Source organism: Acidobacteriota bacterium (assembly GCA_020845575.1).
Lineage (GTDB): Bacteria > Acidobacteriota > Vicinamibacteria > Vicinamibacterales > Vicinamibacteraceae > Luteitalea.
Map to the genome: position 1 here is coordinate 1 of JADLFL010000014.1, position 57,671 is coordinate 57,671.

General features: G+C 68.6%; 42 protein-coding genes (1 of these 42 running past the window's edge). 16 read left to right on the forward strand and 26 right to left on the reverse strand.

The window, feature by feature from the left end; translation table 11 throughout:
- The 5 genes from IT182_03970 to IT182_03990 all read left to right on the forward strand — a co-directional run.
- Positions 1–475, forward strand: a 475-nt coding sequence (locus tag IT182_03970; GenBank protein MCC6162488.1) for an adenosylhomocysteinase, incomplete at its 5' end; no start/stop codon positions are given.
- A 159-nt stretch (positions 476–634) separates the two neighbouring features.
- A complete protein-coding gene (locus IT182_03975) occupies positions 635–1,948 on the forward strand; it encodes a gluconate transporter (protein MCC6162489.1) in 1,314 nt (437 codons plus the stop codon).
- A gap of 9 nt (positions 1,949–1,957) precedes the next feature.
- Positions 1,958–2,425 carry a RidA family protein gene (locus IT182_03980; protein MCC6162490.1) on the forward strand — a complete coding sequence of 156 codons (468 nt, stop codon included), beginning with the start codon at positions 1,958–1,960 and terminating at the stop codon, positions 2,423–2,425.
- 1 nt (position 2,426) lies between these two features.
- Positions 2,427–3,518 carry a membrane dipeptidase gene (locus tag IT182_03985; protein ID MCC6162491.1) on the forward strand — a complete coding sequence of 364 codons (1,092 nt, stop codon included), beginning with the start codon at positions 2,427–2,429 and terminating at the stop codon, positions 3,516–3,518.
- Positions 3,515–4,375, forward strand: coding sequence for an endonuclease/exonuclease/phosphatase family protein (locus tag IT182_03990; protein ID MCC6162492.1), 861 nt, complete (start codon positions 3,515–3,517; stop codon positions 4,373–4,375). Before IT182_03985 ends, IT182_03990 begins: the two co-directional genes overlap by 4 nt.
- A 38-nt stretch (positions 4,376–4,413) precedes the next feature.
- On the opposite strand, the gene IT182_03995 is transcribed toward IT182_03990, so the two are convergent.
- Together IT182_03995 and bcp are read right to left on the reverse strand one after the other, a co-directional pair.
- Positions 4,414–5,628 (reverse strand): ChaN family lipoprotein, encoded by a 1,215-nt coding sequence (locus tag IT182_03995; protein ID MCC6162493.1) that lies wholly within the window; start codon positions 5,626–5,628, stop codon positions 4,414–4,416.
- Complete coding sequence (gene bcp / locus IT182_04000; protein ID MCC6162494.1) at positions 5,625–6,101, reverse strand: thioredoxin-dependent thiol peroxidase; 477 nt, start codon at positions 6,099–6,101, stop codon at positions 5,625–5,627. The genes IT182_03995 and bcp overlap by 4 nt, the downstream gene beginning before the upstream one ends.
- 84 nt (positions 6,102–6,185) lie before the next feature.
- On the opposite strand from bcp, the gene IT182_04005 reads away from it, so the two are divergent.
- On the forward strand, positions 6,186–7,091 hold the full coding sequence (locus IT182_04005; GenBank protein MCC6162495.1) for an alpha/beta hydrolase: 906 nt from the start codon (positions 6,186–6,188) through the stop codon (positions 7,089–7,091).
- A gap of 4 nt (positions 7,092–7,095) precedes the next feature.
- Here IT182_04005 and IT182_04010 read toward each other — a convergent pair whose 3' ends face one another.
- The 9 genes from IT182_04010 to IT182_04050 all read right to left on the reverse strand — a co-directional run bounded on the left by IT182_04010 (position 7,096) and on the right by IT182_04050 (position 21,070).
- Entirely contained in the window at positions 7,096–7,572 is a 477-nt protein-coding gene (locus tag IT182_04010) for a hypothetical protein (GenBank protein ID MCC6162496.1), read from the reverse strand.
- A 92-nt stretch (positions 7,573–7,664) separates the two neighbouring features.
- Positions 7,665–8,897: a 2-oxoglutarate dehydrogenase complex dihydrolipoyllysine-residue succinyltransferase gene (gene odhB, locus IT182_04015; protein ID MCC6162497.1), complete on the reverse strand. Its 1,233-nt coding sequence runs from the start codon at positions 8,895–8,897 to the stop codon at positions 7,665–7,667.
- 7 nt (positions 8,898–8,904) lie between these two features.
- A complete protein-coding gene (locus IT182_04020) occupies positions 8,905–11,703 on the reverse strand; it encodes a 2-oxoglutarate dehydrogenase E1 component (GenBank protein MCC6162498.1) in 2,799 nt (932 codons plus the stop codon).
- A 14-nt stretch (positions 11,704–11,717) separates the two neighbouring features.
- A complete protein-coding gene (locus IT182_04025; protein ID MCC6162499.1) occupies positions 11,718–12,008 on the reverse strand; it encodes a hypothetical protein in 291 nt (96 codons plus the stop codon).
- A gap of 14 nt (positions 12,009–12,022) precedes the next feature.
- Positions 12,023–13,516 (reverse strand): MBOAT family protein, encoded by a 1,494-nt coding sequence (locus IT182_04030; GenBank protein ID MCC6162500.1) that lies wholly within the window; start codon positions 13,514–13,516, stop codon positions 12,023–12,025.
- Positions 13,513–14,619 carry a hypothetical protein gene (locus tag IT182_04035; GenBank protein ID MCC6162501.1) on the reverse strand — a complete coding sequence of 369 codons (1,107 nt, stop codon included), beginning with the start codon at positions 14,617–14,619 and terminating at the stop codon, positions 13,513–13,515. Before IT182_04035 ends, IT182_04030 begins: the two co-directional genes overlap by 4 nt.
- A gap of 58 nt (positions 14,620–14,677) precedes the next feature.
- A complete protein-coding gene (locus IT182_04040; GenBank protein ID MCC6162502.1) occupies positions 14,678–16,702 on the reverse strand; it encodes a TonB-dependent receptor in 2,025 nt (674 codons plus the stop codon).
- A gap of 190 nt (positions 16,703–16,892) precedes the next feature.
- A complete protein-coding gene (locus tag IT182_04045) occupies positions 16,893–18,794 on the reverse strand; it encodes a type IIA DNA topoisomerase subunit B (GenBank protein MCC6162503.1) in 1,902 nt (633 codons plus the stop codon).
- A gap of 98 nt (positions 18,795–18,892) precedes the next feature.
- Positions 18,893–21,070, reverse strand: a complete 2,178-nt coding sequence (locus IT182_04050) for a glutamine synthetase III (GenBank protein MCC6162504.1) — start codon at positions 21,068–21,070, stop codon at positions 18,893–18,895.
- Positions 21,071–21,251: 181 nt separating this feature from the next.
- Here IT182_04050 and IT182_04055 point away from each other — a divergent pair, with 181 nt between their 5' ends.
- Positions 21,252–21,548, forward strand: a complete 297-nt coding sequence (locus tag IT182_04055; GenBank protein ID MCC6162505.1) for a hypothetical protein — start codon at positions 21,252–21,254, stop codon at positions 21,546–21,548.
- Between the two features lie 181 nt (positions 21,549–21,729).
- Here IT182_04055 and IT182_04060 read toward each other — a convergent pair whose 3' ends face one another.
- The 4 genes from IT182_04060 to IT182_04075 all read right to left on the reverse strand — a co-directional run bounded on the left by IT182_04060 (position 21,730) and on the right by IT182_04075 (position 29,004).
- Positions 21,730–23,676 (reverse strand): hypothetical protein, encoded by a 1,947-nt coding sequence (locus tag IT182_04060; GenBank protein MCC6162506.1) that lies wholly within the window; start codon positions 23,674–23,676, stop codon positions 21,730–21,732.
- Between the two features lie 58 nt (positions 23,677–23,734).
- Positions 23,735–26,125, reverse strand: a complete 2,391-nt coding sequence (locus tag IT182_04065; GenBank protein ID MCC6162507.1) for a DNA topoisomerase IV subunit A — start codon at positions 26,123–26,125, stop codon at positions 23,735–23,737.
- Between the two features lie 83 nt (positions 26,126–26,208).
- A complete protein-coding gene (locus IT182_04070) occupies positions 26,209–27,564 on the reverse strand; it encodes a hypothetical protein (protein MCC6162508.1) in 1,356 nt (451 codons plus the stop codon).
- Positions 27,565–27,567: 3 nt separating this feature from the next.
- The gene (locus tag IT182_04075) at positions 27,568–29,004 is read right to left on the reverse strand and encodes an MATE family efflux transporter (protein ID MCC6162509.1); all 1,437 of its coding nucleotides are present in this window, start codon (positions 29,002–29,004) and stop codon (positions 27,568–27,570) included.
- A gap of 136 nt (positions 29,005–29,140) precedes the next feature.
- Between IT182_04075 and IT182_04080 the strand changes: the two genes are divergently transcribed.
- Positions 29,141–32,038 carry a DUF349 domain-containing protein gene (locus tag IT182_04080; GenBank protein ID MCC6162510.1) on the forward strand — a complete coding sequence of 966 codons (2,898 nt, stop codon included), beginning with the start codon at positions 29,141–29,143 and terminating at the stop codon, positions 32,036–32,038.
- 174 nt (positions 32,039–32,212) lie between these two features.
- Here the strand turns inward: IT182_04080 and speA are convergent, their stop codons facing one another.
- From speA to IT182_04095, 3 genes are read right to left on the reverse strand one after another with little or no spacing between them, the layout of a single operon-like run.
- Positions 32,213–34,162: a biosynthetic arginine decarboxylase gene (gene speA / locus IT182_04085; protein ID MCC6162511.1), complete on the reverse strand. Its 1,950-nt coding sequence runs from the start codon at positions 34,160–34,162 to the stop codon at positions 32,213–32,215.
- A 24-nt stretch (positions 34,163–34,186) separates the two neighbouring features.
- Positions 34,187–34,570: a polymer-forming cytoskeletal protein gene (locus IT182_04090; GenBank protein ID MCC6162512.1), complete on the reverse strand. Its 384-nt coding sequence runs from the start codon at positions 34,568–34,570 to the stop codon at positions 34,187–34,189.
- 22 nt (positions 34,571–34,592) lie between these two features.
- On the reverse strand, positions 34,593–37,145 hold the full coding sequence (locus IT182_04095; protein ID MCC6162513.1) for a hypothetical protein: 2,553 nt from the start codon (positions 37,143–37,145) through the stop codon (positions 34,593–34,595).
- 149 nt (positions 37,146–37,294) lie between these two features.
- Between IT182_04095 and IT182_04100 the strand changes: the two genes are divergently transcribed.
- Positions 37,295–38,884, forward strand: a complete 1,590-nt coding sequence (locus IT182_04100; GenBank protein MCC6162514.1) for a hypothetical protein — start codon at positions 37,295–37,297, stop codon at positions 38,882–38,884.
- 98 nt (positions 38,885–38,982) lie between these two features.
- Complete coding sequence (locus tag IT182_04105) at positions 38,983–41,130, forward strand: UbiA prenyltransferase family protein (GenBank protein ID MCC6162515.1); 2,148 nt, start codon at positions 38,983–38,985, stop codon at positions 41,128–41,130.
- A 3-nt stretch (positions 41,131–41,133) separates the two neighbouring features.
- Here IT182_04105 and IT182_04110 read toward each other — a convergent pair whose 3' ends face one another.
- From IT182_04110 to IT182_04130, 5 genes are all read right to left on the reverse strand, one after another.
- Positions 41,134–43,482, reverse strand: coding sequence for a CHASE2 domain-containing protein (locus IT182_04110; protein MCC6162516.1), 2,349 nt, complete (start codon positions 43,480–43,482; stop codon positions 41,134–41,136).
- 47 nt (positions 43,483–43,529) lie between these two features.
- Entirely contained in the window at positions 43,530–45,122 is a 1,593-nt protein-coding gene (locus tag IT182_04115) for a FecR domain-containing protein (protein MCC6162517.1), read from the reverse strand.
- Positions 45,123–45,273: 151 nt separating this feature from the next.
- Positions 45,274–46,230 carry an amidohydrolase gene (locus IT182_04120; GenBank protein ID MCC6162518.1) on the reverse strand — a complete coding sequence of 319 codons (957 nt, stop codon included), beginning with the start codon at positions 46,228–46,230 and terminating at the stop codon, positions 45,274–45,276.
- Positions 46,231–46,240: 10 nt separating this feature from the next.
- Positions 46,241–47,263 carry a pyridoxal-phosphate dependent enzyme gene (locus IT182_04125; GenBank protein MCC6162519.1) on the reverse strand — a complete coding sequence of 341 codons (1,023 nt, stop codon included), beginning with the start codon at positions 47,261–47,263 and terminating at the stop codon, positions 46,241–46,243.
- Positions 47,263–48,612, reverse strand: coding sequence for an MATE family efflux transporter (locus IT182_04130; protein ID MCC6162520.1), 1,350 nt, complete (start codon positions 48,610–48,612; stop codon positions 47,263–47,265). The genes IT182_04125 and IT182_04130 overlap by 1 nt, the downstream gene beginning before the upstream one ends.
- A 45-nt stretch (positions 48,613–48,657) precedes the next feature.
- Here IT182_04130 and IT182_04135 point away from each other — a divergent pair, with 45 nt between their 5' ends.
- On the forward strand, positions 48,658–49,635 hold the full coding sequence (locus IT182_04135; protein MCC6162521.1) for an NAD(P)H-quinone oxidoreductase: 978 nt from the start codon (positions 48,658–48,660) through the stop codon (positions 49,633–49,635).
- Here the strand turns inward: IT182_04135 and IT182_04140 are convergent.
- Positions 49,625–50,677 carry a DUF72 domain-containing protein gene (locus IT182_04140; GenBank protein ID MCC6162522.1) on the reverse strand — a complete coding sequence of 351 codons (1,053 nt, stop codon included), beginning with the start codon at positions 50,675–50,677 and terminating at the stop codon, positions 49,625–49,627. The two genes, IT182_04135 and IT182_04140, sit on opposite strands and share 11 nt — an antisense overlap.
- A gap of 36 nt (positions 50,678–50,713) precedes the next feature.
- On the opposite strand from IT182_04140, the gene IT182_04145 reads away from it, so the two are divergent.
- Positions 50,714–51,547 carry an alpha/beta hydrolase gene (locus IT182_04145; protein MCC6162523.1) on the forward strand — a complete coding sequence of 278 codons (834 nt, stop codon included), beginning with the start codon at positions 50,714–50,716 and terminating at the stop codon, positions 51,545–51,547.
- A 6-nt stretch (positions 51,548–51,553) separates the two neighbouring features.
- Here IT182_04145 and IT182_04150 read toward each other — a convergent pair whose 3' ends face one another.
- Both IT182_04150 and mutS read right to left on the reverse strand, forming a co-directional pair.
- On the reverse strand, positions 51,554–53,083 hold the full coding sequence (locus IT182_04150) for an ABC transporter substrate-binding protein (protein MCC6162524.1): 1,530 nt from the start codon (positions 53,081–53,083) through the stop codon (positions 51,554–51,556).
- A complete protein-coding gene (gene mutS / locus IT182_04155) occupies positions 53,083–55,683 on the reverse strand; it encodes a DNA mismatch repair protein MutS (GenBank protein MCC6162525.1) in 2,601 nt (866 codons plus the stop codon). Before mutS ends, IT182_04150 begins: the two co-directional genes overlap by 1 nt.
- Positions 55,684–55,816: 133 nt before the next feature.
- On the opposite strand from mutS, the gene tsaB reads away from it, so the two are divergent.
- From tsaB to IT182_04175, 4 genes are all read left to right on the forward strand, one after another.
- Positions 55,817–56,542, forward strand: a complete 726-nt coding sequence (gene tsaB, locus IT182_04160; GenBank protein MCC6162526.1) for a tRNA (adenosine(37)-N6)-threonylcarbamoyltransferase complex dimerization subunit type 1 TsaB — start codon at positions 55,817–55,819, stop codon at positions 56,540–56,542.
- A complete protein-coding gene (gene rimI / locus IT182_04165; GenBank protein ID MCC6162527.1) occupies positions 56,542–57,012 on the forward strand; it encodes a ribosomal protein S18-alanine N-acetyltransferase in 471 nt (156 codons plus the stop codon). Before tsaB ends, rimI begins: the two co-directional genes overlap by 1 nt.
- A 128-nt stretch (positions 57,013–57,140) precedes the next feature.
- Entirely contained in the window at positions 57,141–57,398 is a 258-nt protein-coding gene (locus tag IT182_04170) for a YdcH family protein (protein ID MCC6162528.1), read from the forward strand.
- Positions 57,399–57,482: 84 nt separating this feature from the next.
- A protein-coding gene (locus IT182_04175; GenBank protein MCC6162529.1) for a phosphatidylserine decarboxylase family protein crosses the window boundary here: on the forward strand, positions 57,483–57,671 show its 5' end (the start). It continues 444 nt past the right edge of the window; only the first 189 of its 633 coding nucleotides appear in the window; it begins with the start codon at positions 57,483–57,485; its stop codon lies off the right edge, out of view.

The window sequence follows — 57,671 nt, forward strand, 5'->3', positions numbered from 1 at the left end:
CGGCAACAAGGACATCATCACCGCCACGCACATGGCGAAGATGAAGGACAAGGCCATCGTCGGCAACATCGGTCACTTCGACAACGAGATCGACATGGCCGGCCTGAAGAAGGTGCCCGGCATCGAGCGCATCAACATCAAGCCGCAGTACGACGAATGGCGCTTCCCCGACGGCCACAGCGTGATGATCCTCGCCGAGGGCCGTCTGCTGAACCTCGGGTGCGCGACGGGTCATCCGAGCTTTGTGATGTCTGCCTCGTTCACCAATCAGGTGACGGCGCAGATCGAGCTCCACACCAACAACGCGGCGTACGAGAAGCAGGTCTACACGCTGCCCAAGCGCCTCGACGAGAAGGTGGCGCGGCTGCACCTCGACAAGCTCGGCGTGAAGCTCACGGTGCTCGACAAGACGCAGGCCGACTACATCGGCGTCCCCGTCGAGGGTCCGTACAAGCCGGATCACTACCGGTACTGAGGCAAGCGCGTCGGCAACGGGCAACCGGCAACCGGCAACCGCTTGGTTCAGATGGAGGTCAGGGGCTTCAGCCCCTGGCACCGGTGCGGAGCAGACACATTCCGCATTCGGCATCGAGTGGCGCCTCGGGGCGCCACTCGCGTTAGCATAGCGGCGCCCATGCTCATCGCGCTCGCGGTTGCAGGCATCGTCGCGCTGATCCTGCTGCTCGCGGTTGCGCGCCTCAACGCCTTCCTCGCCTTCCTCGTCGTCTGTCTCGGCGTGGGGCTCGCCGCGGGGCTGTCGCCCACGCAGGTCTCGCTCTCGATTCAGAAGGGCCTCGGCGACACGCTCGGCTCGCTCGCGATCGTCATCGGCCTCGGCGCCATGCTGGGGAAGATCGTCGCCGAGAGCGGCGCGGCGCAGCGCATCGCCACGAGCCTGATGCGCGTCAGCGGTCCGAGTTACGTGCAGTGGGCCCTGATGGTCACCGGCTTCATCGTCGGCCTGCCGCTGTTCTACGCGGTTGGCTTCGTGCTGGTGATCCCGGTCATCTTCAGCGTCGCCGCGCAGTACCGGCTGCCAACCGTCTACGTCGGCCTCCCGATGCTCGCGGCGTTGTCCGTGACGCACGGATACCTGCCTCCGCACCCGGCACCGGCCGCGCTCGTCCAGCAGTTCCACGCCGACATGGGGCTCACGCTCCTGTACGGGGTCGTGATCGCGATACCCGCCATTCTGCTCGCGGGCCCGGTCTACAGCCGCTTCGTGCGCCACATCGACCGCCCGCCGCTGGCCACCTTCACGCCGACGCTCGTGCCTGATGCCGACCTTCCGTCGCTCGGTGCGAGCCTCTGTTCGGCGTTGCTGCCCGTCGGCATGCTGGCCACGGGATCGGTACTCGTCACTATCGGCGGTGCGGACCAGGTATTGATGGCGGGACGCGCGCTGTCCGATCCCACGCTCGCGATGCTGTGCGGCGTGCTCGCTGCCGTTGCGTTGCTCGGACGACGGCAGGGGCGGTCACTGGCCGACGTGATGACGTGGTGCGAACGTGCCGTCGCCGACATCGCCTCGATGCTGCTCGTGGTGGGAGGGGCGGGTGCCTTCAAGCAGGTGCTGACCGACGCGGGCGCGAGTACCGCCATCGCGAGTGCGCTTCTCAGGCTGCCCGCGCCGCCGCTCGTCCTGGCCTGGGTGATGGCCGGACTCGTGCGCGTGTGCGTCGGCTCGGCAACCGTGGCCGGCCTGACGACGGCAGGTCTCGTGGCACCGCTGGTCATCAGCGGCGCCGTCGATCCGAACCTCATGGTGCTGGCGATCGGTGCGGGAAGCCTCCTCCTCTCGCACGTGAACGACGGCGCCTTCTGGCTCTTCAAGGAATACTTTGCGCTGTCTGTCGCGGAGACCTTGCAGACGTGGACCGCAATGGAGACGATCGTGGCCATCGTCGGACTCGCCGGCGTGCTCGTGCTCGACGTCCTGATTCACTGACCAACACCCATGACTCCTGAACAACGCTTCGCTGCTCTCGGCCTCGAACTCCCGCCCGCCCCCAGACCGATGGGCGTCTACAAGCCCGGCCTCATCGAGGGACCGTATCTCTACGTGTCGGGGCATGGCACGATGCGCGCCGACGGCACGATGATCACCGGCCGCGTGGGCGAGGCCCTCGATGCCGACGCCGCCAAGCTCGCCGCGCGCCAGGTGGGACTGTCGATCATCGCGACGATCCGCGCCACCGTCGGCTCGCTCGATCGCGTGCAGCGCGTGGTGAAGGTGCTCGGCATGGTGTGGGCCACGCCCGAGTTCGACAGGCACCCGTTCGTCGTGAACGGCTGCAGCGAGCTCTTCGCGGCCATCTGGGGCGACGACCTCGGCGTGGGCGTGCGCAGCGCGGTGGGCATGGGGTCGCTGCCGGGCAACATCCCCGTCGAGATCGAAGCGCTGTTCCGCCTGACGGACGCCTGACATGCTGCTCGTCGACGCGCACCTCGACCTGTCGATGAACGCGCTCGAATGGAACCGCGACCTGCGTCAGCCTGTCGCGGCCATCAGAGCACGTGAGGCCGGACTCACCGACAGGCCCGATCGCGGTCGCGCCACCGTCTCGCTTCCCGAGCTGAAAAGGGGACGCGTCGGCCTCGTGGTCGCCACGCAGATCGCACGCTACGTCGCACCGTCCAATCCGCTGCCCGGCTGGCACTCGGCGGAGCAGGCGTGGGCGCAGACGCAGGGTCAACTCGCGTGGTATCGCGAGATGGAACGCGCGGGGGAGATGACGGCGATCGTGGACCTCCCGTCGCTCGATGCACACCTCGCGCGCTGGCAGGAGGCGGGCGGCAACGTCGATGCGTTACCCGTTGGTTACATTCGCAGCCTCGAAGGAGCCGACTCGCTGGTGTCGGTGGAGTATCTGGAACGCGCGGTGCGCGACGGCCTGCGTGCCGTGGGACCCGCGCACTACGGGCCTGGACGATACGCGCCCGGCACGCATACGACGGGACGCCTCGAAGCCGACGGACCGGCCCTGCTCGCGGCGATGGAGCGCTTCGGCGTGATTCTCGACGTCACGCACCTGAGCGACGACAGCCTCTGGCAGGCACTCGACCTGTTCGGCGGTGCCGTGTGGGCGAGCCATCACAACGCACGCGCGCTCGTCGACGACCAGCGCCAGCTTCCCGACGATCAGATCAAGGCGGTCGTCGCCAGGGGCGCCGTCATCGGCGCGTCGTGCGATGCGTGGATGATCGTGCCGAACTGGGTGCGCGGCGTGTCGACGCCGCAGTCCGCCGGCTGCACGTTCGAGAGGCTGGCCGATCACGTCCTGCACATCTGCTCGCTGGCGGGCTCGACGCGTCACGTCTGCATCGGATCGGATCTCGACGGCGCGTTCGGCACCGAGCAGACGCCTGCCGACCTCGACACGATCGTCGACCTGCACCGCCTCTGCGACGTACTCGCCTCGCGCGGGTTCTCCGACGAGGATCTGGAGCGCTTCCGCTGGCGCAACATCGTCGATTTCATCAGGGCCCACTGGGCCGGACGGGAGTGGCTGCAATGACGCGTCGCGTACTCATCGCCGCATGTGCGGCGCTCGGACTGGCTGCGGTCGCGCCGCCGACCTTCGCGCAGACGACCGATGACGCCCTGCGCGTCATGAGCTTCAACATCCGCTACGGCACCGCGAAGGACGGCGACAATCACTGGGACAACCGCAAGGCGTTCCTCGTCGACGTACTGCGTGCCGAGGCGCCTGACATCGTCGGCCTCCAGGAGGCGCTCCACGACCAGATTGCGTACATCGTCGACGCACTGCCCGACTACTCGGTCGTCGGCGTCGGGCGCGACGATGGCGTATGGAAGGGGGAGTACACGGCGATCCTGTACAAGCGGGCGAGGCTGTCTCTCCAGCGCACCGACACGTTCTGGTTCTCGGAGACGCCGACAGTCGTGGCGTCGACGAGTTGGGGCAACTCCATCACGCGCATCTGCACGTGGGCGCAGTTCACGACGCCGGACGGACGTCCGCTGACGGTGTTCAATCTTCACCTCGATCACCAGTCGCAGCCGTCGCGCGAGAAGTCGGCGGCGCTGCTGCGCGCACGCATCGACGCGCGCGATCCGAAAGCGCCCGCTATCGTGATGGGCGACTTCAACTCCGGCGAGCGCAACCCGGCGGTCGCGACGATGCGTGAGGGCGGCACGCTGGTCGACACGTTCCGCGTCAAGCATCCCGATGCGTCGCCCGTGGGCACGTTCACGGGCTTCAAGTACGGCCAGGTGTCGGGTGAGAAGATCGACTACATCTTCGCGACGGCGGATTGGGAAGTCGTCGAAGCCGCGATCGTCAGAACCGAGCGCAACCAGCGGTATCCGTCCGATCACTTCCCCGTGACGGCCGTCCTCCGCCGCCGCTAGCCGCGGGGCACATGGCGTGGGTGCGGCGCTTGTAACGCTCAGCGGCGTCGAAGACTGCCTGTCAGCGTCAGCGTCTCGTCGCCGCGTTTCACGGTGGCGACGAGCGAATCGCCCCACTGTTTCTTGTCGATGAGCGCCCGAATCTCGACGTCCTTGCGGATCGGCTGGCCGTCGAGCGTCAGCAGGTCGTCGCCGGCCTTGATGCCCATCGCCTCGGCCGTCGAGCCCGGCGTCACCAGGAGGACGTTGGTGGGCTGCTCGCCGTTACTGCGGAACGACACGCCGAACGTGGGGTGGAGCGGGTAGGTCTCGGTCGGCACACCCCACACGATGTCGCCGACCGACGCACGTACTGACGTCGGCGAGGCCGGCGACGTCGCGACGGGCATCACCGTCGCCACGCGCCTGTCGGTGTAGGCCGCGGCCTGTCGGGCGATGCCAAGGTTGTAGGCGACATGCCCGCTGCCCACCAGCACCACGACAACGGCCTTCGGATCGGGCGTGCTCTTCGCCAGTTCGACGGCATGGAACGCCATCGTTGCATCCCACGCACACTGCGCGTCGATCATGCGCTGGAGCGTGTCGGCCGGCATGCCCGAGCCGTGTGAACTCCCGCCGCCGATGAACGCGGTGAACATCTGCTTGTGTTCGTCGTGCGTCGTGTCGATCGTCGGTGCCAGCCTGCCGCGCTCCATCCCGCCGATGCTCGTGAGGCCGCGACGACCGACCATCGAGATGATGGCGCGCGGCGCGTTGATCCCGCGCAGCGACAGCCGATGCTGTTTCGCGAGCTGGAAAATCTCCCTGTAGTACCCCCAGGGATAGCCCCAGTAGTCGTACCAGCCTGATTCACGCAGGAGCGCCGCCTCGTCGATGCCGCCACGCATCCAGCGATCGAACGGTGCGGTGGGCGCGTCGTCGGGGAACATCTCCAGGCCGATTGTCACCTTGCGACCGGCACGCTGCAGCGCCGCGATCACGGCCGCCTGCACGCGGTGCGATTCCGCCGACGTGTGCGACTCTCCGACGAGCACGATGGCGGCGTCGGCCAATGCGGCCACCGCCTCGTCGGGCGACACGTCGACGCCCTTGTGCGTGTCGTGAATCTGATCGACGCCCAGCGCGATCGAGCGCGCCTTGCGCGCGGGATCGCCGATCTCGAGGTCGAGGGGGCCACGCGACTGCGCGGACGCCGACGACGCCACGAGCACGATCGTCGAGAGAACCAGGGACGTTCGTCGCCGCATCGTCATCGCCGTTCCGCCCCCTCGACGACGGCCAGCACGTCGGCCGCGTGCGCGTCGACTTTCACGCCGTCCCAGCGCCGCGCCACCGTGCCATCAGGCGCGACGAGATACGTGGTCCGCGCGATGCCCATGAACGTCCTTCCATAGAGGCGCTTCTCCTGCCACACGCCGTACCGCTCGCACACGGCGTGATCCTCGTCGGCGAGGAGGGGATACGCAAGTCCGTGCCGGCGCGCGAACGTCGCCTTGCTCGCCGTGTCGAGGATGCTGATGCCGAACACCACCGCACCCGCGCGCGAGAAGTCGGGTAGCGCGTCCTGGAATCCGCACGCTTCCGTGGTACACCCCGGCGTGGCGTCCTTCGGATAGAAGAAGAGCACCACCGGCTGGCCTGCGCAATCGGCAAGCGCGCGGACGACACCATCCTGATCCGGGAGCGCGAACTGTGGCGCCTTCGCGCCTGGTTCGAGAAGAGCCATGGCCCTACAGGCTACCTGAACCGGCGTCCGGCGTCTCCGGCGGTTTACACTGGTCCGGATGACCGTTGGTCCAGAGCCGTCCCGGTGGCACGCGTAGCCGTGCCGGCAGGCCCGAGGCAGTGCGGCGCCGCGCCGCGCGAGGGGCATACCTACACCGGCGACATCCGACTCGCCGAGGGCTTCCATTCGGAGGTGCTCGGCAACAGCCGAGACGTCCTGATCTACCTGCCGCCGGGGTACGACGACGAACCCGAGCGCCGCTATCCGGTGCTCTACCTGCACGACGGACAGAACGTGTTCGACGCGAGTACGGCGTTTGCCGGCGTCTCGTGGGCCGTGGACGAGACGGCCGAGCGGCTCATACGCGAAAAGGCGATCGCGCCGGTCATCATCGTCGCCATCAATCACGCCGGAACCGCCAGGGCCGACGAGTTCGCGCCGACGCGCGACGCCCACCGCGACGCCGGCGGCCGGGCAGACCGCTACGCGCGCTTCCTCGTCGACGAGCTCAAACCGTACATCGATCGCACGTTCCGTACGCGGCCGGATGCGGTAGACACCGCGCTCGGCGGGTCGTCGCTCGGCGGCCTCGTCACGCTGCACATGGGCCTCGAGTATCCGCACGTGTTCGGTGGGCTGGCGGTGCTGTCCCCGTCGATCTGGTGGGACCGTCGCGCGATCCTCGAGCGGTTCGCCAGACTCGAGACGCACCTGCCATGGCGGATCTGGCTCGACGTCGGCACTGCCGAAGGGCGCGACACGCTGCGTAACGCACGCGCGCTGAAAGCCCTGCTACTGGAGAAGGGCTGGGCGGACGGCGATGATCTGCGGTACGTCGAAGCGCGCGGGGCGCCGCACAGCGAGGCGGCATGGGCGGCGCGGATCGGACCGATTCTGGAGTATCTGTTCCCCGCGAAGCCGCGCACGCGACGGCGGCGTTCACCGGCCACACGACCAGGGTTGCGCGGCCGCGTCGGGTCACCGTGGTGACGCCTCAGGGCTTCTGCCGTGATTTCTCGAGCGCCTGCACCTCGGCCTCGACCTGGGCCTTCGCCTTCTGCTCCTCGCGCTTGCGGAAGGCGTTCCTGATCGCGCCGATCGTGTTCCCCCCGACGGGGACGCCCACGGGGTAGAGCTGCGCGCGATGCTGGCGCGGGATCATGATCGACTGCATCTCGTAGTGGTAGATCGGGTACCACGGACGCACGTACCCCGGCGTCGCCGTCGTCTGGTCGTACAGCCAGCCGAAGTCGTAGTCGATGTCGTCGCGGGTTTCCTCGACGCGCACCGTGTAGTCGGCACGCACGGGGCCGAGCAGGATCGACTCTACGGGCTGCGCCGCGAACTGCCGGCGGATGCGGTCCAGGTCGGCGTCCGAGCGAGCCGCCGGCTGCCGGGCCATCGCAGGGGAGGTGCCAAGGGCGACACCCAGCAGCAGGACCGTGGCGATGAACGGTCGGTACGGCGGCATGTTCATAGGACGTTGTCACGACGGCACCGGCCTGTCACCGATACCGCCTCATTCGATCGCGACGTTGGGGCGGGACGTACCGAGTCGGCGCGTCAGGACTGCAGGAGCAGGAAGCCCGGATCCTCGATGAACTCCTTCACCTTCACGAGGAACTGCACGGCTTCGAGCCCGTCCACGATGCGGTGATCGTAGGAGAGCGCAAGGTACATCATCGGTCTGATGACGACCTGTCCCTTGATGGCCACGGGGCGGTCCTCGATCTTGTGCAGGCCGAGGATGCCCACCTGCGGCGGATTCAGGATCGGCGTACTGAGCAGCGACCCGAACACGCCGCCGTTGGTGATCGTGAACGATCCGCCCCTGAGATCCTCGAGCGTGAGCGTGTTGTTCTTCGCGCGCGCGGCGAAATCCCTGATGGCGAGCTCGATGTCGGCGAACCCGAGCTGTTCGGCCGACCTGATGACAGGGACGACCAGGCCCTGTTCGGCGCCGACGGCAATCCCGACGTCGTAGTAGTGCTTCAGCACCATCTCCTCGCCCTGGATCTCGGCGTTGAGACGGGGAAACGCCTGGAGCGCCGCCACCGACGCCTTGACGAAGAACGACGCGATGCCGATGCCCACGCCGTAGCGCTTGGCGAACTGCTCCTTGCGCCGTTCGCGCAGCGCCATCAGCTCGGTCATGTCCACCTCGTTGAAGGTGGTGAGCATGGCCGCCGTGCGCTGGGCCTCGACGAGGTTGCGCGCGATTGTGAGTCGCCGCTTCGACATCCGCACGCGTTCTTCCGTGCGACTGCCCGGAACGAGGGCCGGACGCGTGGGCGGCGGTTGGGCGGCAGCCGGCTTGGCCGCAGCGGGTGCTGACGCCGGTGCGGCAGCGGGTCGCGCAGCGGCTTCCACGTCACGACGCATCACGCGTCCGGCATCGCCGGTGCCCTGCACTTGCGCCACGTCCACCTGATGGACCTCGGCAGCCTTGCGCGCGGCTGGCGTGCTGCGAGGACCATCAGCGACAGGAGCCGCGGCAGGCGCTGGCGCGCTCGCGGCGGGCTCGGGTGCCGCGGCGGCAGGCGTGGACGTCGCAGCGGCACCCACCTCGATCAGAGCGAGCTGTTGGCCGACCTTCACGTCTTCGCCCTCCTGACGGAGGATCTTCGCGAGCACGCCCGCCTGATCGGCGTTCACTTCGAGGTCGATCTTCTCGGTCTCGAGCTCGACGAGCGCGTCGCCCACGCCCACGGCCTCGCCTTCTTTCTTGAGCCAGCGCGCCACGCGCGCCTCGATCACCGACTCACCGAGCTGCGGAACCACCACCTGTGCCGCCATGTGCGTTCTATGCCTTTGCCTTGGCCCGCGCGCGTGACGCACGTGGGGTGGGAGCGGTGGGAGCGTACGCCTCGGCCACCAGCAACTTCTGGTTGATCATGTGCCACGTCAGCGAGCCCTCCGATGGGCTCGCGCTGCGTGGACGTCCGAGATACCGCACCGGAAGCCTGCCGTCCAGCAGTTCCTCGAAGGCAGGCCGGAAGAAGTCCCAGGCCCCCATGTTGAGCGGTTCTTCCTGCAGCCAGACGACCTCTTCCGCATTCGGGTAGCCGGCGACGACGGTGCTGACCGCGTCGGCGGGGAAGGGGTACAGCTGTTCGATCCGGCAGATGGCCGTGTGGCGATCCGTCTGGCGGGCGTCCGCCGACACGAGATCGACGTACACCTTGCCGCTGCAGAACAGCACGCGCGTGACCTCACGCGCCCGCGCCCGCGCGTCGTCATCGTCGATGACAGGACGCCAGGCGCCTTCCTCGAACTCGCGCGGCGAGGACGCCACGAGCGGATGTCGCAGCAGGCTCTTCGGCGTGAGCACGACGAGGGGCAGCGGATCGGTCGTGAGCAGGAGCGCCTGGCGACGGAGAAGGTGGAAGTACTGGGCGGCCGTTGTGCAGTTGGCCAGGCGCAGGTTGATGTCCGCCGCGGCGCCGAGGAAGCGCTCCGGGCGCGCGCTCGAATGCTCGGGGCCCTGGCCTTCGTAGCCATGCGGGAGGAGCAGGACCAGCGACGGCGTCTGCCCCCACTTGGCGCGGGCCGACGTCACGAACTGATCGAGCATCACCTGCGCGCCGTTGATGAAATCGCCGTACTGCGCTTCCCAGATCACGAGGCGATCGGGCGCCTGCACGTTGTAGCCGTACTCGAAGCCGATCGTCGCGTTCTCGCTGAGCGGGCTGTTGTGAATCTCGAAGCTCGCCCGTGCCTGCGGCAGCCGTTGCAGCGGGATGTCGAGGGCACCGGTGTCCTGGTCGCGGAACGCCGCGTGCCTGTGGCTGAACGTGCCGCGCTGCACGTCCTCGCCCGTGAGGCGGATCGGAATCCCGTCTGCGAGGATGCTCGCGTACGCCAGTTCCTCGGCCGTGGCCCAGTCCACCGATCGCTCGTCGAGGTTGTCGAACACCACCTTGCGCCGCTCGCGTCCGCGATCCAGCTTGCGATGTCCGACGAACCCGTCGGGCCGCGTCAGCAGCGCGTCGTTCATCTCGCGCAGGTGCGCCACGCTCACGGTCGTGCGCACCTGGCGCGCGGCACCAGCGGGCGGCGGCTCCGGAATCGGATTGACGATGTCTTCTTCGGGCTTGAGTTGCGCGTAGATGTCTTCGAGCGCCTTCATGCGCGCGTCGACCATCGCCTGCGCCAGACCGGGACGTCCGGTCGACGCTTCCACGTGAGCCGCCCATTGCTCGCGGACCGTCGGGTGCGCGGCAATCTTCTGGTACATGAGCGGTTGCGTGAAGCCCGGCTCGTCGCCCTCGTTGTGCCCGTAGCGGCGATACCCCACCAGATCGATCAGGAAGTCGCGCTGGAAGCGCTCGCGATACGCCCACGCGATCCGGGCGGCCTCGATGCAGGCGATCGGATCGTCGGCGTTCACGTGGATGATCGGGATCTTGAACCCGCGCGCCAGGCCGCTCGCGTACGACGTCGAGTACGACTCGGCGGAGACGGCCGTGAACCCGAGCTGGTTGTTCGCGATGATGTGGATCGTGCCGCCGGCGGTGTAGCCGTCCAGGCGCGACAGGTTCAGCGTCTCGGCCACGATGCCCTGGCCGGGAAACGCCGCATCGCCGTGAATCAGGACCGGCAGCGTGAGGTGCGGATTGAACACCGGGGCGCCGGGACGGCCCGCGTCGGTCCCTGCGGCGCGCGCCATGCCCGCCACCACGGGATTCACGAACTCCAGGTGGCTCGGGTTCGGTGCCATCGACACCTGCGTGTCGGCGTCGAACTGCCGCAGCGCGCCCGCGTGATACTTCACGTCGCCCGTCCAGCCGAGGTCGATGCGGTAGCCGGTGCGCGTCTGCACCGGGTCCTTGAACTCGGCCAGGATCTGCGCGTACGGCTTGCCGAGCACGTGCGTGAGCACGTTCAGGCGACCGCGATGCGCCATGCCGATGAGCACGTGCTGCAGACCGCCCTGGTCGCCTCCGTGGATGATCGTGTCGAGGACCGGCACGAGCATGTCGAGGCCTTCGACCGAGAACCGCGTCTTGCCCTGGAACGTGCGGTGCAGGAAACGCTCGAACGTCTCGACCTGCGTGATGCGGTCGAGCAGCGCCACCTCGTCGAGCGGGGTCATGGGTGGCCGGAATCGTCGCGTCTCGACGGCCAGGCGCAGCCATTCCCGCTCTTCGGGCACGTACACCTGCGCGAAGTCGAATCCCGTGCGCGTGCAGTACGCCGCGCGCAGGGCCGCCATCGCCGTCGCGGCGTCTGGCAGACCTTCGGCCAGCGGACCGCCGACCACGCTGGCCGGCATGCGGCGCATCTCGTCCTCCGAGGTGCCGTGCGCTTCAGGCGCCAGCGCGGGGTCGCCTGTCGGACGCGAGCCGAGGGGATCGATCTGGGCGGCGAGATGGCCGTACCGGCGAATCCACTCGGCCAGCGTCGCCGCGCCCACGACCGCGCGGGTGTCGCCCGGTGAGACGGCACCGCCTGCGGGAGTGGGTGTTTCCTCAGGGGGCGTCCACTGCTCGAAGTAGGCGCGCGTCTGCGCGTCGACTGCCGTGGGGTCCTGCCGGTAGCGATCGTAGAGTTCGAGGACGTACCCGGCGTTCAGACCCTGGAACTCGCTCCATCCAGCCATACGAAGTTCAGATTCTAGTCGATCCTCGTCGACGACGAGGGCGTGCCCTGCCCCTCGCGCGCGTCGCGCCAGCGGTGCAGGGGCAGTGACAGGAGGACGTAGCGTCGTCGCAGGGCGAGGACCTCGCCGGCGTACGACGCACGCGGAATCTCGCCGGCGCGCAGGCGCGCCCTGAGGCGGCGAATCTCGAAGCGATAGAGATCGTTGACCTGGTCGTGCAGGAGCAGGGCAGGCGTCTCTGCCGTGGGCCTCAGGCCATGACCCGCGAGGGCGTCGAGCACGTGCGGCGGGAAGGGCACATCCATGCCGTCGGCTCGCGCTAGAACGCGAAGTAGATGAAGTCGAGCGACGTGCGGCTGCGCAGCACGAGGATCGTCGCAAACAGGAGGCCCACCGTCAGCGCCTGCCAGACGACGGTGCGCGTGGGCACGTCCGCCTCGTGCTGGGCTGGCCTGTCCGTGTAGGACCGGCCCTGCCAGACCGTCCACAGGCTGTGGACCCACAGCGGCGCGGAGAACGTGAGGGCGATGAGGAACAGGTAGAGGCCTGCCTGGCGCTCGGCCAGCGGTGCGGTGCCCGGAACGAGCGTGAGATCGCGCCACAGCATGGCGGCGTCGCCCTCGCGGAACATCAGCCATCCGATGTGGACGAGCACGAACATCAGCGCCCACTGCGGCAGCACGCGCCAGAGCGGCAGGCGATGTCGGCCCGGGTGGCGCCCCACGCCGCGCACCGCCCCCCACAGACGCTCGACCACGAGCATCACGCCGTGGAAGGCGCCCCATGCGACGAAATTCCACGCCGCGCCGTGCCACAGCCCCGACACGACGAACGTGATCATCACGTTGATCAGTGTGCGCGGCAGTCCGTGACGCGATCCGCCCAGTGGGATGTAGAGGTAGTCGCGGAACCACGACGACAGCGAGATGTGCCAGCGCCGCCAGAAGTCCGACGGCGAGACGGCCAGGTACGGGTGATCGAAGTTCTTCATCAGATCGAACCCGAGCCAGCGCGCACTGCCGCGCGCGATGTCCGTGTAGGCGGAGAAGTCAGCGTAAATCTGCACGCCGAACGCGAAGACGCCTGCCCACAGCATCTCGAAGCCCGGATCCTTCATCGAGAAGACGCGGTTGGCGATGACGCCCACGTTGTCTGCGATTACCAGCTTCTTGAAGAGGCCCCACATCATCAGCACCGTCGCGTCGCGCGCGACGACGAGATTGAAGACGCGGGGCGTCACCACGCGCGGCAGGAGCGCCGACGCGCGTTCGATCGGGCCGGCGACCAACTGCGGGAACAACGCCACGAACAGCGCGAAGTCGAGCAACGGACGGCACGCGCGCATGCGGCCGCGATAGACGTCGATCGTGTAGGAGAGACTCTGGAACGTGTAGAACGAGATGCCTACGGGCAGCACGATCTGCAGGACCGGCAGCGACGCCTCGACGCCAAGGGCGGCAAGGCCCGCCTGCACGCTCTCGATGAAGAAGTTGAAGTACTTGAAGAACCCGAGGACCGAGAGGTTCGAGATCAGGCTGAGGACCAGCCACCACTTGCGTGTCGCCCGCACGTCTGCCGGGGGATTGGCATAGGCCTCATCGTCCATCGACGGGTCTGGATCCATCCGCAGGCCGGCGAACCAGTCGACGAGCGTGGTACCGGCCAGCAGCGCGCAGAACCACGGCTCGAACCAGCCGTAGAACACATAGCTCGCCACGAGCAGGACCCGGTTCTGCGCCACGTGCGACAGCCGCCAGTAGACGGCCGTCACCACGATGAAGAAGACCACGAAGTCCAGGCTGTGGAACGTCATCTGAACAGCCTGTTCAGGTTGACGCGGAACTGGCGCGTGTAGCGCTGCCTGTGCGCGCGGGCGATGTGATCGCCGTCCTCGTACATGGCCAGCGTCTGCATCTGATCGCCGGTGTCGTCATGGAACGACATGCCCTGCTGCTCGACATACGCGCGGAAGTCGCGCATGTAGGCCTGCATGCGCGGCGACTGCTCCGGTGCCCTGTTGCCCACGGGCCGCCGCTGCACGCGCACGAAGCACACGTGAAGCCCGTGCTGTTTCGCGAGATCGACGATGAGCGGCAGCACCGAACTCGGCATGGTGCGCCCGAAGTCGGCCTCGGCATCTTCGGCCGCCTGCAGGTCGGCCGCCGCCATCGGCCGAAGACGCTCGAGACCCATGATCTCGAAGTTCATGGTGTCGAGGAACTGGCGGCGGGCGGGCTCGTCAGGCGTCCAGAGTCGCGTCGGCCAGTCGTACAACTGCCGCTCGACCCACGCGTTGGCGCGCTCCACGTCATAGACCCTGTTGATCGTGTCGTGGACGCGGTACCACGGTCCCTGCACGCGCGCGGCGATCGCGTCGTTGAGCGCCGGCTCCGTCTCGTGCGCCACCTCGTCGAGCGACCAGCGGAACGGACCGGTCAGTCGAAAGAGCGGGTCGGTCATGTTCAGGTCGCGAAAGAAGAAGAACGTGACCTTCGGCCGCTCGCCGCTCGCAACGAGATAGTTCTTGAAGCTCAGATACCAGTACGCCGATCCGGTGCCCGCGCGCGCGAGCATCGCCACGTCCTGCCCGACGAGGCCAGCCAGGTACCCGGCGTCGATGCGCGTACCGAGCATCGAGTCGCCGATGAAGACGTACGACGGATGGAGCCGCTGGAGGTCGTCGATGGCCCCCGGGCGGAACGGGATGCGCTCCCGCGAGGCCTCGAGCGCCGGGAGGTAACTGGGCTGGACGGCACGCGTCGACAGCCAGACCATCGCCGGCCGCCAGAGCAGCGGGATGGCCGCCGCCACCGCCAGGATGGCCACGAGGCGCACCACGCCGCGCCACGACCAGTCGGCGGGCGGCGTGCGGGGCGCGTGGTGCGAAGGGGGCGTGTGCAGGCGTGAATCGGACACGTACGGCCGGAGCAGTATAGACCGAGGCGGGGAACGCCGGAGCGCGTTCCCCGGCGGTTCAGGGCTTCGCGCCGACGCGCATGCGGAGTTCGAGCACGACCTGCCGTCGCATCACGTCTCCGAAGATGTGCTGCTGGATTTCCTGATCGAAGAGGTTGATCACCTTCAGCGACGCCGTCAGCGCGTCGCTGAGCCGGTAGCCGAACGTGCCGTTGACGAGCGTGAAGCCGTCGGTAGTGCCGTGATAGCGCGAGTCGAGCACGTCCTGCCAGAACGCCTCCGTGGCGTGGCTCACCGACAGCGTGCCGAGCACGCGCGGGCCCGAGTAGGTACCACCCACGTTCAGGCGATGCCGCGAGGGCAGGTTCAACTCGGAGATGTCGAACCCGCGCGGTTCCGGCGTCGGCTGGAACGAGTAGTTGGCAAACCCCGTCACGGTGCGCGCGATGTCGGCGTCGACGCCGAGCTCGACGCCCTTCTGACGGACCTTGCCGAAGTTCTGGTACGTGAACGAGGCGGGCAGGCCGTTGCCCGGACCGAACCGGCCCGACTGGAGGATCAGCTCGAGGGCCGCGGCCGGCAGCGGCCCCCCGGGCGGCGGCGTCGTGGCGCGGTACGAGCCGTTCTGCGTGAAGAAGATCGCGTTGCGGCTGTCGTTGACGTAGAACGCCGCGCTGACGGTGGCCCGGTTGCCGATCACGCCCGAGTAGCCGATTTCGTACGCGTCGAGCGACTCCTCGGAGAGGTCCTCGTTGCCGATGGCGGCGACGGGGAAGTTGTACAGACGGCCGGTGAGCGCGGGGTTCAGCGCACCGAGATCGAGTTGGTTGACCAGCGCGGTGTCGAGGAAGTTGTTCACCAGCGACGGGGCCCTGTACGCGCGGTTGTACGACACGCGCACCGTCTGCGCCGGCGACGGCTTGAACATGAGCGTCGTGCGCGGCGAGAACACCGGCGCGTCGAGGACGGAGAAGGCGTCGACGCGGCCACCAACCACCCAGCGCCAGCGCGGCGCGAGGAAGATCTCATCCTGCAGGTACACGCCGCCTTCGGTCCGGGCGTCGCCACGCGGCGCCAGCGACAGGTCGAACGCATTGTACCGGAAGTTGCCGCCCATGCTGAACACGTGACGGCTCTTCCACGTCGCCACGTGACCGGCTTCGACGTCGAACGTCGTGTTGCGGAACACGAACGGAATCGGCCTGCCGTCGAGTCCCACCGCCAGCAGGTTCGTGGCGTTGCCGTCGAGGCGATTGATGAACGTGTTGATGCGCGTCGCCCCGCGCGAGTAGTTCACCTTGCCGTACGCCAGGTACGTGCCGCGATCGATGTCGAACGGCCCGATCCCTGTGTGGATCATGCCCTCGGTGCCGGAGAACCCGCCCTGCACGACCACCTTCTGGCGGCCATCGGGATGGTCGTAGTCGAGACGCGCGTCGAACTTCGGCTGTCGCGTGCCGGAGTTGGCAAAGCCCGGATAGAGCGTCCCCGTGTCGTTGGGGATCGGCCCATTCGGCCGCGCCATGGCGTCCTGCTGATAGAACCCGGCAGACACCTTGTAGGCCCAGCGATCGTCGATGGCGGCCGCGTGGCTTGCCGTCGCGGAGAACAACCCGCCGTTCCTGCGCGTGCCCCCCATCGCGTCGCGCCCGAACAGGCCGGCGCTCAGCGAGAACGACGTTCCCTGCATCTCGCGCGGCGACTTGGTGATGATGTTCACCACGCCGGTGAGCGCGTTGGCGCCCCAGACGGCCGACGCCGGGCCGCGGATGACTTCGATCTGCTTCATCTCCTGCGGGTCGATGGGCAGGAAGTCCCACGCGACGAACCCGAAGAAGTCCTGGTAGATGCTGCGTCCGTCGACCAGTGCGAGCTGCGATGTGGCGAGCGTGCCCGTGGCGGCGCGGGAGGTGAGATTGATGTCGCGCGCGGAGGTCTGCGTGACGTTCAGCCCCGGCACGTTCCGGAGGAGATCGGCGTAGCTGGTGGCGGGGGAGTTCGCGATCGTCCGGCTGTCGATCAGGGTGACGGTGGCGGGCGCGTTGACGAGCGCCTGCTCGACCTTCGACGCACTGACGATCACGCTTTCTTCGTACTTCGGTCGCTCCTGCTCGTCAGCCTCGGCAGGCGGGGGTTGCGGTGGTTGTTGCGCAAAGCCCGGCGTCGAGCACACTCCGCATGTCAGGAGCGTCCAGAGAAGGAAGCCTGTCAATCGACGGTACATGTCGGCTGTTCACACTACGCGGTCGCGGGCCTTTCCGCAACCTGACGTCTCAGACGTCGAGGGCCTCGGCGTCCTCCGCGCGGTCCATGATGAACCGGAACCGCGCCGACGCGTCCTTGCCCATCAGCTCGTTGATCACGCGGTCTGTCACGAGTTGGTCGGCGATGGTGACGCGGAGCAGTCGCCGCGTCTTCGGGTTGAGAGTGGTCTCCCACAGGACCCTGGGCATCATCTCCCCGAGGCCCTTGAACCGCGTGATGTCGGGTTTGGCCCGGCCCGCGGTCTTCTTCACGATCGCGTCCCGCTGCGCATCGTCCTGCGCCCAGAACGTGTCCTTCCCGACGTCGATGCGGTACAGGGGCGGCTGGGCGAGGTACACGCGGCCGCTCGTGATGAGGTGCGGCATGTGCCTGTAGATGAACGTGAGCAGGAGCGTGGAGATGTGGTGGCCGTCGGAGTCGGCGTCGGCCAGCAGGATCACCTTGCCGTAGCGCAGGCGCGCGAGGTCGAACTGCTTGCCCACGCCGCAGCCGAGCGCGGTCACCAGATCGGCGAGTTCCTTGTTCTCGAGTACCTTCGCCGTCGACGCGCCCTCCGTGTTGAGTACCTTGCCGCGCAGCTGCAGGATCGCCTGTCGCACGCGATCGCGCCCCTGCTTGGCCGATCCGCCGGCCGAATCGCCCTCCACGATGAACAGCTCGCTCAACCCTCGATTGGTGGTGGTGCAGTCCGAGAGCTTGCCTGGCAGCGTGAGGCGATGCGTGGTCGCACTCTTGCGTGTGACTTCCTGCTGCGCCGCGCGGCTCGCCTCGCGCGCGCGCGCCGCGAGGATGATGCGCGCCACGATGGCTTCGGCGATCGAGATATTCTGGTTCAGCCAGTGTTCGAGCGCCGGCCTGACGAGGCCGTCGACGGCCGACTGCACCTCCGGGTTGTTGAGGCGATCCTTCGTCTGGCCCTGGAACTGCGGTTCCTCGACGAACACGCTGAGCACGCCCACGAGGCCTTCGCGCAGATCTTCGGCGGTGAGCGTCACGCCGCGCGGGGTGAGTGCGTGCGTCTCGATGAAGTTGCGCAGCGCCTTGCCGAGCCCGGCGCGGAGGCCGTTCTCGTGCGTGCCGCCCGAACCCGTCGGGATGCCATTGACGTAGCTGCGCACGTGCTCGTCGGTGGACTCGGTCCACTGCAGCGCGAGGTCGAGCCGCAGCGCCCCATCGCGCGCGACGACGAAGGGCAGGTCGTGCACGGGCCTGGCGCCACGCTCGGCGACCAGCGTGCGGAGGTAGTCGGCGAGTCCGTCCGCGTGCGCGTAGGTGACCTTCTGCCGCGTGACCTCGTTCTCGAAGGTGATCTTGAGACCGCGATGCAGGTAGCTCGCAACCTCCAGCCGCTGCGCGATCGTATCGGCGTCGAACTCGATGCGCGGGACGATCGTCGCGTCGGGATGGAAGAACACGGTGGTGCCCGTGCCGCGCGCGGGACCAACCTTCGTGATGCCGCCCTGCGGCACGCCCTGGCGGAAGCGCTGTTCCCACTGGAACCCGTCGCGCTTGACCGTCGCGACCAGATCCTTCGACAGCGCGTTGACCACGCTCGCGCCCACGCCGTGCAGGCCGCCCGACGTCTTGTAGTTGCCCTGCTCGAACTTCCCGCCGGCGTGCAGCACCGTGAAGATGACTTCGAGCGCGGTCTTGCGCGTCTTCGGGTGCACGTCCACGGGGATGCCGCGCCCGTCATCGGTGACCGTGATGGAACTCCCGTCGGCATGCAGCGTGACGCCGATCTGGGAGGCGTGTCCGTTCATCGCCTCGTCGATGGCGTTGTCGAGAATCTCCCAGACCAGATGGTGGAGTCCGGCGGCACCGACCCCGCCGATGTACATGCCGGGACGCTTGCGAACGGGCTCGAGGCCCTCGAGAACGGTGATGTCCTTGGCGGTATACGTGCTCATCACTGGCGCTACAAGGCTACACAAAAGCGGCGCGGCGCGCCCCCGGGAATCCCGACGCGCGCCGCGCATGCCGATGGCCGATGGTCGTTCGTGTCGCGCTACTTGATGAACAGCATCTCCCGGTAGGTGGGCAGCGGCCAGTCGTTGGACGGCAGGACGGTCTCCAGCGCGTCGCCCGTGTCGCGCAGGACGTTCATCGCGGGGATGACCTTGTCTCGCATGTACCGCGCGTGCTTCTGCGAGTTGCCGTTGCCTTCGTGCGCGAGCGCCGTGACGAGGGCATCGGTGCGCGTCTTGAGCGCGTCGACCAGCCGCGTGACCTCCACGAGCAGCTTCTTTGCTTCCTTGCTCTGCACACCCGCGGCCTTGCCCGCGGCCACGCTGCCGGCCACCTGCGTGAGATACGTGAGCGCGGCAGGCAGGATGTACCGGTTGGCCATCAGCACCATCGTCTGGGCTTCGATGTTGACGGTCTTGATGTAGGCCTCGAAGTTGATCTCGAGCCGCGCCTCGAGTTCGCGCTTGCTCAGCACCTTGTACGTCTCGAACAGCGTGACCGAGGCCGGCTTGGTGAGCTCGGGCAGCGCATCGACGGTGTTGCGCAGGTTGAGCAGCCCGCGCTTGCCCGCTTCCTTCTGCCAGGCGTCCGAGTAGCCGTTGCCATTGAAGATGATCCGTTTGTGCGCCTTCACCAGCTTCACGAGGAGCTTGCCCACGGCGTCCTCGAGCACGGCGCCCTTCGCCACGGCCTGCTCCAGCTCGGTGGCAACGGCGTCGAGCGACTCGGCCACTGCCACGTTGAGGACGATGTTGGGGAAGGCGATGCTCTGGTTGGACGAAACGGCGCGGAACTCGAACTTGTTGCCCGTGAACGCAAACGGACTCGTGCGGTTGCGATCGCCGGCATCACGCGGCAGCTTGGGCAGCACGTCGACGCCCGTTTCGAGCAGGCCGCCGTGCTCCGCGCTGCGCTTGGCCCCCTTCTCGATCTGCTCGAAGATGCCGGTGAGCATGTCGCCGAGGAAGATCGAGATGATCGCAGGCGGCGCTTCGTTCGCCCCGAGACGATGGTCGTTGCCCGCGCTGGCCACGCTCATGCGCAGCAGGCCCTGGTGCCTGTCGACCGCGCGCAGCACGGCGGCGCAGAAGACGAGGAACTGGACGTTGTCGTGCGGCGTGTCGCCCGGGTTCAGGAGGTTGTTGCCCTCACTGTCGCCCATGCTCCAGTTGACGTGCTTGCCCGATCCGTTCACGCCCGCGAACGGCTTCTCGTGGAGCAGGCAGGCGAGTCCGTGCTTGGGCGCCACGCGCTTGAGCGTCTCCATGACCATCATCTGGTGGTCGGTGGACACATTGGCCTGCTCGAAGATCGGCGCGATCTCGTACTGGCTCGGTGCGACTTCGTTGTGCCGGGTCTTGATGGGCACTCCGATGGCGTAGAGCTCGTCCTCCACTTCGCGCATGCAGGCGAGCACGCGCTCGGGAATCGAGCCGAAGTACTGGTCCTCGAGTTCCTGCCCCTTGGGCGGCTTGGCGCCGAACAGCGTCCTGCCAGCGCCCACCAGATCCGGACGCGCGTAGTAGAAGTGCGCGTCGATGAGGAAGTACTCCTGCTCGGGGCCGCAGGTGGTCATCACGCGGTCCGACGCCGACCCGAACAGCTTCAGGATGCGAACGGCCTGGCGCGACAGCGCTTCGATGGAGCGGAGCAGCGGAGTCTTCTTGTCGAGCGACTCGCCGGTCCAGCTCACGAACGCGCTGGGGATGACGAGCGTCGTGCCCGACGCGGTCTTGTAGATCCACGGCGGACTTGTCGGATCCCACGCCGTGTAGCCGCGCGCCTCGAACGTGGAGCGCATGCCGCCCGACGGGAAGGACGAGGCATCGGGCTCGCCCTTGATGAGTTCCTTGCCGCTGAACTCGGTGACGGCCTTGCCCTCCGGCGTGGGGGCGAGAAACGCGTCGTGCTTCTCGGCGGTGATGCCGGTGAGGGGCTGGAACCAGTGCGTGTAGTGCGTGGCCCCGTGCTCGAGTGCCCAGTCCTTGACGGCTACCGCGACGGCGTCGGCCACCGAGACGTCGAGCGTCTCGCCGCGCGTGATGGTGCGGCGCAGGGCCTTGTACACCGCGCGAGGCAGCTTGATGCGCTGGACGGCGTCACTGAAGACCAGACGGCCGAAGTCGTCGGCGGAGCGAGGAGCGGGGCGAGAGGTCGGACCTGAAACGGCCCAATCCCTGATGGCGCGAATCGCTTCGCGCGACGCAGCTGATCCCATGGATGTCGTGTGCCTCGTGGAGATGAAGACGTTGTCGCTCGGCGCCGGATACGCGTGAACGCGAGGGGAAGTATGCGCCACTCACGGGCTGCTCAGCAAGATCCAGTCAGCGGTTTGCGAAACTTCGAACTTTGCACAACAAAGACTCAAACCCGAACTGGCCGGACGATATCATGCGCCGGTGACGACTCCCTTGACGCCCCGTGAGAAGGCCGCTGAAGATGCCGCGGCGTTCGTGGCCGCACTGCGCACCATGCCGTCTTCGTCCATCGCCATCGAACTCATCGAGCTCGGCGAGCACCTCGAACGCGCCGTGCGCGCCTTCCACATGGAAGCCATCCGGTTCCGCGCCTTCACGATGAGCCGGCTGATCAAGCAGCACCAGGCAGACCTGCCCGCAGAGATCGCGACGCGCATGGACGGGATCCTTCAGGACCTCGAAGCGGCGGGCTTCCAGACCAAATCCGTCTCCGCCTGACCGGAACGGCAATCGGCGGAGCTATCCCACTACCAGGTGTAGACGGTCGTCCACCTTCGCCCTTCGGGCTACGGCGGACAAGTTGTCCGGCAGTCAGTGATCCCCGCCCGCCGGATGGCCTGCCGCGCCGTAGCCTCGGCGGAGGCGGAAATCCGGCGGCTACACCTGCAGGGCAAAGCCCCTAAGGCGGGGGATAGCGATGGTGATACCCGGGGAAGGTTTCGTTGACGGCGGTCCTGTCCGTGCTGCCCGTCAGAGCGGCCACCGCGTCGAGCATGTCGGCCGCGACGTCCCAGCCCGCGGCGTTGGTTTCCTCGTAATGCCCGCGCGCACGCCCTGACGCCTGCCCGTATCGACACGACGCCACGACGGCCTCTCGCGCCCCGCCCTCCGGTAGTGCCGCCAGGGCCTCGGGGTCTTCCGTGATGGCCTTGCACCGCGCACCGGAAACAGCGTCAGTGAAGTCGATGACGCCGGCCGCGTGCAGTCGCGCGCAGGCGTCAGGGGCTGCCGCGGTGTCGGCCACGCACCGCACGCGGAAATCGGCGATCGGCAGTACGTATCCGAGTTCGTCGTTCCCCAGTCCGACAGCCCACTTCCAGCGGCCAGGCAGCATGCGCTTGACGTAACCCGGCGTGCTCATCGACTCGGGCGGCGCGTGCAGCGAGGGCTCCTCATCGGCCCAGCGCGCCGGTGCCGCCCGGATCTCGCGTGGCAAGCCGATCACCAGTTCGCCGGGCACCTCACCCGGCAGGAACGCGATCGTCAGTTCGCCGATTCGCAGCAGGCTCACCGCGCTGTGCAGATGATCGCCCTTCCGGATCGGGCCCACCACCGGATCCTCCTCGCTCTCGCGCCCATCGTCCGGGCACGAGAGCGAGGTCTTTGCACCTGTCGCCGGACAGGCGTACAGATCGCCCGGCATGAAGCCGAGTCCGGGACGCCCACTCGCCGGATCGATGACCGCGAGCTTGCGGAAGCCGATGTGCGACAGGCGGGTGAAGAACGACCGATGGGTGACATCGAATCGTGCCGGCGCGATCGGCACGGCTTCGCCCAGCGCTGCCTCGACGGCCACGCCCAGTTGTTCGCCGATCACGATGGCTTTCCTGAAATTGCGGACCAGGAAGTCGCGGCCTGCCGAGCCCGGTGGCACGGCACTGGCCGGCGGCGTGTAGCCGTTGCCGAGCGGGGCGCGCTCGCCGACCTCCCACACCGGCACGTCGAGCGGTGATGCCATGGCGCCAATCGCGCCGTTCACGTAAAGCACTTCGCCGCCGAGCCGTCGTCCGAGCCAGCGCGCGAGCGCCCCTGGAAAATCGGCCGTCAGGTAGCGGCCCTCGGCACTGCACGTCTCGGCGTTCCAGTCAAGCGTGCGGCACGCGGCGGCAATCCGCTCGCGTGGCGGCGACCAGTTCAGCGTGCTCTCGGGATGGTTCGCCCAGTTCACCACCGTGGCGATGACGCGGCCGTCTGTCGCGCGCGCCTGGAGCACACCGAGCGACGGGTCGAATACCCGCAGGCCCGCGAGGTCGCTGGCGCCGAAGTAGTGCACGCCTTCACCCACGCGGAGTGTTGCGGGCTCCAGGCGTGCCACTGCCTCGCCAACCGCGTCGCGCGCCTGCTCGAGGAAGAAGCGGTACCACTCAGGATTGACGGCAAATGCCGTGTCCGGGCCGTGATGGTTGTGCGTGGCGTGCACGAGTACCTCGACGCGATCGGCGCGGGCATCGGGCAGCACCTCACGCACCATGCGCCGCAACTCTTCGACGTCCTGCCGCAGGATCATGTACACGTCTGCCGACACGACGACAGCAACGCGATCGGCATCTGATCGCTGCAGCGCCAGCGCACGCACCCGAAGGTCGTCGCGCACCCAGTGCGCGTCCGGATTTCCGTTGCCGACGGCAATCGGGCCCTGATCGAACTGTTCGGCGAAGACGCCCGGATCGTCGGCATCGGCGTCGAGTGGAAGTCGCTCCGGAGCCGCATAGCCGTGTCCCGCATCCACGGTAGGCAGCACGGAGCGACTCGACGCGCCGGCGAGCCACCCGACGCTCGGAGGCGGTGCATCACGTGTATCGCACGCCGTCGCGAGGACGCACAGACAGACGAGGGCGAGTCGCATGCGGGGAATCGTATCCCGACGGCAACCGGCAATCGGCAACGCGCAACCGGTTGCGCCGTCAGCTGTCGGTGGGGCCGACGACCTGCGGCGCCGGTGGCACGACGCGGGTGAACGAACCGCGCTGCAGCAATTCGCGGCCCTTGCCGCCGCGTGACGTGACGTCGTACTTGGCCGTACTCACGGTCTGCTCCGCGCCGCGGGATGTCTCGACCACCATCAGGTCACGATCCCCCTTCGACGCGACGAAGCCGAGGAGCCGATCCTTCTTCTCGTCGATCTTGATCAGGATGACGCCGCGGCCCGGCCCGGACAGGACGTTCACCTCTCCGCACGGACACAGCATCGCGCGCGCCTCGCGCGTCGCGGCGATGATCGTCTCGTCGCCGGTGACCTGTGCGACGCCCACGACTTCGACTCCGTCGGGCAGCTTCACGAATTTGCGGCCGGCGCGTGTGCTGGGCTCGATGTACGGTGCGAGGCTGAAGCGCAGCGCATAGCCATCGGACGTCGCCGCGAAGGCGTGTCGCGCGGGTGTCTCGCCCTCGCGTGCGGGCTGCATATCCGGACTCACGCGCTCGTCGAGACTCATCACCGCGATCACACGCTCGCCGTCCTTGAACTTGAACTGCCGCTGCACCGGCTCGCCATAGCCGGTCGACGCGGGGACGTCGATGAACCGGCACGTATAGGCCACGCCGTGCGTGGTGAAGAGCACCAGCGTCGCGCGGGTGCTGCCGCCGACAGCCGCCAGCACCTCGTCGCCTTCACGCAGGCGCGTGGTGGAGAGGTCCTTCACGTCCTTCTGCCGCTTGATCCACCCATCGCGCGAGACGATGACGATGTTGTCTTCGTCGATGATGAAGGCCTCGGCGTCGTACTCGACCAGATCTTCGTCGCTGGCAAACGTCGTGCGCCGGCGGTCGGCGCGCGTATCGCTGTAGACCTTCTGGACCTCGGCGATCTCCTCGCGGACCAGCGCCCAGCGGCCAGCCTCGTCGGCCAGCAGCGCCGCGATCTCCGCCTGTCGCTCGCGCTTGTCGGCCAGCTCACGCTGGATGATCAGGATCTCGAGGCGCGCGAGCCGGTACACCTTCAGTTCGAGGATCGCGTCGGCCTGTTCGGCATCGAGGCCGAACTTCGCGATGATCTTCGTCGCCGCATCGGCCTTGCCGTCGGACGCGCGCACGATCGCCAGGATCGCGTCGAGCGCGTCGAACACCTTCTCGAAGCCTTCGAGGATGTGGACACGCCGCGCGAGCGTCGCTGCTTCGTGCTCGAGACGCCGGCTCACCACGTCCATCCGGAAGTGGAGGAAGTGCCACAGCATCGCCTTGAGGTCGAGGCGCTCGGGTCGGCCGATGTCGTCCTGCTCGGTAGGGATGAGGCACGTGAGGTTCACGCCGAGACTCACCTGCAGCGGCGTGTGCTTGCACAGATACGCCATCACGAGCGCCTCGTCGGCGTCGCGCTTGATCTCGATCTCGACGCGGATGTCGTCGGTGCTCACGTCGCGCACGTCGAGCAGCGGCGGCAGCTTGCGCGACAGGACGATGTCGGCGATGCGCGTGACGAGCTCTGACTTGTCGACGGTGTACGGGATCGCGGTGATCGTGACGACCTTGCTCGACCGGCCGACCTCGCCTGATTCCCACGTGCCGCGCAGGCGGATCGCGCCGCTGCCCGTCCGATAGATCTCCTTCAGTTCGTCCGGCGAATTGAGGATGCGGCCGCCGGTCGGGAAGTCCGGCCCCTTGATGTAGCGGCACAACTGGATCGTCGTGAGCTCGGGGTTGTCGATGAGGCGCAGCAGCGCCGTGCACACCTCGCCCAGGTGGTGCGGCGGCACATTGGTTGCCATGCCCACGGCGATGCCCATCGCGCCGTTGATGAGGAGCGTGGGGACGCGCGACGGCAGCACCACGGGCTCGGTCCGCGTGCCGTCGTAGTTCGGACGGAACGGCACTGTGTCCTGGTCGAGCTCGGTGAGCAGCTCGTCGCTGAGGCGCGCGAGGCGGCACTCGGTGTAGCGCATCGCCGCGGCGCCGTCGCCGTCGAGCGACCCGAAGTTGCCCGAGCCGTCGATCAGCGGATAGCGCAGCGAGAAGGGCTGCGCCATGCGCACGAGCGTCTCGTAGAGCGCGCTGTCGCCGTGCGGATGGTAGTTGCCCATCACGTCGCCCACCACCTTGGCACACTTGCGGTGCTTGGCGTCGGCGGTGAGGTTCTGCTGCCACATCGTGTAGAGGATGCGGCGCTGCACGGGCTTGAGCCCGTCGCGCACGTCGGGCAGCGCGCGCGACGTGATGACCGACAGGGCGTAATTGAGGTAGCGCGCCTGTGCCGCTTCGTGCAGCGCCACGGCGGTCTCGCCCGGGCCCGTCGGCGGAGCCGGCGGCAGGCCGTTGTCGGGCGAGTCAGGGATGTCGAAGAGAGACGGTTCGTCGGACACAGCCCTTCAGCCTACCCGAACGGCGGCGCCAGGACACACCCGCCTTCGCCCCTCGGCGCTACGGCGCGGCGAGCCTTGGCGTGCTACGGCTCTGTCGGGGCGACGCTGGCCATCCAGGTCTTGTAGTCCGTGTACCCGATGTCGGCCTGCCTGGCGCGGGCGCGGGCGACCAGCGCGTCGGCTTGCGCGGCGGGCAGCGGCGGGTGGTCGGCAAGGTGGCTCAGTACGTGCGCCGTGACGGCTTCGGCCCTGTTGCGCGCGCCATCGGCCATGCCGTGCAGCGAGCGTTCCGCGTCCTCGTCCTGCACGCCGAGATAGTGCTCCACGAGATGATGCGCCACGTCCTTGGCGTGATGCTCCGACGCCTTGATGTTGCCGCGCCCCGTCACCACGTTGCCCACGCCGAACACCCCCGGCACCGGCGCATACGCGCCCGTCTCCCAGTTCGCGTAGTCGTAGAACGTGCCCTTGACCGCGATGCCCGGCAGCGGCTCGGGAAGACTTCCGATGGCGCTCACCACGAGCCGGCTGCGCAGTTCGAAGGGCTGGTGGTCCAGCGCCACGGCCTTGCCGTCGCGCATCTCCGTTTCCACGAACCGCACGCCCGCCACCGCATCGTCTTCGATCAGCAGGTCGACGGGCAGCGCCATCGGCCGCATCCGGAACAGGAACTTCTCCTGGGCCTTCGCGAGCATCTTCCGGCGGACCGCTTCGATCTTCAAGAGCTGTTCGGGCGTGGCGTTGGGTGGGGCCGACGCGAGCGGCATGTCCTCGACGCGGCGGCGATAGACGAGCCAGCTGTCCTCGACGCTCAGACTGCGCGGGTCATCGATGCCGTGCGCCTGACAGGTCGCCGGGATGCCCGCGTGCTCGAGGTCGTACATGGACACGTCGATCCCGCGCGCGGCGAGCGCGCGTCCGTACAGTTCGAGCTGGAACACCTTGACGACGTCGATCGACGCCAGGCCGCCGCCGATGCAGATCGCCCCCGGCGGGACGTCGAAGCGTGGTCCGGTGTAGCTGGCTTCCGCCGCGTGATTGAACCAGTAGATGAACGGGTTCTGGTACACGAGCCCGCGTCCCACCCAGCGCTCGGCGTCTGGGACATCGAGCGGACGATCGCGCCACGCGCCGTTGGCCAGCAGAATCGCGCTGAAGCCCCACGTGATCACGTCGTCGAACTGGAGTTCGACGCCGAGACGGGTACGCGGCACGACGTGGACGCCCGGCCTGTCGAGGCGCGCGTCGATGTGCCGGTACTCGAGCAGGCGCTGATCGCGATGCCATCGCGGAAGTCCGTCCTCGATCTTCCCGTACGGACGGACGTTCTGCTCGAAGACCACCACCTCCACGCCGCTGTCGGCGAGGATCGCCGCCGCCGTCGACCCCGCGCTCGCCCCACCGAAGATCGCCACCACGTGCCTGTTCGCGTCGCCCATCGCTTACGTGACCTCCTGTCGCGATGCGCCGGGACTCCTGTGCCCGACGTCCACGACGATGCGTTGCCACTTGCCCTGGCGGAACCGGAAGATCGACAGCAGACAGCGCGTCAGGTGCCCGGCCACGATGGCGCGCCAGATGTCCACGGGTTCGAACGTGCCGGTGCGCTGGAAGATGACACACAACCCCAACGGCACGAACACCTGCGAGACGATCGAGATGTACATGGGACTGCGCGTGTCTCCGGATCCCTGCAGCGCGCCGGTGTAGGCGAGCGCCACGGTGACAAAGAGACCCGAGATCGCGAGGTGTCGCAGCAGGCTGCGCGCGATCGTCCCCGTGGTCGGATCGCTCACGCCGAAGATGCCGAGGAGCGGCCCGGGGATCGTGAGGAAGAGGAGGCCCACGCCGAGCGCGACGCCGAGACCGATGCGCGCGCTCACGTTCACCGCCTGCCACGCCCGATCGAGCCTGCCTGCCCCGAGGTTCTGGCCGACGACGGCGGCCGTCGCGCCCATCAGGCCGACGGACGTGAACGTGATGAGCGAGAACAGCTCCGTGTACGCGATCGCGAACGCCGCCTGCGCGTGCGCGCTCTCTGGCAGCGCGCCGATGAACCGGAGCAGGAACACGCCGCCGATGTTCATCGCCACGCCCTGGAAGCCGGTGGGCAGACCGAACTTGAACAACTGCCTGATGATGGCCCAGTCGGGACGCAGCGCCGTGATGTCGGGCAGGTGGATGGCCGCCGTCGGCGATCGCATCACCATGATGCCGAGCCCGGCCACGATGAGCGACGCGAGGACGGTGCCCATCGCGGCGCCTGTCGCGCCGAACGCGGGGATCGGGCCGGCACCGCGGATCAGCACCACGTTGAACACGATGTTCAGCACGGTGAGCAGGATGCCGAGACGCAGCGGCGTGCGTGGATCCCCTGCCGCGCGGAACGCGCCACCGAGCAGGAAGAACGTCAGCAGGCCGATGCCGCCCACGAACATCAGGCGCAGGAACGGCAGCGCGACGTCGCGCACTTCCTGCGTCGCGTTGACAAACAGCAGGAGTTGCGGCGAGAGCAGGTATCCGACGGGCGCCATGATGCCGCCCGCGAGCACGAACGACACGAGGAAGGCCTGACCGACGGTTCGGTCGACGGCCTCGCGATCGCCGGCGCCCGCAAAGCGCGCTACCAGCACGCCCATGCCCGCATACAGCGAGCTGATGAAAACGATGACGACGAGGAAGATCTGCCCGCTGACGCCGATGGCCGCGTTGGCCGTGTAGCCCACGAAGTGGCCGACCATCGCGTGGTCGATGATCCCCTGCAGGCCGCCCAGCACGTTCTGCAGCATCGTCGGCCAGGCGATGCGCCAGACCGCGCGTCCGAGGGAGCCCTCGATGATCGATCGGTCGAAGTGCGCTGGTCGTGGCGGTGGCGGCATGTCGGCTTCGCGACCGCCCGGCTGCCTCGAGCCAGCGAGGCGCGTGGTGGCAGAACGTCGGGAGGTGCGGGTAGACTACCGTTTCTGTCGCGCGGCCGCCAGCCGTGCCCGTATCCTTCCGGAGAACGCAGTAGCCATGTCCTTGTTCGATCGCTTTCGGCAGCCCAAGTGGAAGCATGCCGACCCGGCCGTCCGGCTCGAGGCGGTCAACGAGCTGGGTGACGACGCGCAGGACGTCCTCGCCACGCTCGCTCGTGAAGATGCCGACGCCGCCGTCCGGCGACGTGCCGTGGCGCGCGTCGAGGACATCGGCGTGCTGGCCGCCGTCGCGCGCGGCGACCTCGATGAGGGCGTGCGTGCCGAGGCGCGCAAGTTCCTCATCGATCTCGCCGGTGACGGCAGCGACGAGTCGTCGGCACTCGCGGCCCTTGCCGGTCTCGACGATGAGCGCGATCTCGCCACCATCGCGAGAACGACAGACGTGGAAGGCATCGGCCTGGCGGCGCTGCGTCGCGTGGCCACGCCGCGCCTCGTCGGCAGCATCGCGGGGCGTGCCACGGGTGGCGGCATCCGTCTGGCGGCGCTCGCGCTGATCGCCGACCCCGCCGAGCGGCTCCTCGTCGCCCTGAACAGCGAGCACAAGGACGTCGCGCTGTCGGCGCTCGAATCGCTGTCGGACGCCGAAGCGCTCGATCAGGTCGCCAATCGCGCGCGCAACAAGCTCGTCGCACGACGGGCACGTACGCGGCTGCGTGAGCAGCAGGAACCCGTCGCGGTGGAGACAACGGCGCCCGTGGGCGAGTTGAGCCGGGAGCGCCTGTGCGAGATGGTGGAAGGCCTGGCGCACGAGTCGCGCGCCGACGCCATCCAGGCGCCGCTCGACGCGGCCATCGACGCGTGGCAACAGCTCGCCGCAACTGTGGATACGACGTCGCCGGTCCTGCAGTCGCGATTCGACGCCGCCGTGGCGGGAGCCCGCGCGCACGTGGAGTCCCTGCGAGCCGCCGTCGCGGCCGCGCAGGCCGAAGCCGATGCGCGTGCGGCCAGGGATGCGCCGCGCGCCGACGTGTGCCAGTCGCTCGAGGACTACGTGGGCGACGACATCGAAGACGCGGTGACGGCGGCGCAGGCGGCATGGGGTGCCCTTGATGCCGAGCACGAACCCGGCACCGACGCCGTGAACCAGCGCTTCCTGGCGGCGATCGCCCGTCAGCGTGCGCGCCTGGCGGCACGGCTCGCCGATGCCGAACGCCACGCGCAACTGGCCACGATCGCTGATGAGGCCGAGCGTCTGTCGAGCGTCGACGACCTGGCAGCCGCGCACAAGCAGTGGGCCGATCTGCTCAGGCGATGGACGGGACTGGCGCAGGACGGCGCGGCTGTCGATCCGGTGCTCGTGTCGCGCGTGAAGGCCGCCGAGAGCGCGATCGCGTCGCGCACCGCGGCCCTGCGCGAACAGGAGGGCGCCACGCGCGCCGCCAATCTCGAACGGGCGCTCACCGCGTGCGACAGGCTCGAAGCCGTTGCCGCGCGGGAGCAGCTGCCGCTCAAGGACGCCGATCAGGCCCGGCGCGACGCACGCACGACGGCCGAGCAGCTCGGGGCGTTGCCGTCGCGCGACGACCAGACGGCCATCGTCGAGCGGCTGAAGAAGGTGCAGGCGCGCCTGATGGATGTGGTGCGGGATCTCCGCAGCACAGACGACTGGAAGCGCTGGGCCAACGCCACCGTGCAGCAGGAGCTGTGCGAGAAGATCGAGGCGCTCGCGCAGGTCGAGGCATTGCCCGACGTCGCCAAGCGCCTGAAGGACCTGCGGCAGGACTGGAAGCAGGCGAGTGCCGGGCCTCGCGGGGCCGAAGGCGATGCGCTGTGGCAGCGCTTCAAGGCGGGCGCCGATGCGGCGCAGGTGCGCGTGGACGGCCACTACGCGCAGCGCGCCGTCGAGGACGCGGCCGTACTCGCCGAGAAGACGCAGCTGGCCGAACAGGCAGAGGCGCTGTCCGAGTCCAGCGAGTGGCTCAAGACCGCCGACGCCCTCAAGGCGCTGCAGCAGCGGTGGAACACGCTGGGGCACGCCACGCGTGGTGAACAGGGGAAGGCCATCACCAACAGGTTCCGCGCGGCGTGCGATCGGTTCTTCACGCGTCGCAAGGAAGACCTCAACCAGCGCAAGGACGTGTGGAGCGCGAATCAGGCGGTGAAGGAAGACCTGATCGCGAAGGCCGAAGCCGTGGCCGAGACCACCGACTGGCAGGCGGGCGTCGAGACGATCAAGGCGCTCCAGGCCGAGTGGAAGGCGAGCGGTCCCGTCAAGCGGCAGAAGTCGGAGCAGTTGTGGCAGAAGTTCCGCGCCGCCTGCGATCGCTTCTTCGACCGCTACAAGAACCGCCACGCGGCGGAGTTCGACAGCCGTCGCGTGACGCGTGAGCAGGCGCTGACCGATTTCGAGTCGCTCGCGTCCGGACAGGACGAGTCCCTCGACGGTGCAACCGCACTCACGCGCGCCGAGCAGGCGTGGCAGGCGTGGCGTGTGGGACCGCCGCTGCCGCGCGACATCGTGACGCCGATGCAGGAACGATTCGCGACGGCGACACAGTTGCTCGTCGATCGCTATCCAGACGCGTTCCGCCGATCGTCGCTCGATCCGGAGGCGACGCGCGCCCGCATGCAGGAGCTGGTGCAGCAGGTGGAACAACTCGGGTCGTCGCCGCAGGCCGCCCCGCAGGCTGCAGTGCAGGCCGCGCCGGCGGCAGCACTCGCCACGATGCTGAAGGAGGCGCTCGCCTCCAACACGATCGGCGGGCGTGTGGACGATCAGACCAAGCGTCGCGCGGCCCAGGAGTCCGTGCGCGTGGCGCGTCAGTCATGGAGCCGGCTCGGCCCCGTGAGCGGAGACGATGTCGCGGAGTTGGAGCGGCGCTTCGCCGTGGCCTGCCGGCGCTTCGACGACCCGCGCGACGACCGCAACGACCGCGGGGGCGAACGTCGCGGCGCCCGTCCGCCACGCGGACCACGCCCACCCGCCCGCGCCTGACCGCCGGGCAGAAGTTTTGCCCGCAACCGCGGGGGCGACGTATGCGTCGCCCCCGCGTCACCGTCCTCCACGCCCGGGCTCGGAGAGCCGCCCTGGCAACGGCCACAGAACGGAAGACCGGCTACTGCTACAGATGGTAGGGCCGGCACTCCGAGCCCGGCCCGTGATACCGCGTCAGCGGGGATCGTTCGGGTCTTCGAGGTAGGTGTAGCCGTGCAGGCCTTCTTCGTAGAAGCGCAGCAGGCGTCCTGACTCGAGGTAGTCGAGACGGCCGGCGCGGACGGCGGCCTCGACGTCCATCCGCATCTTCGCCACCAGGTGCTCGACGTCGAACTCCACGTAGTCGAGCACTTCCTTCACCGTGTCACCCTTGATCACGGCGTCGAGCACCACTTCCTCCTTGTCGTTCAGGCTGACGTGCACCGCATGCGTGTCGCCGAACAGATTGTGGAGGTCGCCCAGGATCTCCTGGTAGGCGCCGACCATGAACACGCCGAGCAGGTACGGCTCGTCCTTGATCGTGTGCAGGGCGAGTGTCTTCTTCACGTCGCGGCGATCGATGAACTGATCGATCTTGCCGTCCGAGTCGCACGTGATGTCGCCGAGCACGGCGTGCTGCGTGGGCCGTTCGCCGAGCCGGTGGATCGGCATGACGGGGAAGAGCTGCCCGATCGCCCAGCTGTCGGGGATCGACTGGAACAGCGAAAAGTTGCAGAAGTACGAATCAGACAGCAGTTCGTCGAGCGATTGGAGATCCTCCGGGACGTGATCGAGTCCGGAGACCAGCTTCTGCAGCTTCACGCAGATGTGCCAGTACAGGTTCTCGGCGTGACACCGCTGCGCGAGCGAGAGATATCCGGCCGAGAACAGGTTCATCGCCATGTCGAGCGCGGCCTGCGCGTCGTGATAGCTCTCGAGGGCGTTGCGCGCGTTGAGGTTACGCAGCGTTTCGATCAGATCGTTGACGGGTTGCTCGAGGTCGTCGCTGACCTCGGTCGGGACGTGCTCCTCGCCGAACTCCGACACACCGAGCACGTTGAAGACGAGCAGGCTGTGGTAGGCCGCGATGGCGCGGCCGCTCTCGGACACGATCGTGGGGTGCGGCACGCCCGTCTCGTCGCACACCTGCTGCAGGTGGTACACCACGTCGTTGGCGTACTCCTGCAGCGTGTAGTTCATGCTCGACTCGAAGTTGGTTTGCGAGCCGTCGTAGTCCACGCCGAGGCCGCCGCCCACGTCCATGTACTCGAGACCGGCACCCGCCTTGGACAGCTCGCAGTAGATGCGCGCCGCCTCGACAAGCGCGCCCTTCACGATCCGGATGTTGGGGATCTGGCTGCCGAGATGGAAGTGGAGCAGCTTGAAGCAGTCCTCCATCCCGCGCGATCGCAGCTCCTCGAAGCCGCGCATGATCTCGGTAACGGTGAGCCCGAACTTCGAGCGATACCCGCCCGAGCTCTGCCAGCGACCGGATCCGCGCGCGGCCAGCTTCACGCGGAACCCGATCTGCGGACGCACGCCCACCTTCTCGGCGTACTCCAGGATCAATCCCAGCTCGGTGTACTTCTCGACGACGGGGATGATGTTGCGCCCGATCTTCTGGGCGAGCATCGCCATCTCGATGAACTCGGCGTCCTTGAAGCCGTTGCAGATGATCGGCGTGTCGTTTGACGCGAGCGCCGCCACGGCCATCAGTTCAGGCTTGCTCCCGGCCTCGATACCGAAGCCATACGGCCGCCCGAACTCCAGCACCTCTTCGACGACCTGTCGCTGCTGATTGACCTTGATCGGATACACGCACGCATAGCGGCCCGTGTACTGGTGCTGCTGGATCGCGGCCTGGAAGGCGCCGTGGATGTCGCCGAGCCTGTGCTGGAGGATGTCCGGGAAGCGCACCAGGATGGGCAGCGTGATGCCGCGCATCTGCAGGCGGTCCATCAACTCCTTCAGATCGATCGCCCGCGATCGTGCCTTCGTCGGGTGGACGAGGACGTGCCCGTTCTCGCCTATCGAGAAGTAGCCGTTGCCCCACCGATCGATGTCGTACAGCTCCGTCGCGTCGGCGACGGTCCAGGCATCAGTGGCGCTGGTGCCCGGCAGGGCACGCGGGGAGACCGTGGTCATCCGGACATGATAGGGCACAGCGCGTCAACGCTGCTTGCGGTATTGCGCTACGCGCACTGCGGCGTCGACGCTGCGCGTCTCCACCCGCGCGTTGACCACCGCCCCCTCGTCGAGCGCCACGCGCGGGGCGGCGATCTGTCCATCGACGCGGGCACCGGCACGGATGTCCACGATCTCGGTCCCGGTCAGCTTGCCGCGCGCCTGACCGCACACGGTGAGGTCCCGCGCCAGGACGTCGGCCTCCACGCGCGCGCCGCTCTCCACACGCACGCAGTGGTTCGGCACCGCGATGTGTCCACGGACCGTCCCGCGGATCTCGAGATCCTCGCCAGTGTCGATGGAGCCGGTGATGAGGAGGGTCGAACCGATCACGGAAGGACGCACGTCAAGGGACGGAAGCGAAGACACGACAGACATCGTAGCTGAAGGATCAGGAAATCACGCGCAGCTGACGGACGAGTATGCCGAGTGTCCGGTTGTCCACAGGCGGTTGCACGACGGTCCCGACAGACAACGTCAACGTGTTCTCGCCCGCGCGCAACACCTCGACCGGAAGAGCGATGTCGGCCGCGCCTTCCAACTCGGTCCGCAGGACCTGTCCGTTGAGGCGCACCGTCACGGGCTGCGCGCCGGTCGGGAGATGCGCGCCAGTGACGTCGAGCGTCAGCGTGACGGGCATCTGGCGGGCCAGGCGGAAGACCGCAACCGCGTCGGTCCGCGCCGTCCACTGGAACGTCTGTCCGTGTACGCGTTCGGCGCCGTGCCAGCCTTCGGCGGCCCACACCACGATCTCGCGCGCCGTGCGGTCGTCGACAGCGTCGTCGTGGCCGAGGAGCAGCCTGTCGCCGGGCGCGGCCGTGGCGCACACGAGTCGCGTCTCGGGATGGTGGCCGGGAGCCGGAAGCCGGACCAACCACGCGTCCGGCGAGACACCGGCCGTCACGACGACCCGGTGCGCTGACTGGACCACGCGCGGAACCACGCGTACGCGCGTCATCCAGCGCCCCGTGCCCGTCGGCTCGGAGACGCCATCCTCGGCCTGCACCTCTCGCAAGCGCCGCACGTCATCGGCCTGCTGCGTGTCGAACGTGTCGGCGATCCACGTGCCGGCCGACTGCGGCGGTGAGAACCCCGACACCGATACCGCCGGCGGTTCCGCAGACGCCAGGTACAGCACGAGCGGTCGTCGAGACGAGGCACCGACGACAGGTACGCCAAGGCGATGCGCGTGCAACGGCACGTGCGTCCAGCCGAGCGACGCGTCGACGCAGGCCGGCCTGCCGCCGAGCGCCACCTGCCGCCACGCGGCATGCTGCTGGAGGGAGACTGGCAGGCCAGGTGCCGGGGCACCCACCGCGCGCAGGGCCACCGCCCCCGTCCCATCGATAACGGCAAGGGCCGCGTGCCGACTCGAGGCAAGTGTCTGCGGGGGCGTGGCAACCATCGTCCGCCCGGCGTGTGCGTCCACCGCCACCGGCAGCGTGCGCGCGCCAAGGCGATCGCCAGGCTGTCGCGTGAACTCGACGCCGTCGCGGCCCATACGTACGTCGCCGTCCCCATCCGTCCGCGCGATCACGGCCAGCGCGGGCGCGCCGACGAGGCTGTCGCGCTTCACCGACACGCGTGCGGCTGCCGGTGCCGCTTGCGTCCCGAACCACGGGACGGCTTCGGGCGCCACGGCCAGAGCGACGAGTTGATCGGCACGGAGGTCCTGCAATACGGCCGACAATGGCGCAGAGACAGGTCGTTGGTCGGTGTCGTATCCGAGCGACTCGATGCGCGGAATCGTGTCGCCAAGCGCGCGGACCGACACGCCAGCCGCGAGGCAGCCATCGAGCGTCGCGGGACTTGCCGGAATCGGCCGCGCGCGGGCCAGCCGCAGCCGTCGCGTCGTGGTCGCATCGTCACTCGCCACCAGTCCGTCGCGCCATGTCGGGGCCACCGCGCGCGTGACGTGACGCATGCTGCCCGCCCATGGCGTCGGTTCGACCGTCGCGTGCCGCAGGACGGGTATGGCCACGGCCACAATCGCGGCCGTCGCAACGCCGGGTGCGTGTACGCGCGTGCCGTCGCCGGCCAGCAGTCGCGCGAGCCCGAGCCCGAACCACACAGCCCACCACGCCACCAGGACCTGCGCGAACGCGACCGACGGCAGCAGACCAGCCGCCACCGCGCCACCGCCAAGAAGCAGCGTCGCGAGTGTCGGTCCGCGCAGGAGGGCTGTCGCTCCCGCCGCGCGGGCCAGACCCCATGCGGCCACCGCCACGCCGAAGACGTGGACGTCGCCAAGAACGATCGTCGCCGCGCCTCGCAGCGCGAGCCACGGACTGGCGTCGGCGACAAGACCGGGGCGCAGCACGTCGCCAATCGCTGCCAGCCACATGTCCGCATCGAGGCACGCGATCGACTGCCACGCGTAGGCCAGGATGACACCCTGCACGCAGCAGGCCGCGATCAAGACGATCGCGCCGGCGACCACTCGCGCGCGAGTCGACTGCCAGTGCGCAGCCAGCAGCGGGACGAGGCCCCAGGCAGCAGCAGGAGCCAGCAGTATGGCGAGCACGGCGAGTGTTACGCGCCGGCGTGCGGTTCGTGCATCGGTGGTCAGCGCGAGGATGGCCGCCGCGGCGACGAGTGTCGCGAACGCGTCGTGCCCGAGAGCGAGCGAACTCCACACCGATCGCACGGCGGCCAGGCTCAACGCCACGGCAACAGCCACGACGGCAGGCACGCCGACGCGCAACAGCGTCGCGAGCGTGCACGCGGCGATGAGCACGAGCAGGACGGCGCTGGGTGCCGCGAGATCGGGTGTGATCGGTGCGTGGATGTCGAGCAGATCGACGGCGAATGCCGCGGGCGCCAACGCGCGGACATGCGCGAACCATGGTGTGACGCCGTCGGGCCACGCCGCGGGCTGCCGCGTGTCGAGACACCACAATCCGGCCGCCAGCACGAGCAGCAGGGCGATGAACGATCGCACCACGACGGACGACCTGACTGTCGAGAGGGACGGCACGGGATTTCGCGAAACGGACGTGTCTGGAGCTCAGGACCTGTGTTGTACGGCGCGCTGTACGGCGCGCGCGGCCGGACTCGGCTCGCAGCCACGTATAGTAGCCGTCGCGCAGACTCATGACGCCGTCCGACTCCACGCCACCGGTGCACGCGCCATCAGCGATTCGCCAGGGGCCGGAGCCCCTGCCCTCCATCTCGTCTGTCGAATCGGCCTCCATCCCCCGGTTCGAGTCGACCTCCATGCCGTGGCTCGTGCTGGCCGCGCTGCTGGTGACGTGCCGCGCGCTGCCGTACGTCGTGTGGGGCACGCTGGCCTTCGATGCCGATCAGGCGGTGGTCGGCCTGATGGCCAAGCACGTCGCGGAATTCCGGGCGCTGCCTGTCTATCAGTACGGGCTGCCGTACGTCCTGATGGTGACGGCTTACGTGACTGCGCCGTTCATGTGGGTGTTCGGGGCCACGCCTTTCGCGCTCAAGCTGCCGCTGCTGCTGATGAATGTCGGCGTCGGCGTGGCCACGGTGATGGCGATCCGCGCGGCGGGCCTGCGGCCGGCCGTCGCCCTGCTGCTCGCCCTGCCCGTCCTCGTGCCGTCGGCCGTCAGCGGGACGGGGCTGATGGACGCGCTTGGAATGAGCATCGAGCCTGCTGTCTTCGTCCTCGCGCTCTGGTATGCACGCCGCTCACCGCTCGTGTTCGGCATCGTCGCGGCTGTCGGGTTCCACGTGCGCGAGTTCGTGGCGTACGCGGTGCTGGCCGCGGTGGTGGTCGACGTGCTGTCGGGTAACGGCCTGACGCGAACCGCAGCCCGACACTGGACGCGCGCAACGATGGCCGCGCTCGGTACGACGGCACTCATCGCCGGCGTCGCGCGATTCTCGTCGGTTCGCGGGCCCGGCACGTCGACGGCCCTGCTGGTCGACGGCAATCTCTCGACGCTCGGCGCGGCGTTCTGCTTCGTGCCGGCGCAGGCATGGCGCAACGTGATCGACCTCGGCGCCTCGTACCTCGGGTTGCTGTGGGGCCCCGTGCGTGCGCCGCTGTCGGATGCGGCCGTCCAGTCGACGATCTGGCAGGGCAGTGACGGTGCGTGGCCGGTGTTCGCCCTCGCCATGCTCCTGGCCGTGGGCAGCATCGCGTGGCACTGGCGCGCGCTCTGGACCCACCGCTCGTCACCGGTGGTGCGGTTGGGGACGTTCCTCGCGCTCGTGGGTGCGCAGAGCGTGATCGTCTACGCGATCAGCCGCTGCGGCGAGTTGTCGGTACTCACGATCCGCTACGCGCTGCTCGGGATCTTCCTACCCACGGGCGTGGCGCTCGTGGCCTGGGTCGTCTCGCCGGGCCGGATCGTTCGCACGACACTCGGCGGCGCGTTCGTCGGGCTCACGATCCTCAACCTCGTGCCGCACGCGCGGCTCTGGGCCGAGCAGCTCCGTTCGCCGTCGATGTCCAACCGCGCTCAGCTTGGCGCGGCGATGGAGGCGCGAGGACTCCACTACGCGCGGAGCGACTACTGGACGGCGTACTACGTCGCGTTCCTGACACACGAGCGGGTGATCATCGGGTCGGACACACTGTCGCGCGTGGATCTGTACGAGCACGTGCTCGCACGACACGAGGCCGAGGTGGTGCGCATCGCCACGCGTCCCTGTGACGCGGCGCCGCCGATCGTTCCCGGCTACTATGTGTGTCGTCAAGACGGGCCGTGACCGACCTGCCATCCACACATCCTCCCCCTGCCGCGACGCCTGCCTGGCGCGCGTACGTCGACATCGCGCGACCCGACCACTGGTTCAAGAACGGGTTCATGCTGCTCGGCGTGGTGCTGGCCGTCGGCTATCGCCCCGACGCGCTCGATCGCGCGGGTGTGTGGCGCCTGCTGATCGCCGTCGCCGCCACGTGTCTCGTGGCGTCGAGCAACTACGTCCTGAACGAGATCCTCGACGCACCGCGGGATCGCCACCATCCCCTGAAGCGAAACCGCCCCATTCCGTCGGGTCTCGTATCGCCGCCGCTGGCGTATGCCGAATGGGTGCTGTTGGCGATCGCGGGCTTCGGCATCGCCGCGATGGTCAACGGCCCGTTCCTCGCGTCGGCGGTCTGGCTCTGGGTGATGGGAGTGCTGTACAACGTGCCGCCCATCAGGACGAAGGAGTGGCCCTACCTCGACGTGCTGAGCGAGTCGATCAACAACCCGATTCGCCTGGGGCTCGGCTGGTTCGCGCTCATCGACGGCCTCCTGCCGCCCGTGTCGCTCGCGATTGCGTACTGGATGGCGGGCGCGTTCCTGATGGCGGTCAAGCGATACGCGGAGTACCGCCACATCGGCGATCCCGCGGTTGCCGCGGCCTATCGCCGATCGTTCAGGCACTACACCGAGGATCGCCTCCTCGTCTCGATCCTCTTCTACGCCGTGATCGGCGCGCTCTTCGGCGGCATCTTCATCGTCCGCTATCACCTCGAACTGGTGTTCATGGCGCCGCTCGTGGCGGGCCTCTTCGCGTACTACCTGAAGCTCGGCATGCTGCCAGACAGCCCGGCCCAGCGGCCTGAGCAGTTGTATCGTCACAAGGGCTTCACCGCGTACGTGACCGCGTGCCTCGTCGCGTTCGTCGCGCTGCTGTTCACCGAGATGCCGACGCTCTACGCGATGTTCGACATACCACCGACGGGGATGCGGCCGCTGTGGCACATCGGCCCTGCCGCGCAACCATCACGGACATCCATGCCCACGCTCGACGACCTCGCTCACGACTACGTCCGCCAGGTGCTTGCGCTGGGCGTACACGACCCCGATGCGGTTGATGCGTACTACGGCCCCACGGACATCAAGGCCGACGTCACGGCCGCCCAGGCACCGCTTGCCGACGTCTCGCACCGCATCGACACGCTGCGCACCCGCCTCGACGCGTACGTCGCCGACGGGCCCGACCAGATGCGACGGCTGCTGGTGCTGCGGGCGCAGGCACGCGCGCTGGCGATGCGGGCCGCGATCGCGGGTGGCACGCGCGTGTCCTTCGACGAGGAGTCGCGGGCGCTCTACGACGCCACGGCGCCGACGCACGACGCCGCGCACTTCGACGGCCTGCTCGCCGCGCTCGACGCAGTCCTCCCGGGCACTGGCAGCGTGTCTGCGCGCTACCAGGCATTCCGCGAGCGCATGGTGATCCCGCCAGCCGCGCTCGACGCAGTGTTCCGTGCAGCCGTCGATGCCTGCCGCACCAGGACGCGTGCGCACGTCACGCTGCCGGCCGGGGAGTCATTCCGCATCGAGTACGTCACCGACAAGCCGTGGAGCGGCTACAACTGGTATCAGGGGCAGTACCGCAGTGTGATCCAGGTGAACACGGACCTGCCCATCTACATCGACCGCGCGCTCGACCTCGCGTGTCACGAGGGCTATCCCGGCCACCACGTGTACAACGTGCTGCTCGAACAGCATCTCGTCCGGGAACGCGGGTGGGTGGAGTGGTCCGTCTATCCGCTCTTCTCGCCGCAGAGCCTCATCGCCGAAGGCACGGCGAACTTCGGGATTCGCGTGGCGTTCAGCGACGCCGACCGCCTCGCATTCGAGCGCGACGTGCTGTATCCGCTGGCCGGGCTCGATCCCGCGCTCGCGGCGAGGTATCAGGAAGTCCAGCGCCTGACGACCGGACTGGCCTACTCCGGAAACGAGGCGGCGCGACAGTACCTCGATGGCACCTTCACCGCCGATCAGGCGATCGCCTGGCTCGAGCGCTACACCCTCATGAGCCGCGAACGCGCGGCGCAGCGCGTGCGGTTCTTCGACAGCTATCGGAGCTACGTCATCAACTACAACCTCGGCGAAGACCTCGTCGAGCGGTACGTGACGCGGCAGGGCGGCATCGCCACGGCACCCGATCGACGATGGGATGTCTTCGTCGATTTGCTGCGCACGCCGCGACTCCCGAGCGAACTCGCCGAAGGCCGTTGATCGTCAGACCTTCGGGCGCGGGACCGACGAGCGGGGCTGCCAGCCTCTCACGTGGCGCGACACCAGGTCGATCAGCAGGGCGCTCGAGACAGGCTTGCGCGCCGAGTCGGTGAAGCCGTGCTGTCGCAACGACGCCTCTCTGTCGTTGCCGCTGCCGGACACCGCAATCACGGGGCCGTCATAGCCCTGCCGGCGTAGAGCCTGCACCGTCACGATCCCGTCCTGGCCAGGGAGATCGAGATCCATCACGACGGCGTCTGGCCACAGCCGCAGGGTCTCGGTCACGGCGTCGGCTCCGTTGTTCACGGTCTCCACGCGCGCACCCGCAGACGCAAGGACTACCGCGAACAACTGCTGGATGTCTTCCACGTCGTCGCAGACCAGCACGAGTGGGCCTGCCTCGTCGATGGCATCGGGGAAAGGCTCGCTCACACCATCGATGCCTGGTGGCGCATCGACCACACGTGTCGGCAGCGTGAATGTGAAGCAACTGCCGCGCCCTTCGGTGGACACGGCGACGAGGTCACCGCCCATCAGGCGCGCCAGGCGACGCGACACGCTCAGGCCGAGCCCTGTTCCACCAGCGCGAATCGCACGCGGATCGCCGAGCTCGAACTCGTCGAACGCGCGCGCGAGGACCGACGGGGTCATGCCGCTGCCCGTGTCCGTCACGCGCACGATCATGGCGCGGGCGTCCCAATCGACGGAGAGGTGGATGCTGCCCGCCTCTGTGAACTTCATCGCATTGGCCAGGAGGTTCAACAGCACCTGCCGCACGCGCAGTGCATCGATGAGCAGGTATGGGGGCACGCCGACCGCGACCTCACCCGACAGCGCGACGCCGTCCTGACGCGGCAGGCCTTCCATCGTCGCGAGCACGTCACTCACGAGCACTCGCACCGCGATGGGTTGCGGAGCGACGCGCGCCCGGCCCACAGACAAGGTGGCGTCGTCCAGCAGGTTGTTCACCAGGTGGAGCAGGTGCGCGCCGTTGCGACTGATGACGCGCGCGTACTCCTCGGTGGCCGAGGGTGTCCTCCCTTCGACGATGAGGCGCCCGAATCCCAGGATGGCCGTCACGGGCGTACGCAGTTCGTGTGCGACGTGGTTGAGGAACTGCGTCTTCAGCTCCGACGCCCGCTCGGCGGCGAGCGTGTCGGCTTCGAGGCGTGCACGTTCCCGCTGCAGGCGTGCGAGATCCGCCAGGCCCAGCATGATGGCCGCCATCGACGCGGCCGCCATCGGCGTGAACATCGCCACGCGCTGCTGCGCCCACGTCAGCAGCGCGAGCGCCACAACCACTGTCACCACCCAGGCGCCCACCATGCCCAGCACCAGCGTGCGCGGGCGATGACTCTCCCTGGCCCTGACCGCCAGGAACACCGCCATGACGACGATCAGCATCACGCCATCGAACGCCCATCGCCGGGATCTGACAACAGCTCCGCCCTCGACAAGCCCTGACGCGAGGCGCAGGAACTCGACACCCGACGTGCTGCCGACCGGCGTTCGCACGGGTTCCTCCAGCAGCAGGGCCGTGGCGCCGATGAACACCCGCTTGCCGTGCACCGTGCCCGCCAGTCCGCCGCCCGCCTGTGGCGCCACCGCCGCGCGCACGAGATCGGCAAACGGGAGTGTCGGCAGCGACGGGAGCCGCCGCGGAAAGTGGAGTTCCACCTGTCCGTCCTCGTCCACGGGTATGGCGTGGCTGCCGATGGTCAGGATCGGTCCGCGCCACGTGCGGCGCGTGCCGACGATGCGGTCCTCGCCAAGCAGGGGCGTGAACGACAGACCGGGATACAGGCGGGTCCCCACCCGCGTGACGACCGGCAGCCGTCGCACGACGCCGTCCTCGTCGGGAACAGCCGTGGCCACACCAACGGTCGCGCGACGCGCGAACTCGGGCCGTGGCTCCACGAGGTCCGACGACGTCCGCGCGGGCGCGTCAGGGTCGATGCGAATCGCGCGCGTCGGCGGGACGTCCTCACGATCGGCTCCGATCTGGAACGGGACCGCTACGGCCGCCAGCGCCACGTTGTCGAGTCCCGCGAGCACGTCGCCGAGTTGCTCGTCGCCCGGGCGAGGGTCGGTGAGGAGCACGTCGAGCGTGACGTGCGCGGCACCAGCCGTGTCGAGATAGCGGAGGACATGTGCCCAGATGTCACGCTGGTACGGCCAGGGACCCAGCAGGGGCTGCAGTGCGGTGATGGACGCATCGTCGAGACCGAACACCACCGTGTCGGTATCGGCCACGTTCGACGCAACCAGTGGGGCGACGCGATCCCACAGCCACGTGTCGACGCGTCTGCCGGGACCCACGAGGTCGACGGCGATCGCGGCAAGGGTCGCCATCGCCGCACATCCGAGCACGACGCGTGTCCTGCGACCGTGGACGGGCATCAACGAGCACCCAGTACCACGCCTGCCGCGCCAGCCGGCACGAGGAGCCACCACCACTTGCTGCGCCGACGCGGCGGATCGACAACGTCGAAGCTCTGGGTCGGCCCGTAGGGCCCGTGGACACCTTCGGCGCTCACCGCGCGCACGCGCACGTGATAGCGGCCAGCTGCCGGTCGCGGCATGGTCAACGTCGGAACATCGACGACGGCGTCGACCAACGTCGTGGCGAACGCCGGATCGGCAGACACCTGCACGGTGTAGCGATCATTACCGAGCCCAGCCGACCACTGAAGGGTCAGTTCTCTGGCGAGCAGTTGCACGGCAGGCGGCGGTCCGGCCGGCGGACGGGCTCGGAGTTCGGCCGGCACGGCGTCGCTCCAGGGGCCTCGCTGTTCGCCCTGCCGCGTGGCGATGCGCCACGCGTACCGGCCCGGAGGAAGGGGCACGGCGATCTCGCTGGTCCTGACGTCGCTCCGTTCGAACACGGGTACGCCGAACGTCGAGTCACCGACCACCTGGACGTCCACACCGGAGGCCTCCGCCGATTGGGTCCACCGAAGGGGCAGCGTGTCACCGTAGACAGGCGCCCCTCCGCCGGCATCGCGGACGATCGGGGGCACGGGGCGCGCATCGATCACCAGCGGATGTCGCGCATCGAGCCCCTCGATCCCGGCGGCGTCGATCGCGCGCACGACCAGCGTGTAGGCCGCGTCCTCGATGTCGGGCCATGAGACGTCGCTTCGCGGGATGCGCGTATCGACGACAGGCGCGCCGCCGTCAGCGGGAACGACGCGAACGCGATACGCGACAGCCCCTGTCGTCGGCGCCCATCGTGCGCGAACGGGCAAGCGGTTCACCGTGAGGATCAGTGACGACAAGTCGGGCGCGGAGAGGAGCGTCGTGGGCGTGAGCGTCGACGCTCCCGGCCCGGCGCGAACACCGAAGCCGGCTCCGACGTCGACGGTCTGCGTCGTGCTGTCGACACCGACGAGGCCCGCGGTGACCTCCGTGACCGTTGTGTCATCGTCGGCGACCGCCACGCGGAAGTCCGTGCCGCGGACCGTGGCGTTGACCAGCGGCGTACGCACCTGGTGACGTTGCTGCGGATGCGTCGCCGGCAACACCGTTGACTCCACGCGTCCGCGCCTGACGTCGAGCAGGGTCCGCTTGACGTTGCCGGCGATCGTGCGGAGTTCCACGAGCGTCACGCGCGCGCGCGCGCCCACGGTCACCTCGGCGCCTGTCGAGAGACGCAGGCGCACGGCGTCGCCGTCGCCTGTGGTAATCGTCGAACCTGGCGGAATCGCCGTGCCGAGCAGCGCCACGGTGGCCTGTCCCGCGCCCTCGACACGAGGCTGCCCCCGCACCCAGAGCACGTCGGCCCGACCGGGCAGTCCACGCAGCAGGGTCACAGGGAAGAGCAAGCTCCGGCCGGGACGCAGCCGCCTGGTATCCCTGACGCGGTTGAGTCGCGCGATCTTCGGCCAGTCGCGGACGTCGGTCATCAACTGCTGCGCAAGGCCGATGAGCGTGTCGCCGCGCACGATCGTATGGGCATAGTGCTCGCCGGGTGTCGCTGGTGGTGTACGCATCGGCGGCGGCTGCGCCTGTACGACTCCACCACCGACGAGGCACACCACGAGAGCGCCGCTCGCCACCCGCATCCGCATCCGGATCGGGGACGCCCGCGTCGTGCGGTTGCATGCCTGTTGGGTCACCACGTGCCGGTCAACGATAGCAGACTCAGGCGAGGTCTCGACGGAAGAGCCTGTCGAAGTTTCCAGCCGCGATCGCCTGCCGATCCACGTCCGGCACGCCCAGTTCGTGAAGGACCGCCAACTGGGTGTCGCGAATCCCCACCTGCCATCCGCGCGGGAAGAACGAGGAGTCGGTCCCGAACAGCAGACGCTCGGGTCCGAGCACGGTGAGGGCCTGGCCGAAGACGTGCCGCAGCGTGAGACCGGGGTTGTACTTCATCCACGCATTGCTGGACGAGGTGTCGACCAGGATGTTGGGACACGCATCGGCCACCATCAGCAGTTCCCGGAAGAAGCCGGCGCCGAAATGCGGAACGATGATCGGCAGCGTCGGATGACGCAGGGCCAGGCCTTGCAGTTCCAGCGGATTGCCGAATCGCGTCTCGAATGCACTGGGCAGACCGAGTGTCCTGCGGATGCCGACCGTCAGGACACCGCAGTGCACGAAGAGCGCAGCACCCGTACTGCCCGCCACCTGCGCTGCCAGCCCCAGCACGCGCGGATCGGACGGCGAGTAGCCGTGCATCGCCGGGAAGAGGCACACGACGCGCATACCGGGCTGCACCAGCGCCCATGCCACGCGCGTCAAGGCACCCTCCTGCGTCGGGTCAACCATGAAGGCTCCGACGAAGCGGTCCGGGTGTCGAGCCACGGCCCGCGCGACCTGTTCCTCCTCACCAGGAACGCTGCCGATGAGCACGGCGCGGCCGACCCCGTGCGCTGTCAACGTCTCCGCCCACCTGTCGGCGAGCGCTTCGGGCGTACCCGGATGGTCCCACCCGACCAGACGCGTGACCTCATGCCCCGGCGCGTTGCCAGGCAGCCCCTTCTGGCGCCCGAGGACGTCGAAGAATCGCGGAGAGAAGAAGTGGCAGTGCGCGTCGTTGACGCGCAACGGCACGGCGCCTGTGGCGCCAATCGACGGAGGCGGGACGATCGTCATCGGAGGCCCTTCACTGGCGAACGGCGGCGGCCGTCGTGGGCAGGCCGCCCGTGTGGATGAAGAGGACGCGCGCACCACGGCGCAGAACACCCGTACCGACCATCTCCACCAACGACGCGACGGCCTTGGCCGTGTACGTCGGATCGAGGAGGTAGCCCTCGTCTTTCGCGAATCGCGCGAGTGCCGCGGTGCTGCCGGTGGTCGGAATGCCGTAGCCCGGCTCGGTCTCCGGTCGGATCCATGCGCAGCGCGCGTGCGACTCCTCGAACGCCATCGGCCACCGATACAGGTCGGCAGCCGCGCGCACGAGTGATTCCGGCGACACGGCCGAGAAGCGTTCCATCGCCGCGCGCGACGAGACCGAGACGGCGTGCACGGTGGCCGGTGCGTCTGCGAGGACAAGCCCCGCCAGGACGCCAGCCGACGTCGACCCGGTGCCGTACGCCACCACCACATCGTCGAAGGGAAACGTTCCGCCGCATTGCGCGAGGATCTCGCGGATGCAGGCCGCGTATCCCGGTACGGACTCGGGCATCGACGCGCCTGGCGGGATCCAGAAGCCGCGCGTCTGCTCGACGAGCGCTGCGCACAGGGTCTTCGATGCCTGCAGATCGACGTCGGAGGGGTTGGCCGTGTCCATCGGCGTGACGTGCACGTGCGCCCCGTAGTGTCTCGTGAGTGCGAGGTTACCTGTTTCGTGCGTGGGCAGCGTGCCGCCGAGCACGACGTGCACGTCGAGGCCCAGGCGCCGTGCCGCCGCGGCGGTCATCATCGTGTGGTTGGAGGTGAGCGGCCCGGCGGTGACCACCGTGGTCGCGCCGGCCTCGATCGCGCGTGCCATGACGAACTCCAGCTTGCGCGCCTTGTTCCCGCCGAGTGCGAGGCCGCTGCACTCATCGCGCTTCATCCACAGGTCGATCCCGAGCGCCGCCGAGAGTCGCCGCAGACGCACGAGCGGCGTTGGCCACGTGCCCAGCGACACGCCCGGAATGGCGTCGAGTGCCGCGCTCAATCTTCCCGTTCGCAATGCCATCAGGCTCCCATCCGTCGTGCCGTCTCTCGAATCCGCACGTGCCACAGTCCCATCAGCACCGTTCCGACCACCAAGAGGCTCACGGCAAGACCGAGCCAGAGCCCGATGACGCCGTACCCGGCCCGGAAGCAGAGATACCAACCGAGCGGCAAGCCGCTGATCCAGTATCCGAACAGGCTCACCAGCATCGGCATCCGCGTCTCGCCAAGCCCGCGCAGCGCGCCAGTCGTCGCGACCTGGAGCCCGTCGAACAACTGGAACGCCGCCGCCACGGCGAGCAGTCGCGTCCCGATCGCGATGACGCCGGCGTCCGACGTGAACAACGTGATGAACGGCGTGGGCATGAGCGCCAGTGTCGCCGCAGACGAGGCCATGAACACCTCGACGACGAGCATGGCGGCCCATCCGGCGCGTCTGGCACCGGCCGCGTCGTACGCGCCGATATGCTGCCCCACCAGCACGGCCGCCGCCGACGACACGCCGAGCGGCACCATGAAGACGACGCTGGCGATGTTCAGCGCGATCTGGTGCGCGGCCAGCGACTCCGGCAGCAACTGACCGGCAAGCGCCGTCGCCGCACTGAACACGCCGACCTCGAACGTGACGTGTGCCGCCGCGGGAAGCCCCAGGGCGAGGAGTCGACGGACGCGCGCCACGGGCAGCGCCCAGGGCATGGTGGCGATGTGCGTCCGCGCGAGCCGCCACACGTCCCACCCGAGCACCACCGCCATGTAGATGCGCGAGACGACCGTCGCCCATGCCGCGCCCTGCACTCCGAGCGCGGGAATCGGCCCGACACCGTGAATGAGCGCGGCGTTGGCCGCGAGGTTGACGATGTTGGCCGAGACGAGCGCGAACGCGACGATGCCGACGCGCGAACGCGCCTGCAGGTAGCGTCGGAACGCGGCATAGACCAGGAGCGGCGGCAGGCTCAGCGACACGATGGGGAAGTAGGCTCTGACGTGTGGCAGCACGTCGGGATGGAATCCCATGTGCGGGAGCAACGCCGACATCGCCCAGGCCATGACGGCGAGCGGGGGGATCGTCAGCGCGGCCAGCCACACGCCGCTCACCAGCCATCTGTCGCACTCGTCGGTGTCGCCGGCGCCGAACGCCTGCGCGACCGTCGTGTCGAGGCCGAGCAGGAGCCCCATGCCGAAGATGCCGATGGCGATGAACAGGCCGCTTCCGATGCCGACGCCGCCGATGGCCGACGCGCCGAGCGGCCCGACCATGATGGTGTCCACCACGCCCATGGCCATCCAGCCGAGTTCGGCCGCCACCACCGGCAACGCGAGGCGAACCACCGGCATGACCGATCCCTGCAGGAAGGCGCGCGCCACGGACATCCGCCCATGATACGGATATCCTCGGGCATGGTCGCTCCCGCGCTGATGCAGGCCGTCGAGATCCGCCAACCGGGTGGGCCCGACGTGCTCGTGCCGACGACGCGTCCCGTTCCGACACCCGCGGCTGGAGACGTGTTGATCCGCGTCGCCGCTGCAGGTGTGAATCGTCCCGACGTGTTCCAGCGTCGCGGACGCTATCCACCGCCTCCGGGTGCGTCGGATCTCCCGGGTCTCGAAGTGGCCGGCACCGTGGCGGCATGCGGACACGGCGTCACGCGATGGCGTGTGGGCGACGAGGTCTGCGCGCTGCTCTCGGGCGGCGGCTATGCCGAGTACGCCGTCGCGCCCGAGGGGCAGTGTCTGCCGCGACCGGCCGGCCTGAGTCTCGTCGAGGCCGCGGCGTTGCCCGAGACCTGCATGACCGTCTGGACCAACGTCTTCGAACGCGGCAGGCTGCGCGCCGGCGAGTCGTTCCTGGTACACGGCGGCACGAGCGGCATCGGCACAACGGCCATCCAGTTCGCCAGGCAGGCAGGCGCCACCGTGTATGCAACGGCAGGGTCCGACCAGAAGTGCGACGCGTGTGTGGCGCTCGGCGCGACGCGGGCCGTCGCCTACAAGACGACAGATTTCGTCGACGCGATCCGCGAGGCCACGGACGGGCGAGGCGTGGACGTGATCCTCGACATGGTGGGCGGCGACTACGTGGCGCGCAACCTCTCGCTGCTGGCCGAGGACGGGCGGCTCGTGCAGATCGCGGTACTCGGGGGCAGCACGGCCACCATCGACATGTCACTCGTCATGCGGCGGCGCCTCACCGTGACGGGATCCACGCTGCGTCCCCGACCGGTCGAGGAGAAGGCCGGCATCGCCGACGCCCTCGCGCAGACCGTGTGGCCGTGGATCGCCGCCGGCGACGTGCGGCCGATCATCCACGCCGTGTTCCCGCTGGCCGACGCCGCGCGCGCGCACGCGCTGATGGAGTCGAGCGCGCACATCGGCAAGATCGTGCTTACGTGTTGACCGGATCTGGCGTCGCCGCCGTGGTGTCGACCAGTGACTCTCGATCGAGTTCCGCCACCACGCGATCGGCGAGCGCGCGAATCGTGAGCGGTGCGGAGCCTTCGGCCTTGTTGTTGACCAGTACGTAGACCGGTTGTTCGCGTCGAAGGGCCTCGATGATGAGTCGTGTCACGTCGCGCCGGAGCGGCTCGTCGGGGTCGACGATCCTGTTGAACGGCCGGCAATCCTCGCGACGCGTCTCGTAGCGCGTCCCCGGGCGCAACAGGAGACGGATCACGCGATGCGGCGCAGCGTCGAGATCGACTGACGCTGCCTGCTCGCCCGGCCTGGGCATCGCCGACCAGTAGTTGAGCACGTGCACCGCACCCGTCTCGCGCAGTACCGACGCGTACGCGGGCGTGAGCAGCCGGCTGTCGCGGAGCTCCACGGACATGGGGAACGGCGAGGGCACCGACTGAAGGAACGCACCGAGCCGATCGGCGAACGCCTGCGGATCGAGCCGTGCCTCGTGCGGCACAGGAGGAATCTCCAGCACGAACGGCCCCGTATGACCGCGAAAGTGGAGCGCGAACGGCTGGATGACGTCGCGCAGGAAACCGTCGGCGGAGAGAAAGTCCGGATTGGGTACGGCTGTCGCACCGTGAGCGCTGCCGGGTAACACCGGAGAGGCGTACATCGCCGGCACTTTCGCGCAGCATGGGAAGCCTGTGGGCAACTGGCTCGCGTAGCGCTTCAGGTCTTCGTTGGTCAGCGGAGCGTAGTAGCTGCGATCGATGCCGACGGTGCCGAAGAGTGGGTAGCGCGCGTACTCACGAAGGCCATCGCGCGCCAGATCGGTCTGCGCGCGTGGACGCCGATACACGATGCCGGCCCAGCCCGGGAAGCTCCAGCTGCTCGTCCCGAATCTGACGCCGGGCGGAATGCGTTCTCCGAGCGAGCGAACGTCGGCCGGCCAGTCGCTCTCGACGTCGACAGTGCCGTCGTGTCGCGTGCGCGTGGACGGCGTGAAGTCGAAGAGCGAGAGCTGATCGTCGGCTGGCACGTGACCCGGAACCCGCGTCAAGGATACCGTGGTGCGATGAGCATCGCGTCACCGATGGTCGCCACACGCGTGGGCGCCGATGGGCCCGGCGTCAGGCACCTGGTCATGCTGCACGGCATCTACGGGCGCGGGCGCAACTGGCTCGCCGTCGCGCGAACGCTCGTGGAGCAGCGGCCCGACTGGTGCTGCTGGCTGGCCGACCTGCGCCATCACGGCGACGCGCTGCGGAGTGCCGACGCCGGCACGATCGAGCAGATGGCCGAGGACATCGAGACGTGGGGGACTGCCGAAGGCGTGACGCCAGACGCGCTCCTCGGGCATTCCTTCGGCGGCAAGGTGGCGCTCGCGTATGCGCGGCTCGCGCACGCCCGCGCGCTGCAGACATGGGTCATCGACTCGACGCCCGATGCGAAGGCGCCGTCGGGCAGCGCCTGGGCCATGCTCGGTGTCGTGCGCGGCCTGCCCGACAGCTTCGCGTCGAGGCAGGACGCCATCGCGGGGATCGAGGCCGGCGGCTTCGATACCGCCGTCGCGCAATGGATGTCGACCAATCTGGCGCAACGCGACGGCCGCTATCGCTGGACACTCGACTTCGACGTCATGGCGACGCTGCTCGACGCGTTCTTCGCGACGTCGTACTGGGACGTCCTCGACCCGGGCTCGGCCGTGCACGACATCCACGTGCTCAAGGCCACGCGGTCGTCGGTGATCTCGTCTGAGGCTGTCGCGCGCCTGGAACGACTGCAACGGCATCCCGTCGCGGGACATGCCCGCGTACACCTCCACGCGCGTGAAGGCGGGCACTGGATCCATGCGGAGTCGCCGCAGATGGTCGTGTCGCTGCTGGCGGAATCCCTGCCGCGATCCTGAACGGGGTCAGCGCGGCGACTTGGTGACGTCTCGCAGCGTGGCGAAACTGGCCTGCGGCGTGAGATGCACGCCGTGGATCCATGGCTGCGCGACGGCGACGTTCACCTTCGTCCAGAGGCTCACGTAGGGCGTGGCGGCCGTGATGCGCCGCTGCGCCTCGATGTACAGCCCTCTCCGCACCCCGGGATCGGTGGTCGTCGTGGCCTGGTCGATCAGCGCATCGACGCGTGGATCGCTGAAGAAGCCGCGATTGAAGCCGGCCGGAGGCATCTGTGTGGAGTGGAACACGCGCCGCAGCATGTCGGGGTCGGTCACGCCGACCCATTGCAGCGTGAACAACTGGAAGCGTCCCTTCAGGACGTCGGCGTACAGCGTGGCGAACTCGTGCGTCCTGACGTCGACAGCCACGCCGATACGGGCGAGGTCCTGCTGGATGACGGCCGCCTGCAGGCGCACGAACTCCGCCGTGGACGTCTTCAGCGAGACGGTGAACCGCGGGAGGGGCCCGTTCCCGTCCGGATCCGGATACCCCGCCTCGTCGAGCAACCGTCGTGCGGCATCCGGATCGTGGGGCAGGGGTGCCATGTCTGCCGGATACGCCCAGGACGGAATGATCCCCGTCGCCGGAACGGCCAGGTCGCGGCGCAGGTGCGACACGATGGCCGAGATGTCGATGCCCAGCGCGAGCGCCCGTCTCACGCGCGGGTCGGCGAGCAGCGGATCGCGCAAGTTGATGCCGACGTACGAGAAGTCGAGCCCCGGCGCTGTCACCACCTGCATGCGCCCCTCACGCTGCAGCGCGCGCACGATGTCCGGGACGAGGTCGTTGACGACGAGATCGATCGCACCGGTACGCAGCTCGAGCCCGCGCATGGTGTCGTCGGGAATCACGCGCAGGACGATGCCGGCGTTGCGGGGCGGCCCCTCGAAGTACTCGGCGTTGGCGGCCAGTTCGACGCGATCGTCCGACTGCAGGCGTACGAAGCGGTACGGCCCAGCGCCGATGCGCGCGGGCGCGCCGGCCGGCGTATCTCTCGGCACGATCCCCATCACGAGGTTGACGGGGAACGACGCGAAGGGCTCCTTCAGACGGAACACCACCGTCAGCGGATCCTCGACATCGACGGCCGCCAGTTGCGCGTAGGCGCCCTTGCGCGGCGACAGGAACGACGCGTCGAGGAAGCTGCGGAACGTGTAGGCGACGTCTTCGGCATCGAGCGCGGAGCCGTCGTGGAAACGGACGCCGGGACGCAGTCGCGCCACATACGTCCTGTCGTCGCGCGCCTCCAGGCGTTCGGCCACCTCCGGCACCACCTGCAACGCATCGTCCAGGCGGACGAGCGAGGCGTAGAGGAGCTGGTGGACGCGCTGGCTGGCCTCGTCGCTCCCGATGCGGGGATCGAGATTGGTCGGCCCGACGGCGATCCCGACCACGAGCGCCGGATCGTGCGCGACGTCACCGCGCCGGCATCCACCGACCGCGAGCACGTACGCGCACAGCGCCACCAGCATGCCGCGGCGCAGCGCCGTGCGCATCAGGCGTCGGCCTCCTGCTTGAGATCGGCCAGCAGCGCGAGGGCCTGCAATGGCGTGAGGTTGTCCACGTCGAGCTCGCGCAGGCGATCGCGCAGCCTGTCGTCGGCAGGCGCCTGGAAGAGGCCGAGCTGCTGCTGGGGCCCCGTCAGCGCCGATGCGCCCGCAATGGTCGGACGCCCGCCGCGCGTGAGCTCGTCCTGTTCGAGTCCTGTGAGAATCTCGCGCGCGCGGCGGATGACGGTCGGCGGCAGCCCGGCGAGCCGCGCCACCTGGATGCCGTAGCTCCGATCCGAGCGACCGGGCACGACCTTTCGCAGGAACACGATCTGGTCCTGCCACTCGCGTACGAGGAGGTGCGCGTTGGCGACGCCCGGAAGTGCGTCGGCCAGATCCGTCAGCTCGTGGTAGTGCGTGGCGAACAGCGTCTTCGGGCGTGCCTTCGGGCCCGACGCCAGGTGCTCGGCTACCGCCCACGCGATGCTGAGGCCGTCGAAGGTCGACGTGCCGCGGCCGATCTCGTCGAGGACAACGAGGCTGCGCGACGTGGCGGTGTTGAGGATGCTGGCCGTCTCCTGCATCTCCACCATGAAGGTCGACTGCCCGCGCGCGATGTTGTCCGCCGCACCGACGCGCGCGTAGATGCGATCCACGACGGGCAGCTTGGCCTGCCGCGCCGGCACGAAGGAACCCGCCTGCGCCATCAGGCAGAGCAGCGCGGTTTGCCGCAGGTACGTGCTCTTGCCGCCCATGTTCGGGCCGGTGATCACCAGCAGTTGCTGCGACGTGCCGTCGAGCGAGAGGTCGTTCGGCACGAACGCCTCGCGCGTCATCGTCTCGACCACCGGGTGGCGGCCCTCGACGACGGACATGTCGTCGCCGTCGTGGACGTGCGGCTTGCTGTAGTTACGCCGTGCCGCGACGTCGGCGAACGTGGCGAGCACGTCGAGCACCGCCAGTGCGTGCGCCGTGCGCTGGAGCGCCGGCGCGTGCGTCGCCACTTCGCGGCGCAGCGTCTCGAACAGCGCGAGTTCGAGCGCGATGAGGTGCTCGTCGGCGTGCAGCACCTGCTCTTCGAACGTCTTGAGCGCCGGCGTGATGAAGCGCTCGCCCCCCGCAATCGTCTGCTTGCGGATGTAGTCGTCGGGCACGGCGTGCAGGTTCGACTTCGACACCTCGATGTAGTAGCCGAATACGCGGTTGAACCGGATCTTCAGTGACGTGATGCCGGTACGGATGCGTTCGGCCTCCTCCATCGAGGAGATGTCGTCCTTGCCGCGCCGGCTCAGGCCACGCAGGCGATCGACCTCGGGATCGGCACCGTCGCGGATGACGTCGCCGTCGCGCGCGAGCAGCGGCGGTTCATCGGCCAGCGTGCCGGCGATCTGTTCGCGGAGCGCCGGGAGATCGTCGAGCGCCTCGACCACCTGCGCGAGCAGCGGTGCCTGCAACGTCGAGAGCGTCTGTCGCAACGCAGGTACGGCGCCGAGCGATCGCGCGAGTGCCACGAGGTCGCGCGGGCCGGCCGTGCCGAGCGCGGCGCGTGCGACGAGCCGATGGACGTCGTACACCGGCTTCAACCCGTCGCGCAGCGTCCCGCGCTCGACGGAGCGGAACGCCAGATCCTCGACGGCGTCGAGACGATCGCGGATGGCGTCCAGGTCGACGAGCGGCTTGGTGAGCCACGCGCGCATCAGCCGCGCGCCCATCGCGGTGACCGTGTCGTCGAGGACGCCGAGCAGCGACACCTGTCGATCGCCTTCGGTCGACGAGAGCACTTCGAGATGGCGTAGCGTCGTGGCGTCGACGATCAGGCCGTCGCGCGTCTCGCGATAGGTCACCGTGCGTACGTGCGAGAGATCGCCCTTCTGGGTGTCGCGCAGATACTGAACGAGCGCACCCGCCGCACCGATGGCGTGCGGATGGCCGTCGAGGCCGAACCCCGCGAGGCCGCTCGTCTGCAACTGCCCGGTCAACGCGCGCTGCGCGCTGTCGAGCGCGAACTGCCAGCTGTCGCGCCGCGTCACGGCGGGCAGCGGCAGGCCGTCGGCGCGCAGCGTCTCGAGGTCCATGTCGTCCGGGACCAGCAGTTCGCGCGCCGAGAGCACTCCGAGTTCGTCGCGCAGCAGCGCGGTGGCCGTGTCACCGGCGAACTCGGTGGCCGCGAAGTCGCCAGTGGACAGTTCGACCCACGCCAGCCCCCAGACGTCGACGCCCTTTCGCGGCGGCACGATGGCGGCCAGCAGCGCTGGCGCGCGGGCGTCGAGGTACGCCGCATCGATCAGCGTCCCCGGTGTGACCACACGCGTCACGGCGCGCTTGACGAGTCCCTTGGCTGATTTCGGGTCTTCGATCTGATCGCAGATCGCGACGCTGATGCCCTGTCGCACCAACCGCATGATGTAGCCGTCTGCCGCGTGGAACGGCACGCCGCACATCGGGATGCCCGTGCCCGTCGCGTCCTTCGATCGCGACGTCAACGTCAGTTCCACGGCGCGCGCCGCAACGACGGCATCCTCGTAGAACAGCTCGTAGAAGTCGCCCATCCGGAAGAAGAGGAGGGCGTCAGGGTGCTGGCGCTTGGCGTCCTGATATTGACGCATCGCCGGGGTCAGCGAGGCGGGCGGGGCTGTCAGGATGGAGTCGGACACCGGAGGCAGCGGGGTGCGGCATGCACGGCCGCCAGGACGCGGCCGGTAGAATGAGTGAGGCCGTGAGAACCGCGGCCAGTCTAGCATGCTCGTTCTCGCTCTCGATTCGTCCACGCGCGGCGGCAGCGTGGCCCTGGCCCTCGACGGTCTGGTGCTCGACGTCCGCGCAGGCGAGGCCACGATTCGCCACGCCGCCCGACTGCCGGGTGATCTCATCGATCTGTTGGCGGCGCACGGCCGCACGCCGAAGGACGTGGACCTGCTGGCCGCCGCGATCGGCCCGGGCGGCTTCACGGGATTGCGCGTCGGACTCGCCACAATGCAGGGGCTTGCGATGGCGCTCGATCGACGCGTGTTCATGGCCAGCACGCTCGACCTGATCGCACAGGCCGTGCACGACGCGGCGCCGGACGCGCGGTGGGTGGGCGCGCTGATGCACGGGATGCGCGGCGAAGCCTTCACCGCACTCTACCAGGCCGATACGATGCGGGGGACGCTCGACGCCGTCGTTCCGGCGATGGTCGGCACACCCGAGCAGGCAGCCGCCGCGTGGACGTGCGGCCACGATGCCACGCCCATCGCCGTGGGCGGCGACGGGTGGCCTGGCGCCGGGGCGCCGTTCGTCGCACGATTCGGAACGCGCCTCCGGCCACAGTCGATCCCGCTGCTTGCCGCGCCGCTCGCCGCCCTGGCATGTGCGCGCGCCGGCGAGGCGGTCGTGCCTGCCGCCGTACGGCCCGCGTACGTCAGACGGCCTGATGCCGTCATTGCACGCGAGCAGGCGGGCCTGTCCGTGGCCGGCGACATCTGATGGCATTCGACGTCGTGATCCGCGAGGCAGGGCCCGAGGAGAGCCGTGCGCTGGCCGACATCGACGCGGTCAGCTTCGACGTGCCCTGGTCGCTCGACGCGCTCCGCGCACTGCTGGACGATGCCCTCACCCGTGTGTGGATCGCGCGATCAGGAGCGCGCGTGGTGGGGGGCGCCATCGTCCGCGTCGTGGCGGGGGAGGCCGAGGTGTTGCGCCTCGCCGTGCATCCTGACGCGCGCCGACGGGGCACCGGGCGCGCGCTGGTCGGCGCCGTCCTGTCAGCGATCGCTGACGCATGTCCGGCAGGCGTCCACCTCGAGGTGCGGGCGTCGAACGTGGCGGCGCGGCGGTTGTACGCGCGCCACGGCTTTGTCGACAACGGCCGCCGGCGCGACTACTACCAGGCCCCGCGCGAGGACGCGATTCTGATGCGCTGGCGACCCGTCGGACACGCATCGGGCGGCATCTGAACCCGCACGAGACGCGCACATCGCAGGCCTTGAAATGCGCGTTGCGACCCGCCAGCGAGGGTGGTAGAGTGCGCCTTAGAACCCGGGGGAGACCCTGATCTGGTTCCCCCGCAAGCAAGGAGGCAGCGATGCCCGATGCGCAGGATGTCAAGGAGCAACTCCTCAGGACCGACGCGGAGTACCGCGAGCTCTACCAACTGCACCACGAGCTCGACGAGCAGATTCGGTCGATGTCCACCAACCCCCATCCATCCGAGCATGAACAGCTGGAAGAAGCCCAGTTGAAGAAGCGCAAGCTTCAGTTGAAGGACCGGATGGAGGACATCGTCCGGCGATATTCCTCACCTCCGCCGCCCGGTCCGACCTCGACGTTCGCTCACGCCTGAAATCGAGTGTTTTCACCGGTGCCCGCCGCGTTGCGACGGGCACCGCGTCGTGGAGGTCGAGAACACCGGTCATACTGTCCTGGTATGAAGCTCGATCGCGCCGGATATCCGTTCATCGCCGGGGCCCTCGCGCCGGCGGCCTATTTCCTCCTGCGGAAGAAGCCGGCACTCGGCGTCCCGCTACTCGGCCTGGCCGGCTTCCTGGCCTACTTCTTCCGGGATCCCGAGCGGTATCCCCCCCAGCATCCCGATCTCGTGTTGTCGCCGGCCGAC

Bases quoted from the DNA above. Each gene is read 5' to 3' on its own strand.
- bcp (MCC6162494.1), bottom strand. From the start codon at position 6,101: ATGGCTCTTCTCGAACCAGGCGCGAAGGCGCCACAGTTCGCGCTCCCG.
- IT182_04130 (MCC6162520.1), bottom strand. From the start codon at position 48,612: ATGTCCGTGGCGCGCGCCTTCCTGCAGGGATCGGTCATGCCGGTGGTT.
- IT182_04105 (MCC6162515.1), top strand. From the start codon at position 38,983: ATGCTGCTCGGCGTGGTGCTGGCCGTCGGCTATCGCCCCGACGCGCTC.
- IT182_04045 (MCC6162503.1), bottom strand. From the start codon at position 18,794: ATGAGCACGTATACCGCCAAGGACATCACCGTTCTCGAGGGCCTCGAG.
- IT182_04125 (MCC6162519.1), bottom strand. From the start codon at position 47,263: ATGGCATTGCGAACGGGAAGATTGAGCGCGGCACTCGACGCCATTCCG.
- IT182_04110 (MCC6162516.1), bottom strand. From the start codon at position 43,482: ATGGCGACCCTTGCCGCGATCGCCGTCGACCTCGTGGGTCCCGGCAGA.
- IT182_03975 (MCC6162489.1), top strand. From the start codon at position 635: ATGCTCATCGCGCTCGCGGTTGCAGGCATCGTCGCGCTGATCCTGCTG.
- IT182_04025 (MCC6162499.1), bottom strand. From the start codon at position 12,008: ATGGATGTGCCCTTCCCGCCGCACGTGCTCGACGCCCTCGCGGGTCAT.
- odhB (MCC6162497.1), bottom strand. From the start codon at position 8,897: ATGGCGGCACAGGTGGTGGTTCCGCAGCTCGGTGAGTCGGTGATCGAG.
- IT182_04145 (MCC6162523.1), top strand. From the start codon at position 50,714: ATGAGCATCGCGTCACCGATGGTCGCCACACGCGTGGGCGCCGATGGG.
- IT182_04070 (MCC6162508.1), bottom strand. From the start codon at position 27,564: ATGGGCGACGCGAACAGGCACGTGGTGGCGATCTTCGGTGGGGCGAGC.
- IT182_04120 (MCC6162518.1), bottom strand. From the start codon at position 46,230: ATGACGATCGTCCCGCCTCCGTCGATTGGCGCCACAGGCGCCGTGCCG.
- IT182_04060 (MCC6162506.1), bottom strand. From the start codon at position 23,676: ATGCGACTCGCCCTCGTCTGTCTGTGCGTCCTCGCGACGGCGTGCGAT.
- IT182_04080 (MCC6162510.1), top strand. From the start codon at position 29,141: ATGTCCTTGTTCGATCGCTTTCGGCAGCCCAAGTGGAAGCATGCCGAC.
- tsaB (MCC6162526.1), top strand. From the start codon at position 55,817: ATGCTCGTTCTCGCTCTCGATTCGTCCACGCGCGGCGGCAGCGTGGCC.
- IT182_04100 (MCC6162514.1), top strand. From the start codon at position 37,295: ATGACGCCGTCCGACTCCACGCCACCGGTGCACGCGCCATCAGCGATT.
- IT182_04075 (MCC6162509.1), bottom strand. From the start codon at position 29,004: ATGCCGCCACCGCCACGACCAGCGCACTTCGACCGATCGATCATCGAG.
- IT182_03985 (MCC6162491.1), top strand. From the start codon at position 2,427: ATGCTGCTCGTCGACGCGCACCTCGACCTGTCGATGAACGCGCTCGAA.
- speA (MCC6162511.1), bottom strand. From the start codon at position 34,162: ATGACCACGGTCTCCCCGCGTGCCCTGCCGGGCACCAGCGCCACTGAT.
- IT182_03990 (MCC6162492.1), top strand. From the start codon at position 3,515: ATGACGCGTCGCGTACTCATCGCCGCATGTGCGGCGCTCGGACTGGCT.
- IT182_04135 (MCC6162521.1), top strand. From the start codon at position 48,658: ATGCAGGCCGTCGAGATCCGCCAACCGGGTGGGCCCGACGTGCTCGTG.
- IT182_03980 (MCC6162490.1), top strand. From the start codon at position 1,958: ATGACTCCTGAACAACGCTTCGCTGCTCTCGGCCTCGAACTCCCGCCC.
- IT182_03995 (MCC6162493.1), bottom strand. From the start codon at position 5,628: ATGACGATGCGGCGACGAACGTCCCTGGTTCTCTCGACGATCGTGCTC.
- IT182_04115 (MCC6162517.1), bottom strand. From the start codon at position 45,122: ATGCGTACACCACCAGCGACACCCGGCGAGCACTATGCCCATACGATC.
- IT182_04030 (MCC6162500.1), bottom strand. From the start codon at position 13,516: ATGACGTTCCACAGCCTGGACTTCGTGGTCTTCTTCATCGTGGTGACG.
- IT182_04020 (MCC6162498.1), bottom strand. From the start codon at position 11,703: ATGGCTGGATGGAGCGAGTTCCAGGGTCTGAACGCCGGGTACGTCCTC.
- mutS (MCC6162525.1), bottom strand. From the start codon at position 55,683: ATGCGTCAATATCAGGACGCCAAGCGCCAGCACCCTGACGCCCTCCTC.
- rimI (MCC6162527.1), top strand. From the start codon at position 56,542: ATGGCATTCGACGTCGTGATCCGCGAGGCAGGGCCCGAGGAGAGCCGT.
- IT182_04050 (MCC6162504.1), bottom strand. From the start codon at position 21,070: ATGGGATCAGCTGCGTCGCGCGAAGCGATTCGCGCCATCAGGGATTGG.
- IT182_04010 (MCC6162496.1), bottom strand. From the start codon at position 7,572: ATGCCGCCGTACCGACCGTTCATCGCCACGGTCCTGCTGCTGGGTGTC.
- IT182_04170 (MCC6162528.1), top strand. From the start codon at position 57,141: ATGCCCGATGCGCAGGATGTCAAGGAGCAACTCCTCAGGACCGACGCG.
- IT182_04150 (MCC6162524.1), bottom strand. From the start codon at position 53,083: ATGCGCACGGCGCTGCGCCGCGGCATGCTGGTGGCGCTGTGCGCGTAC.